The sequence below is a fragment of the Pseudomonas shirazensis genome (genome assembly GCF_050496565.1).
Lineage (GTDB): Bacteria > Pseudomonadota > Gammaproteobacteria > Pseudomonadales > Pseudomonadaceae > Aquipseudomonas > Aquipseudomonas shirazensis_A.
In genome coordinates this window covers 57,672-98,187 of sequence record NZ_JBNWAE010000019.1, presented here as the reverse complement: position 1 = coordinate 98,187, position 40,516 = coordinate 57,672, and the positions used below count along the sequence as shown (strand labels likewise).

Annotated in this window: 38 protein-coding genes, 2 pseudogenes and 1 riboswitch (1 of these 41 running past the window's edge); of the genes and pseudogenes, 26 read left to right on the top strand and 14 right to left on the bottom strand. The window is 62.5% G+C overall.

Annotation, left to right across the window (positions count from 1 at the left end; all coding sequences use genetic code 11):
* Positions 1–586: 586 nt before the first annotated feature.
* Both ACQZ2L_RS22260 and upp read right to left on the bottom strand, forming a co-directional pair.
* The gene (locus tag ACQZ2L_RS22260; protein ID WP_103436044.1) at positions 587–1,861 is read right to left on the bottom strand and encodes a uracil-xanthine permease family protein; all 1,275 of its coding nucleotides are present in this window, start codon (positions 1,859–1,861) and stop codon (positions 587–589) included.
* A 2-nt stretch (positions 1,862–1,863) separates the two neighbouring features.
* Positions 1,864–2,502, bottom strand: coding sequence for a uracil phosphoribosyltransferase (gene upp / locus ACQZ2L_RS22255; RefSeq protein ID WP_101316519.1), 639 nt, complete (start codon positions 2,500–2,502; stop codon positions 1,864–1,866).
* Between the two features lie 163 nt (positions 2,503–2,665).
* Between upp and ACQZ2L_RS22250 the strand changes: the two genes are divergently transcribed.
* From ACQZ2L_RS22250 to ACQZ2L_RS22240, 3 genes are all read left to right on the top strand, one after another.
* On the top strand, positions 2,666–3,223 hold the full coding sequence (locus tag ACQZ2L_RS22250) for a hypoxanthine-guanine phosphoribosyltransferase (protein ID WP_430327881.1): 558 nt from the start codon (positions 2,666–2,668) through the stop codon (positions 3,221–3,223).
* A gap of 177 nt (positions 3,224–3,400) precedes the next feature.
* Positions 3,401–3,871: a hypothetical protein gene (locus ACQZ2L_RS22245; protein WP_430327880.1), complete on the top strand. Its 471-nt coding sequence runs from the start codon at positions 3,401–3,403 to the stop codon at positions 3,869–3,871.
* A gap of 68 nt (positions 3,872–3,939) precedes the next feature.
* A complete protein-coding gene (locus ACQZ2L_RS22240; RefSeq protein ID WP_101316527.1) occupies positions 3,940–4,230 on the top strand; it encodes a PA4642 family protein in 291 nt (96 codons plus the stop codon).
* Positions 4,231–4,278: 48 nt separating this feature from the next.
* On the opposite strand, the gene mqo is transcribed toward ACQZ2L_RS22240, so the two are convergent.
* Together mqo and ACQZ2L_RS22230 are read right to left on the bottom strand one after the other, a co-directional pair.
* Complete coding sequence (gene mqo, locus ACQZ2L_RS22235) at positions 4,279–5,784, bottom strand: malate dehydrogenase (quinone) (protein ID WP_430327879.1); 1,506 nt, start codon at positions 5,782–5,784, stop codon at positions 4,279–4,281.
* A gap of 606 nt (positions 5,785–6,390) precedes the next feature.
* Positions 6,391–6,624 (bottom strand): hypothetical protein, encoded by a 234-nt coding sequence (locus tag ACQZ2L_RS22230; RefSeq protein ID WP_430327878.1) that lies wholly within the window; start codon positions 6,622–6,624, stop codon positions 6,391–6,393.
* 145 nt (positions 6,625–6,769) lie between these two features.
* On the opposite strand from ACQZ2L_RS22230, the gene ACQZ2L_RS22225 reads away from it, so the two are divergent.
* Both ACQZ2L_RS22225 and ACQZ2L_RS22220 read left to right on the top strand, forming a co-directional pair.
* Positions 6,770–7,354, top strand: a complete 585-nt coding sequence (locus tag ACQZ2L_RS22225; RefSeq protein ID WP_101316532.1) for a YajG family lipoprotein — start codon at positions 6,770–6,772, stop codon at positions 7,352–7,354.
* A 202-nt stretch (positions 7,355–7,556) separates the two neighbouring features.
* Positions 7,557–7,817 carry a hypothetical protein gene (locus ACQZ2L_RS22220; RefSeq protein WP_430327877.1) on the top strand — a complete coding sequence of 87 codons (261 nt, stop codon included), beginning with the start codon at positions 7,557–7,559 and terminating at the stop codon, positions 7,815–7,817.
* A gap of 30 nt (positions 7,818–7,847) precedes the next feature.
* Here ACQZ2L_RS22220 and ACQZ2L_RS22215 read toward each other — a convergent pair whose 3' ends face one another.
* On the bottom strand, positions 7,848–9,017 hold the full coding sequence (locus ACQZ2L_RS22215; RefSeq protein ID WP_430327876.1) for a 1-acyl-sn-glycerol-3-phosphate acyltransferase: 1,170 nt from the start codon (positions 9,015–9,017) through the stop codon (positions 7,848–7,850).
* 121 nt (positions 9,018–9,138) lie between these two features.
* Here ACQZ2L_RS22215 and ACQZ2L_RS22210 point away from each other — a divergent pair, with 121 nt between their 5' ends.
* From ACQZ2L_RS22210 to ACQZ2L_RS22195, 4 genes are all read left to right on the top strand, one after another.
* Positions 9,139–9,324, top strand: a complete 186-nt coding sequence (locus ACQZ2L_RS22210) for a CPXCG motif-containing cysteine-rich protein (RefSeq protein WP_430327875.1) — start codon at positions 9,139–9,141, stop codon at positions 9,322–9,324.
* Positions 9,324–9,584, top strand: a complete 261-nt coding sequence (locus ACQZ2L_RS22205; RefSeq protein ID WP_314877830.1) for a putative signal transducing protein — start codon at positions 9,324–9,326, stop codon at positions 9,582–9,584. The genes ACQZ2L_RS22210 and ACQZ2L_RS22205 overlap by 1 nt, the downstream gene beginning before the upstream one ends.
* Positions 9,585–9,596: 12 nt before the next feature.
* Complete coding sequence (locus ACQZ2L_RS22200; RefSeq protein WP_430327874.1) at positions 9,597–10,217, top strand: SOS response-associated peptidase; 621 nt, start codon at positions 9,597–9,599, stop codon at positions 10,215–10,217.
* 98 nt (positions 10,218–10,315) lie between these two features.
* Complete coding sequence (locus ACQZ2L_RS22195; RefSeq protein ID WP_430327873.1) at positions 10,316–11,131, top strand: M48 family metallopeptidase; 816 nt, start codon at positions 10,316–10,318, stop codon at positions 11,129–11,131.
* 236 nt (positions 11,132–11,367) lie between these two features.
* Here ACQZ2L_RS22195 and ACQZ2L_RS22190 read toward each other — a convergent pair whose 3' ends face one another.
* From ACQZ2L_RS22190 to ACQZ2L_RS22180, 3 genes are all read right to left on the bottom strand, one after another.
* Positions 11,368–11,952 (bottom strand): TMEM165/GDT1 family protein, encoded by a 585-nt coding sequence (locus ACQZ2L_RS22190; protein WP_178080814.1) that lies wholly within the window; start codon positions 11,950–11,952, stop codon positions 11,368–11,370.
* Positions 11,953–12,042: 90 nt separating this feature from the next.
* A riboswitch (yybP-ykoY riboswitch) is annotated at positions 12,043–12,164 on the bottom strand.
* Positions 12,165–12,203: 39 nt separating this feature from the next.
* Positions 12,204–13,202 carry a methyltransferase gene (locus ACQZ2L_RS22185; RefSeq protein WP_430327872.1) on the bottom strand — a complete coding sequence of 333 codons (999 nt, stop codon included), beginning with the start codon at positions 13,200–13,202 and terminating at the stop codon, positions 12,204–12,206.
* 51 nt (positions 13,203–13,253) lie between these two features.
* A complete protein-coding gene (locus tag ACQZ2L_RS22180) occupies positions 13,254–14,219 on the bottom strand; it encodes a 2-hydroxyacid dehydrogenase (protein WP_430327871.1) in 966 nt (321 codons plus the stop codon).
* A 216-nt stretch (positions 14,220–14,435) separates the two neighbouring features.
* Here ACQZ2L_RS22180 and ACQZ2L_RS22175 point away from each other — a divergent pair, with 216 nt between their 5' ends.
* From ACQZ2L_RS22175 to ACQZ2L_RS22140, 8 genes are all read left to right on the top strand, one after another.
* Positions 14,436–16,118, top strand: coding sequence for a fatty acid--CoA ligase (locus ACQZ2L_RS22175; RefSeq protein WP_430327870.1), 1,683 nt, complete (start codon positions 14,436–14,438; stop codon positions 16,116–16,118).
* A 331-nt stretch (positions 16,119–16,449) separates the two neighbouring features.
* Entirely contained in the window at positions 16,450–18,345 is a 1,896-nt protein-coding gene (locus tag ACQZ2L_RS22170) for a DUF1302 domain-containing protein (protein WP_430327869.1), read from the top strand.
* A 25-nt stretch (positions 18,346–18,370) separates the two neighbouring features.
* The gene (locus ACQZ2L_RS22165; RefSeq protein WP_430327868.1) at positions 18,371–19,735 is read left to right on the top strand and encodes a DUF1329 domain-containing protein; all 1,365 of its coding nucleotides are present in this window, start codon (positions 18,371–18,373) and stop codon (positions 19,733–19,735) included.
* Positions 19,736–19,955: 220 nt separating this feature from the next.
* On the top strand, positions 19,956–22,673 hold the full coding sequence (locus ACQZ2L_RS22160) for a LuxR C-terminal-related transcriptional regulator (protein WP_430327867.1): 2,718 nt from the start codon (positions 19,956–19,958) through the stop codon (positions 22,671–22,673).
* A gap of 119 nt (positions 22,674–22,792) precedes the next feature.
* Positions 22,793–24,400, top strand: coding sequence for a tetratricopeptide repeat protein (locus ACQZ2L_RS22155; RefSeq protein ID WP_430327887.1), 1,608 nt, complete (start codon positions 22,793–22,795; stop codon positions 24,398–24,400).
* Positions 24,397–25,089 (top strand): sensor histidine kinase, encoded by a 693-nt coding sequence (locus tag ACQZ2L_RS22150; RefSeq protein ID WP_150573622.1) that lies wholly within the window; start codon positions 24,397–24,399, stop codon positions 25,087–25,089. Before ACQZ2L_RS22155 ends, ACQZ2L_RS22150 begins: the two co-directional genes overlap by 4 nt.
* Positions 25,090–25,133: 44 nt before the next feature.
* Entirely contained in the window at positions 25,134–25,778 is a 645-nt protein-coding gene (locus ACQZ2L_RS22145) for an MBL fold metallo-hydrolase (RefSeq protein WP_430327886.1), read from the top strand.
* Positions 25,779–25,871: 93 nt separating this feature from the next.
* Entirely contained in the window at positions 25,872–26,555 is a 684-nt protein-coding gene (locus ACQZ2L_RS22140) for an OmpA family protein (RefSeq protein WP_178080745.1), read from the top strand.
* Between the two features lie 151 nt (positions 26,556–26,706).
* Here the strand turns inward: ACQZ2L_RS22140 and pta are convergent, their stop codons facing one another.
* Both pta and ACQZ2L_RS22130 read right to left on the bottom strand, forming a co-directional pair.
* Positions 26,707–28,794, bottom strand: coding sequence for a phosphate acetyltransferase (pta, locus tag ACQZ2L_RS22135; protein WP_207072754.1), 2,088 nt, complete (start codon positions 28,792–28,794; stop codon positions 26,707–26,709).
* Positions 28,795–28,844: 50 nt separating this feature from the next.
* Positions 28,845–29,160, bottom strand: a pseudogene (locus tag ACQZ2L_RS22130) (DUF3565 domain-containing protein).
* Here ACQZ2L_RS22130 and ACQZ2L_RS22125 point away from each other — a divergent pair.
* Both ACQZ2L_RS22125 and ACQZ2L_RS22120 read left to right on the top strand, forming a co-directional pair.
* Positions 29,129–29,614, top strand: a complete 486-nt coding sequence (locus ACQZ2L_RS22125) for an FKBP-type peptidyl-prolyl cis-trans isomerase (protein ID WP_101316570.1) — start codon at positions 29,129–29,131, stop codon at positions 29,612–29,614. The pseudogene ACQZ2L_RS22130 and the gene ACQZ2L_RS22125 sit on opposite strands and share 32 nt — an antisense overlap.
* Before the next feature lie 145 nt (positions 29,615–29,759).
* Positions 29,760–30,242: a glutathione peroxidase gene (locus tag ACQZ2L_RS22120; protein WP_430327866.1), complete on the top strand. Its 483-nt coding sequence runs from the start codon at positions 29,760–29,762 to the stop codon at positions 30,240–30,242.
* Here ACQZ2L_RS22120 and ACQZ2L_RS22115 read toward each other — a convergent pair.
* The gene (locus ACQZ2L_RS22115; RefSeq protein ID WP_430327865.1) at positions 30,239–31,477 is read right to left on the bottom strand and encodes a glycosyltransferase family 4 protein; all 1,239 of its coding nucleotides are present in this window, start codon (positions 31,475–31,477) and stop codon (positions 30,239–30,241) included. The genes ACQZ2L_RS22120 and ACQZ2L_RS22115 overlap by 4 nt on opposite strands.
* A gap of 176 nt (positions 31,478–31,653) precedes the next feature.
* Here ACQZ2L_RS22115 and ACQZ2L_RS22110 point away from each other — a divergent pair, with 176 nt between their 5' ends.
* The 3 genes and pseudogenes from ACQZ2L_RS22110 (at position 31,654) to ACQZ2L_RS22100 (ending at position 32,969) form a co-directional block, all read left to right on the top strand.
* Entirely contained in the window at positions 31,654–31,899 is a 246-nt protein-coding gene (locus ACQZ2L_RS22110) for a hypothetical protein (RefSeq protein ID WP_430327864.1), read from the top strand.
* Positions 31,896–32,381, top strand: a pseudogene (locus ACQZ2L_RS22105) (PAS domain-containing protein); the annotation flags it as partial. The gene ACQZ2L_RS22110 and the pseudogene ACQZ2L_RS22105, both read left to right, overlap by 4 nt.
* A 156-nt stretch (positions 32,382–32,537) precedes the next feature.
* A complete protein-coding gene (locus tag ACQZ2L_RS22100) occupies positions 32,538–32,969 on the top strand; it encodes a methyl-accepting chemotaxis protein (RefSeq protein ID WP_430327885.1) in 432 nt (143 codons plus the stop codon).
* A 282-nt stretch (positions 32,970–33,251) separates the two neighbouring features.
* Here ACQZ2L_RS22100 and cysZ read toward each other — a convergent pair whose 3' ends face one another.
* Positions 33,252–34,004 carry a sulfate transporter CysZ gene (gene cysZ / locus ACQZ2L_RS22095; RefSeq protein WP_430327863.1) on the bottom strand — a complete coding sequence of 251 codons (753 nt, stop codon included), beginning with the start codon at positions 34,002–34,004 and terminating at the stop codon, positions 33,252–33,254.
* Positions 34,005–34,333: 329 nt separating this feature from the next.
* Between cysZ and trxB the strand changes: the two genes are divergently transcribed.
* The gene (trxB, locus tag ACQZ2L_RS22090; RefSeq protein ID WP_101316581.1) at positions 34,334–35,296 is read left to right on the top strand and encodes a thioredoxin-disulfide reductase; all 963 of its coding nucleotides are present in this window, start codon (positions 34,334–34,336) and stop codon (positions 35,294–35,296) included.
* Between the two features lie 68 nt (positions 35,297–35,364).
* On the opposite strand, the gene nadC is transcribed toward trxB, so the two are convergent.
* Positions 35,365–36,213 carry a carboxylating nicotinate-nucleotide diphosphorylase gene (gene nadC, locus ACQZ2L_RS22085; RefSeq protein ID WP_430327862.1) on the bottom strand — a complete coding sequence of 283 codons (849 nt, stop codon included), beginning with the start codon at positions 36,211–36,213 and terminating at the stop codon, positions 35,365–35,367.
* A 223-nt stretch (positions 36,214–36,436) separates the two neighbouring features.
* On the opposite strand from nadC, the gene ACQZ2L_RS22080 reads away from it, so the two are divergent.
* From ACQZ2L_RS22080 to ampE, 3 genes are all read left to right on the top strand, one after another.
* A complete protein-coding gene (locus ACQZ2L_RS22080; RefSeq protein WP_430327861.1) occupies positions 36,437–38,605 on the top strand; it encodes a DUF1631 domain-containing protein in 2,169 nt (722 codons plus the stop codon).
* Between the two features lie 176 nt (positions 38,606–38,781).
* The gene (gene ampD / locus ACQZ2L_RS22075; protein WP_430327860.1) at positions 38,782–39,348 is read left to right on the top strand and encodes a 1,6-anhydro-N-acetylmuramyl-L-alanine amidase AmpD; all 567 of its coding nucleotides are present in this window, start codon (positions 38,782–38,784) and stop codon (positions 39,346–39,348) included.
* Positions 39,345–40,175, top strand: a complete 831-nt coding sequence (ampE, locus tag ACQZ2L_RS22070; protein WP_430327859.1) for a regulatory signaling modulator protein AmpE — start codon at positions 39,345–39,347, stop codon at positions 40,173–40,175. The genes ampD and ampE overlap by 4 nt, the downstream gene beginning before the upstream one ends.
* An 8-nt stretch (positions 40,176–40,183) precedes the next feature.
* Here the strand turns inward: ampE and ACQZ2L_RS22065 are convergent, their stop codons facing one another.
* On the bottom strand, positions 40,184–40,516 hold the final stretch of the coding sequence (locus ACQZ2L_RS22065) for a TatD family hydrolase (protein WP_430327858.1). It continues 444 nt past the right edge of the window; the window shows 333 of its 777 coding nt (coding positions 445–777); the start codon falls outside the window, past its right edge; it ends in the stop codon at positions 40,184–40,186.

Below are 40,516 nucleotides of genomic sequence, written 5' to 3'. Positions count from 1 at the left end.
AGAGTCGCCGGTAGATCAAGAGCACGCCTCGCTGCGCTGGCGCAGGGCGGGTCAGTGTGGATTTGAGAATGGTGTGTGGCCGTTGGATTGCTGGGGCCGCTGCGCGACCCTTTCGCGACACAAGGCCGCTCCTACCCCGACCGCGTACCAGCGACTTACGCGGTCCCCTGTAGGAGCGGCCTTGTGTCGCGAAAGGGCTGCAAAGCAGCCCCAGCAATCTCAAACCAAGTAAAAATCAGCCAGCCACACCAATCCCGCCCTGCGCCAGCGCAGCGAGGCGTGCTCTTGATCTTGATCTGTCAGCGACCTCAGGAGGCCGAACGCAGGCATTGCGAAGGGAGGTGCCGGCCATGGATGGCCGGCAAGCGCTGCGGGCCAGGAGGGCCCGTTCAGCGCGGTCCTCCCGGGAGCAATGCCGGAGTGAGGGAACCCCGGAGCGCAGCGTAGGGGCCGTATGTGGGAGCGAGCGGCTTTTGGTTACTTTTGGCCAAGACCAAAAGTGACTCGCCGTAAGGGCGAAAGGGGCCCTAACTACCCACGCAAATGCCGGATAAGCCCCAACAAAGCAGGCTCACCCAGCAAAAGCTCAGGGCAACTGATCATCCAGCTTGTTGTTCTTCCACCCATCATTCCCAGGCAACAACAGGTTCAACACAATAGCCACAATGGCACACAGCGCAATTCCCTTCAGACCCCAGTCATCCGGCCCATCACCGCTGCCAATCAGCACCCCACCAATCCCGAACACCAACGTCACCGAAACGATCACCAGGTTACGCGCCTCGCTCAGGTCGATCTTGTGGCGGATCATGGTATTCATCCCCACCGCCGCAATCGAGCCAAACAGCAGACACAGAATCCCACCCATCACCGGCACCGGAATGCTCTGTAGCAGCGCACCAAACTTGCCGACAAACGCCAGGGTGATGGCAAACACCGCTGCCCAGGTCATGATCTTCGGGTTGTAGTTCTTGGTCAGCATCACCGCACCGGTCACTTCCGCGTAGGTCGTGTTGGGCGGCCCGCCGAACAGGCCGGCAGCGGTAGTGGCCAGGCCATCGCCCAGCAGCGTGCGGTGCAGGCCGGGCTTTTTCAGGTAGTCGCGACCCGTCACGCTACCCACCGCAATCACCCCACCGATATGCTCGATCGCCGGCGCCAGGGCCACCGGAACGATGAACAGAATCGCCTGCCAGTTGAACGCTGGCGCGGTGAAATGTGGGATCGCCAGCCAAGGCGCCGCAGCGATCTTGGCAGTGTCGACCACGCCAAAGGCAAAGGCCATGGCAAAACCGACCAGAACCCCGGCAATGATCGGCACCAGGCGGAAGATGCCCTTGCCGAACACGGCCACGATCAAGGTGGTGAGCAGGGCCGGCATGGAAATCAGCATGGCGGTCTGATAGGGAATCAGCACGGCGCCATCGCCGCCCTTGCCCATGGCCATGTTGGCGGCAATCGGCGCCATCGCCAGGCCGATCGAAATGATCACCGGGCCGATCACTACCGGCGGCAGCATGCGGTCGATGAAACCGGTGCCTTTGATCTTCACCATCATGCCCATGAAGGTGTAGACGAAGCCTGCCGCCATCACCCCGCCCATGGTCTCGGCCAGGCCGAACTGACCCTTGGCGAGGATGATCGGGGTGATGAAGGCAAAGCTCGAGGCGAGAAACACCGGTACCTGACGGCCCGTCACCAGTTGGAACAGCAAGGTGCCGATGCCGGCGGTGAACAGCGCCACATTAGGGTCGAGGCCGGTGATCAGCGGCATCAGCACCAGCGCACCAAATGCCACGAAGAGCATCTGCGCGCCCGAGACGACCTGGCGCCAGAGCGGGTCGTTGAAGCCGTCCTGCATGATCAGGCGTCCTTCTGCTTGGTGCCGAAGATCTTGTCACCGGCATCGCCCAGGCCTGGGATGATGTAGCCGTGCTGGTTGAGGCGCTCGTCGATCGAGGCGGTGTAGATGCTCACATCCGGGTGTGCCTTCTCGACCGTGGCGATGCCTTCGGGTGCTGCGACCAGAACCATGGCGCGGATCTCTTTGCAGCCTGCTTTTTTCAACAGGTCGATGGTAGCGACCATCGATGCACCGGTGGCCAGCATCGGGTCGATGATCAGTGCCAGGCGCTGGTTGATGTCCGGCGCCAGCTTCTCGAGGTAGGTGTGCGCTTCGAGGGTTTCTTCGTTGCGGGCGACGCCCACGGCGCTGACCTTGGCGCCCGGGATCAGGCTGAGCACGCCGTCGAGCATGCCGATGCCGGCACGCAGGATCGGCACGACAGTGATCTTCTTGCCGGCAATTTTCTCGACCTGGACTTTACCGCTCCAGCCGTCGATTTCGTAGGATTCGAGGGGCAGATCCTGGGTGGCCTCATAAGTCAGCAGGGCGCCGACTTCCTGGGCGAGTTCGCGAAAGTTCTTGGTGCTGATATCGGCACGGCGCATAAGGCCGAGCTTGTGGCGGATCAGCGGATGGCGGATCTCACGAGTAGGCATGGGGGAGGGCTCCGGAAGGCGGGCAAAAAAACCGCGCTAGATTAATCTATTCAGCCTGAGCTGTCGCTTTGTCATTGTGCACGTTAGTCCATAAACGCTTGATCTGAGGCCAGCGGATGCGTACCTTTGCCCGCTTTTCCGATTCCGACCCCTGGGGAGCGCCATGTCCGCCGATCTCGAGCACATCCGCCTAGTCATGCGCGAAGCTGACTGCTTGTACAACGAAGCCGAGGTCGAAGCGGCCATCGCCAAGGTAGGCGAGCACATCAGCCGCGAGCTGCATGACAAGAACCCGGTCGTGTTCTGCGTCATGAACGGCGGCCTGATCTTCGCCGGCAAGCTGCTCACCCATCTGCAGTTCCCGCTGGAAGCGTCCTACCTGCACGCCACCCGCTACCGCAACCAGACCAGCGGCGGTGAGCTGTTCTGGAAGGCCAAGCCGGAAGTGTCGTTCATTGACCGCGATGTGCTGATCGTCGATGACATTCTCGACGAGGGCCACACCCTCAGCGCGATCATCGAGTTCTGCAAGCACGCCGGCGCCCGTGAGGTGTATACCGCCGTGCTGATCGACAAGGAGCATGACCGCAAGGCCAGCCCGGACCTGAAGGCCAACTTCGTCGGCTTGCCGTGCATCGACCGCTACATCTTCGGCTACGGCATGGACTACAAAGGCTACTGGCGCAACGCCAACGGCATCTTCGCCGTCAAGGGCCTGTAAGACGCACGTGAGCCGGCGCTCGTGGAGCAAATCTTGTTATGCCGACAGGGTCGAGCCGTCGGCGGCCAGCCCGCCAGGCGAGCGGAAGCCTGAGGTTGCCGCGCAACAGGCCTGGAAGCGCGCGCAGTTCGCCTGAGCGGGCATGCTAGAGTGCGGCTCCATGCCAAGGAGCCTCACATGCGTGCGTTCATCCCCCTGTTGTTGGCGCTGAGCCTGCCGCTGTCTGCGGCGCCTCTGCACAGCCAGTTTCTGCCACCTGATGACCAGTCGCTGCGCCAAGAGGCGCCGACCAGTCAGCAGTTGCTGCAAGTCACCGACTACTCGGTAGTGGTTGGCACCCAGCGTCAGTCTGACCAGCAACCGATTCCGATCACCGCCTCGCTGCAGATGCGCCTCAAGGGCAAGCCGCTGAGCAAGGGCGCGACGATTACCCAGGTGTTGCTCAGCTTCGACGGTGAAGGTGGCAAGAGCCTGAAGAAGCCAGTCTACGACGGCAAGACCCGCACCCTGAGCCTGAACTACCCGATGGCCGACTACCGGGTGATCATCGACCTGCTACGCAACGAGACTCTCTACGTGCAGTTTCTGACCTACGCCAACGGCCATGTCTGGGCTGATCTGCATACCGGCACCGTACGTACGCGTTGAGGCCTGCGCATTGGCGGGGGTACACTGCCGCCCTGCGAAATTTGGTGATGGCTTAGGTGGAGTCGGCAATGCGTAAAGACAAGAAGCAAGTGATTGGTGACGAAATCAGCGACGACTACATCAAGTCGTTTCTGCAGTACGACCCGGCCGATGGCGTGACGTCGCCGTCCGCGCACAAGCTGGTCAAGGCCTATCGTGGCCTGCGCATCGATGATTTCGAGAGGTTTGTCGGGTTCTTTGTCGAGGCTGGTTATGAGCTGGACGGCAAGGATGAGCACGGCCAGACCTTTGTCGAGCAGATCGCTGATCAGCGTAATGCGGCGGAATACATCGAGATCATCAACAACGCCCGTGGTTGAGTGATCTGAGTCTGGTGTGATTGGGGCCGCGTTGCGGCCCCCGACCGGTCAGGCGTAATGCTGAGCCGGGCTGCTCTCGACCATCTGCAGCACCTGATCGTTATGCTCGCTGACCTTGCGGTACAGCGCTGCATCGCTGGCCAGAACGCTCTCGCGAGCAGGGAAGATCTCGTGCAGCTTGCTCGCCCAGGCCCCTTTAGCTTGCTCAGGGAAGCAGCGCTCGATCAGATCAAGCATGATCGACACCGTCACCGAAGCACCAGGGGATGCGCCCAGCAGGGCCGCCAGGCTGCCGTCGGCCGCTGCAACCAGCTCGGTGCCAAATTGCAGCACGCCGCCTTTTTTCGGGTCTTTCTTGATGATCTGCACACGCTGACCGGCCACTTCCAGGCGCCAGTCTTCGGCTTTGGCTTCTGGGTAGAAGCGGCGCAGCGAGTCCAGGCGTTGCTCCATCGACTGCATCACTTCACTGACCAGGTACTTGGTCAGGTCCATGTTGTCGCGCGCCACTGCCAGCATCGGGCCGAGGTTGCCCAGGCGTACCGACAGCGGCAGGTCGAGCAGCGAACCATGCTTGAGGAACTTGGTGGTGAAGCCGGCGTATGGCCCGAACAGCAGCGAGGTCTTGCCGTCGACGACCCGGGTATCCAAGTGCGGCACCGACATCGGCGGAGCGCCCACGGCAGCCTGGCTGTAGACCTTGGCCTGGTGCTGCTTGACGATTTCCGGGTTGTCGCAACGCAGCCATTGGCCGCTCACCGGGAAGCCGCCGAAGCCTTTGCTCTCGGGGATGCCCGAAGCCTGCAGCAATGGCAATGCCGCGCCACCGGCGCCGAGGAAGACGAAGCGCGCATCGACTTCACGGCTACCGCCGCTGTTGACGTCTTTGATGCTGACGGTCCAGCCGGCGCCGTTACGGCGCAGGCCGAAGACCTTCTTGCTGTACTTGACCTGGCTGTCCGCGGTGTTACCGAGCATTTTCAGCAGCTTGTTGGTCAGGGCGCCGAAGTTGACGTCGGTGCCTTTCATCACGCGGGTTGCGGCAATGTGCTGGTCGGCCGGGCGGCCGGGCATCATCAACGGCATCCAGTCGCGCATCACCGCCTTGTCTTCGGTGTACTCCATCTCGCTGAAAGCGTGGTGCTGCTTGAGCAGCTCGAAACGCTTCTTGAGGAACGACACGCCCTTGTCACCTTCGACGTAGCTCAGGTGTGGTACAGGGTTGATGAAGTCACGCGGCGCGCCGAGGCCGCCTTTGTTGATCAGGTAAGCCCAGAACTGCCGCGACACCTCGAACTGGGTGTTGATGTGCACGGCCTTCTTGATGTCGATGCTGCCATCGGCGGCCTGCGGCGTGTAGTTCAGCTCGCACAGGCCGGCATGGCCGGTCCCGGCGTTGTTCCAGGGGTTCGAGCTTTCTGCAGCCCCGGAGTCCATCGCCTCGACGACCTCCAGTTTGAGGGCCGGGTCGAGCTCCTTGAGCAGTACGGCCAGGGTGGCACTCATGATGCCCGCGCCTACCAGTACTACATCAACCGATTCGTTCTGCGCCATTAACGCGTCTCCACAATCTACAGCACCTAATTGACAGCATAGGATCCCTGGGGTTGCCAGGCTCGCCATGTCCGACTCTTCGCAGTTCTTGCAACTTCGCGAACACCGCCAATCAGTCTCAGGGTTCAGCTATTGAACGCTGATTGCCACGGCTGCGGCAATTCGACTTATGGTCAAGGTGTCCGACGTGCGTTATGGATCGGCCTCAGTGACTCATCATGAATGAGCGCCAATACCGGCCATCAGGGGCTGTTGGGGACACATCTGCTGCTGTTGCACATGCCAGACTGTTCATTTGCTCGCCACACTCTTGTGAAGTTGTGAAAACCTGGTTTTTTCCACGCTCTTTTGGAGACGTGAACCTCAAAAAGGGACTGCGCGATGGCAACCCACAGGTTCATGCAGTGCAGAAGGCCAGAAAAAGCAGGCGCAACAGCCGGATGCAAGACCTGAAGTGGAAGGCTCTCTGTGGGCGAGGCGGTGAAGGTGCCGGGGTCAATCGGCAGGTGCGGGGCCCGATCAGGAGACGTCCTTATAATCGGGGGGAGATTATAGCGATGTCGCGGGCAGAAAGGTCGTTAATCGCGGTTTTTATTGCAGCATTTGTCAGGCTGGCAGGCTGCGCTGCTGCCAATGGTGGCTTGCACGGGCGCAAACCCGGACGCTGGCAGGCAGTGGTCGGCCCAGCCAGGCTAGCTGCGCTTCATTGACCTGAACCCAGCCGCTACCGCTGGGTGGCTGGCTGCAGTGCTTGAAGCCCAGGCAGCAACCGGCGCTGTCGAGGCGAGCATAGACAAGCTGGGGCGAGCGCTTGAACAGCAGGTTCCAGAGCGGGGCCATGGCGGCGAATCCTGTATGGAGTGGGCTGGGCCAAGGATAACGGCGCGGCCATGAAAGCATTATGACAAGCGGATATAGCCGATAGCTGGCGTTCAAGCGGCTGGGTATACTGTGGGCCTTTGCCGCATTTTCTGGAGAAACGCGCATGTTGCAACGTCTGCTGTTCGGTTTGCTCGCGGTGGCCAGCCTGAGCCTGGTCGGTTGTGCCCACAGCCCGCAACAACTCAGCCCGCAACCCAAGCTGACCACTCAGCTCAATCCGGTCGGTCGCGGCCAGCCAGTCGTGGTGCGGGTGGTCGATGGTCGTCCTTCGCAGTCGCTCGGCACCCGTGGCGGCATGTACCCGGAAACCAGCACCATCAGCGTCAACGGCAACGATGTCGTGCCCAAGCTGCAGGCTCAGGCCGAAGCTGCGGTGCGTCTGCTCGGTTTCACCCCAACCCAGGGCGGCTCCAATGCGCCGCAGTTGACCGTGACACTGGCCGAACTGAAGTACCAGTCGCCCAAGGACAAGATGTACGTGACCGAGGCCACCATCGGCGCGACCTTCCGTGCTGACGTTGCCAATGCCAACCGCCGTTACAGCGGCCGTTACGGCGCTTCGCTGGATCAGCGCTTCGGCATGGCACCGAACCAGGAAACCAACACCAAGCTGGTCAGCGATGTGCTCAGCGATGCCTTGACCCGCCTGTTCAAGGACCCGACCATCGGTCAGGTGCTCGGCGAGTAAGCTCGTTACAGCCAGGTCTTGAAAAACCGCTGACTGAATCTCAGGCAGCGGTTTTTTTTGCTTCAGGGCCAGGCGATAGCGCAGCACAGACAACAAAGGGTGTGGCAGATGAAATCCGTCAGCAGTTGGTCGTAAAGCCGCAGCCAATGCGCCCGGCTTGGGTAGAATGCTCGGCTTTGCTGTCGCGACTGCGAGGTCTGTAATGTCTGTGCAAGTGCTCTGGGGGCTGCTGGCGGCCCATCCGGCCAAGCTGATCAACCTGCTGGCCCTGCTGATTACCTGCCCTGGCGGCCTGCTGCTGCAAAGCGCCCGGCGCCGGGCGGCGCTGACGCGGCGCAGCCTGGCGGTCGATGAAGGCCCGGTCGACGCCTTTGATCGGCGCGTGCCGCGTTACTACTACACCCTAGGTTCTGCGTGCCTGGCACTGGCGCTGCTGTTGTCCTGGTTGAGTACCTGGGTTTGACGGTGGGGCTGCTGCCAGCCCCGCCGCAGTTCAGGCAACCTGGCTCTGGACCTTGACCTGATACTGATTGCGTACCGGCGTTGCGTACTGCAGCACCAGGTACGGCTGCTGTTCGACCGGGCAGGCGTCGAGGCGGCGTTGCCATTCCTGCCTGGCTTTGGCCAGCTCGTCGGCCTGGAACAGCTTCTCGGCAGGCGGCACGGCCAGTGCTGGGTCGGCGTCCTGCCACATCGCGTAGGCCAGGTAGTGCACCGGAAACAACCGATAGCCGCCCAGAATCTGCCGGTCAACTTCCTGAGCCAACTGCTTGGTATCGGCAAAGAACTCCCTGACCGGTGCAGCGAAGTGGATATGCACGCGGCCCTTATAGCCGGTGATGCCTGTAGCGATGCTCTTGTCGTCTTCACCGGGCGCCTTGCTATAGCTGCCGGTGGTGGCGCGGATGTACAGCTCGCGCGCCTTGGCCTGATCGCATGGGTCGTACTCGTAGCTGATCGACACTGGCGTCAGGTTCAGGCCCTGAATCACCGCGCCAAATGGCTCGTCCTTGCGGCTCATGTGGAACATCTTGAGGATCGCCGAATCGGTACGGTCATCGCCGTCCTTGGCCCGGCCTTCAGCCTGGGCGATCCAGATCGACGCGCCATCGGTGCGGATCGAATGATTGATGTAGGCCGAGAGCAATTGATAAGCCGCCAGCTTCTCGCGCCGGCCGGTCAATGAACGGTGCACGATGAAGCTCTTGTTCAAGCGCATCATGTCGCTGACAAAAGGCTTTTGCAGAAGATTGTCGCCAATGGCGATGCGCGGCGTTGGCAGGCCGGCATGGTACACCGCATAGTTGACGAAGGCCGGATCCATGACGATGTCACGGTGGTTGGCCAAGAACAGGTAAGGCGTACCAGCCTTGAGCTGTTCGACACCTGAATAGGTGACGCCGTCGGTGGCGCGATCGATGGTCTGGTCGACGTAGTACTCGACTTTGTCCTGCAGGGTCGCGACGCAACTGACGCCGGCGAACTCTTTGCGCAGGCGGCGCGCGATCAGCGGCTTGAGCAGCCAGCCGAAGGCGCCGGCCGCCCGCGGGAAGCGGAAGTGGGTGAGGATATCGAGGAATGCCGGGTCGCTGAACAGGCGCGCCAGCACCGCCGGCACCTCAGCATCGTCATACGGTCGGATGGCATCGAATTCGCCCATCATGCTCTCTTGTTGGAAACGGCTAGGGTAATAGATAGGGGGCGGCTCCGAAAAACGGCTCGGACGCGCGCAGGTCCCGTAAATAGACCGACAATTATACGCATAAGTCACCCTGGAGGCCGCGATGCTGGAAACTGCATTCTACGATTGCCCTTATTGTGGAGAAGGGGTGGAGACCACGGTTGATCTGTCCGGCGGTGATCAGCGCTACATCGAAGACTGTCAGGTCTGCTGCCGGCCGATCGTATTCATCCTGCAGGTGCATGGCGACGAATGGATGCTCGATGTGAAAAGCGAGGATGACGCCTGATGCGACGAATCTACGAGCCAGAGAACCTGCTGGAGGCGGAGCTGCTGGTGGCGGTACTGGCCAGCGAGGGCATTGAGGTGCACCTGGTCGGCCGCGACCTGATCGGTGCCGCCGGTGAGCTGCCCTTGCACGGTTTGCTCGGCCTGGCGGTGGCCGATGAGCAGGCCGGCTACGCACGCGAGCTGATCGATGCGTACAATGTTGCCCAGCCAGTTGCTGGCGACGAACCGGAGAGTTATCCCGGGACACTGATTTGCTAGGTTGTATATCGCATGTGTGGACGCTACGCCCTGTTTCGCTGGACCCCGGCCTTTGCCGCACTGCCGGGTTACCCCGCCGACCAACAGGCGCAATGGAACATCGCGCCCGGCGCCTCGGTGCTGATCCAGCGTCAGCTTGACGGCCAGCTACAGGTGGCCAGAGCGCGCTGGGGGCTGACCCCGCCGTGGCTGACCGACTTGTCCAGGACGCCGGCACAAGCGCGCGCCGAGACCCTCGCCGAGCAACCGATGTTTCGCCAGGCGTTTACCCAGCGCCGGTGCCTGATGCCGGCCAACGGTTTTTACGAATGGCGCGGCAGTGTGCGCAAGCGGCCCTACTGGCTGACGCCGGGCGAGGGCGCGGCGCTGTTCTTTGCTGCGATATGGGAGGCATACCCGGTGCAGGAGCAGGTCTGGCTGAGCTGCGCAGTGGTCACCCAGGCGGTGGTCAATCAGCGCCGGCCGCTGATCCTCGACGAGGCCGGGCAGGCTGCCTGGCTTGATCCGCAGACGCCGCTGGCGCGTTTGCATGAGTTGCTTGCTGGCCCACCGGCTGCGCTCCGCGAGCGGGCGCTGGCCAATTTCGTCAATGATCCCAAGCTAGATGCGCCTGAGTGCCTGACCCCGGCTTGACGTGGTGCAGAACAAGCCCGGGTTAAATCTTCCCTATGGCTCTGGCGGCGCCGGGCGTCTGCGCCTAGGATACGCGGCACGTACCCAGGGAGTGTTTTATGCGTAAGTCATTTGTTCTCAGCCTGCTCGCTGCCGGCGTCCTGCTGAGCGGCTGCCAGGCGGTGAATACCACCAGTGGCGGCGCCGTCGGCGTTGAGCGCAAGCAGTACATGTTCAGCATGCTGTCGACCGACGAGGTCAACAACATGTATGCCCAGTCCTATCAGCAGACCTTGAGCGAAGCCTCGAGCAAGGGCGTGCTGGACAAAAGCAGCGCCGAAGCCAAGCGCGTGCAGGCCATCGCCGATCGCCTGATCGCCCAGGCGCCGCAGTTCCGCCCGGATTCTGCGCAGTGGAAGTGGGAAGTCAACGTCATCAAGAGTGACGAGCTCAACGCCAACTGCGGCCCTGGCGGCAAGATCATCGTCTACACCGGCCTGATCGATCAGCTCAAACTGACCGACGCTGAAATCGCCGCCGTGATGGGCCATGAGATCGCCCACGCTCTGCGTGAGCATGGCCGTGAAGCGATGTCCAAGGCCTATGGGATCGAGATGGCCCGCTCTGGTGCTGGCGCTTTGCTGGGCCTGGGCCAGGACAGCATGGCCCTCGCCGACACCGTGGTGAACTACGCGATGACCCTGCCCAACAGCCGCGCCAACGAGAACGAGGCTGATCTGATCGGTCTTGAGTTGTCGGCACGTGCCGGCTATGACCCGAACGCCGCGATCACCTTGTGGAACAAGATGAGCAAGGCATCGGAAGGTGCCCCGCCTGAGTTCATGAGCACTCACCCGGCTTCGGCCAGCCGAATTGCCTCGTTGCAGGCGGCCATTCCCAAGGTGATGCCGCTGTATCAGGCTGCCAAGAAGTAAGTGGCATAGGGGCTGCTCTGCAGCCCTACCTGCCTAAGCAGTCCCTGTAGGAGCGGCCTTGTGTCGCGAAAGGGTCGCGAAGCGGCCCCAGATCTCAGCTTCGCAGCCGAAGTCGCCGGGCCCGCTTTGCGGGCCTTTCGCGACACAATGCCGCTCCTACACAAAGCAGACCGCGCACGGCTTTAAAGGAGCCTTGTGTCGCGATTGGGCTGCACGCGGCCCAGCATCCCAACGGATCACCCAATCCAGCCACTGCTCTTCATCGCCGAATACACCGCGACAATCGCCAGCACCACGAACGCCGTGGCAGCCAGGCGCCGAATCAGTGTCAGTGGCAGCTTCTCTGCCGCAAAATTACCCGCCAATACCACCGGTACGTTGGCAATCAACATGCCTAGGGTGGTACCGATAATTACCATGATCAGGTGCGGATACTGCGCCGCCAGCATCACGGTGGCGACCTGAGTCTTGTCGCCGATCTCGGCCAGGAAGAACGCAATCAAGGTCGTCACGAACGGCCCAAAGCGCCGCGCTGCGCTGCTTTCGTCGTCGTCCATCTTGTCCGGCACCAGGGTCCACAACGCGGTTGCGACAAAGCTTGCGGCCAGTACCCAGTGCAACACCGACTCGGTGAAGAACCCACTGACCCACGCCCCAACTGCACCTGCCGCAGCATGGTTGGCCAGGGTGGCGACAACGATACCGGCGATGATCGGCCAGGGTTTGCGAAAGCGGGCAGCAAGGATGAGCGCGAGCAGTTGCGTCTTGTCGCCGATTTCGGCGAGCGCAACGATTGCGGTTGGTACGAGAAGGGATTCCAGCATCAGGGTTCCTACGGGGGCGGGTCGACACGGCTATGACACGTACAGCCTTCCCGCCCCGGGTAAGGTGTGCGTGTCATAGGTCTTGTCAAACCCTGGGTCCGTCTGTGCGGACCGTGGGTCGTACGCGCCATGGTCTGAGGACCAAGTATGTTGACGCGTACCGGGCAAGCTTAGTGCTTGCGGGAGACTACTCCCCTAGGACGGAGCGGATTCTGCCTAGGCAAATCCGTTTGGGCAAGCGCTATTTTTTATGCGCGTTTTGCCTGGTAAATCCTGAAACCCTGCTCCTCGATCAGCGTCTTGCAGTTGCCCAGGGCCTGCTGGATGTACGGTTGATAGCGCAGAAAGGTATTTGCAACAAGGCGAAGTTCGCCACCTGATCGCAGATGTTCAGCTGATTTTTTCAGCAGTGTTTCCGATGCGTTGTAGTCGGTGTGGACGCCTGTATGGAACGGCGGATTGCTCAGGATTACCTGCAGATCACGTGGTGCAGCATCGATCCCGTCGCCACTGATGACTTCAGCGTGCAGCCCGTTGGCGGCAAGGGTGAGGCGGCTGCTGGCCACCGCGAAGGCATCGACGTCGAGCATGGTCACCTGGCTGTCCGGGTAGCGGCGCTTGACGATCGAGCCGATTACGCCTGCGCCGCAGCCGAAGTCGAGCACCGGGCCAACCGCCAGGCCGTCCAGATGCTCGAGCAGCAGGGCAGTGCCGCGGTCCAGCCGGCCATGGCTGAACACCCCGGGCAGGCTGACAATCTGCAGCGGACCATCGGCCAGAGGCAGTTCGAAGCGTTCAGCCAGGCTTTCCAGCGGGGTGGCGGCCGGGGCGTTGTCGACGGTTACCTGCCACAGCTGGCAGTGACGGGCACTGTCGAGCTTGCGCGGCTTGCCGAAGGCTTGCAGCAGCTTGGCGCCACCTTCGATCCCGCCGCGCTTTTCACCGACCAGATACAGCTCACGGCCAGCCAGGCGCGAAGCCAGGGCGTTGAGCAGGTAGGCGGCCAGTTCGCGCGATTTGGGCATGAACACTACCGCAGCATCGAACGGCACCTGCGGCGGCTCGACGCCATGCTGATTGCGCCCGGCAAAGCGCGCTTCGAACAGGGCCTGGTCGCCGGCGTGCCAGGTCCAGCCGTGGGCCTGCGGCAGTTGGCCGAGCAGATCGTCGGCGGGCAGGCCGGCAAGCAGCACCGAGCCCTGGAACAACTCCGCCTGACGGAGCAATACTTCACTGCGCGGGTCCATGGACGACGCCTCCTGAAAAAAGTCGCGCAGTGTAGCAGAGGCGGGCTTGGCTCAGCTGACCACGCGGCGCGGCGTGCCGGCAAAGAACGCCTGGGCGTTCTCACTGAGCTGGCCAACGATGCGCTGCCGTGCCTCGACTGCGCCCCAGGCACTGTGCGGGGTAACGATCAGGCGTGGCACGTCCGCCTGCAGCAGCGGGTTGCCGTTGACCGGCGGCTCGACGCTGAGCACGTCGGTGGCGGCGCCGCCCAGATGGCCACTGCGCAGGGCATCGGCCAAGGCCTGCTCATCGATCAGGCCGCCGCGGGCGGTGTTGACCACCAGTGCGCCGGGCTTGAGCAGGGCCAGTTCGCGGTGGCTGATCATGTGCCGGGTGTGTTCATTGAGCGGGCAATGCAGGGTCAACGCATCGACCTGGGGCAACAGTTCGTCCAGCGGCAGGCGCTCGGCACGTGCAGGGCGGCCGGGGATCTGCCCGCTCAGAACGCGCATGCCAAAGGCCTCTGCCAGGCGTGCCACCGCGCCGCCTAGTTCACCGTGGCCAAGCAGGCCGAGGGTCTTGCCTTCAAGTTCGACGATAGGGAAGTCGAGCAGGCAGAACTGGCTGGCCTTGGCCCATTGCCCGTCGGCGACCGCACGCTGGTAATCGCAAAGGCGGGTCGCCAGTGCCAGCAGCAAGGCCAGGGTGTGCTGCGCCACTGAGGGAGTGCCGTAGCCCTGGCAGTTGCACACGGTAATCCCTTGGGCGTACGCGGCGGCCAGGTCGACGTTGTTGGTGCCGGTTGCAGCGACCAGAATCAGTTTCAGTTGCGGATTGGCCGCCAGTACGTCTGCATCCAGCAGCACCTTGTTGCTGATTGCCACAGTGGCGCCCTGCAGGCGTTCGGCAACCTGTTCCGGCGCGGTCGCGCCGTGCAGCGTGAGGGCACTGAAACAGGCCTTGAGCGCGCTGAGATCGAGGTCGCCGAGGTCCAGTGAGTCGTGGTCGAGAAATACAGCGGTGTGGCTGGCGGTCATGGTCAGTCCTGTGCTGGGCGGTAAGCGAGTGATGGGCTGATCCAGAACCCTACACAAACCGCCGGTAAAACGCATTGCCGGCGTGCGCGAGAGCGGACAACGGCGCGGCGGCACTCATACCCGCGCCGCGCAAATCATTCCTTCGGCTGATTTGGCTGTCACATCTGCGCTCTAGAGTAACTGCCTGACCTCGCCCGACTCGAAAAAGGGATAACCATGCTGCAGACGCGCATCATCCAACCTGCTGAAGGTGCTTACCAATTCCCGCTGCTGATCAAGCGCCTGCTCTTGTCTGGCAGCCGCTACGAGCGCACCCGCGAGATCGTCTACCGCGACCAGTTGCGCCTGACTTATCCACAACTGGTCGAGCGCATCGCGCGGCTTGCCAATGTGCTCAGCGAGGCCGGGGTCAAGCCGGGCGACACCGTTGCCGTGATGGACTGGGACAGCCATCGTTACCTGGAATGCATGTTCGCCATCCCGATGATCGGCGCGGTGGTGCACACCATCAACGTGCGCCTGTCACCCGAGCAGATCCTCTACACCATGAACCACGCCGAAGATCGGCTGGTATTGGTCAACAGCGATTTCATCGGCCTGTACCAAGGCATCGCCGGGCAGCTGACCACGGTCGAAAAGACCCTGTTGCTGACCGACGGCCCGGACAAGAGCGCCGAGCTGCCGAACCTGATCGGCGAGTACGAACAACTGCTGGCCGCCGCCAGCCCGCAGTACGCCTTCCCTGATTTCGACGAGAACTCGGTGGCGACCATGTTTTACACCACCGGCACTACTGGCAACCCCAAGGGCGTGTACTTCACCCATCGGCAACTGGTGCTGCATACCCTGGCGGAAACTTCGGTACTGGGCAGCATCGACAGCGTGCGCCTGCTTGGCAGCGATGACGTGTACATGCCGATCACGCCGATGTTCCACGTTCATGCCTGGGGCATCCCCTATGCCGCCACGCTGATGGGCATGAAGCAGGTCTACCCTGGCCGTTACGAGCCGGACATGCTGGTCAAGCTGTGGCGTGAAGAGAAGGTCACCTTCTCCCACTGCGTCCCGACCATCCTGCAGATGCTGCTCAATTGCCCATCGTCCCAGGGCCAGGACTTTGGCGGCTGGAAGATCATCATCGGCGGCAGCGCGCTCAACCGTGCGCTGTATCAGGCCGCGCTGGCTCGCGGCATTCAGCTCACAGCAGCTTATGGTATGTCCGAAACCTGCCCGCTGATCTCCGCGGCGCACATCAACGAAGAGCTGCAGGCCGGTGGCGATGACGAGCGAGTCAGCTACCGGATCAAGGCCGGGGTGCCGGTGCCGCTGGTGGAAACGGCGATTGTCGACGGCGATGGCAATTTCCTCCCGGCCGATGGTGAGACCCAGGGCGAGCTGGTGCTGCGGGCGCCGTGGTTGTCGATGGGCTATTTCAAGGAGCCGGAAAAAAGCACCGAGCTGTGGGCTGGTGGCTGGCTGCATACCGGTGACGTCGCCACCCTCGACGGCATGGGCTATATCGACATCCGCGACCGCATCAAGGATGTGATCAAGACCGGCGGCGAGTGGATCTCCTCGCTCGACCTCGAAGACCTGATCAGCCGCCATCCGGCCGTGCGAGAAGTGGCAGTGGTCGGTGTCGCCGATCCGCAGTGGGGAGAGCGTCCGTTTGCCCTGCTGGTAGTGCGCGACGGGCAGAGCCTTGACGCACGTGTACTCAAAGAACATCTCAAACCGTTCGTCGAGCAGGGTCATATCAACAAGTGGGCGATTCCCAGCCAGATTGCCGTTGTTACGGAAATTCCCAAGACCAGCGTCGGCAAGCTGGACAAGAAGCGCATCCGCCTCGACATCGTCGAATGGCAGGCCAGCAACAGCGCGTTCCTGTCGACCCTGTAAAGCGCCGCGGGTCATCGACGAATTAGGCGTGACCCGCATTGCAGAGAGGATGGCGCCTTGTCAAATGGGAAAATTGCGCCATGCTAGAGCACTGTCAGCTCGCACACCCGGCCTGATCGGGGCGAGCGACGGGCACGGAACGCAAATCACACTTTAGAGGGATCTAGCGTCCGAGCCTGCTGGCTATAGTCGGGGCCAGGGGTTTTCAGAAACGGAGGGGGAGCGCTGCGTGCAACTCGCAGCGTCGCAGGTGCAAGCCTGCCTACCGGTCAGCCGGACCGTTTCTGCAAGGACTCACTGCCATAACAAAAAAGAACATGGAGTAGCGTCGATGAAATCTGCACACCCGTTCTGGCGTCGGGCAAGACTGCCCTTTGCCGTCAGCCTCGCTTCTACGCTCGCAAGCCCTGCATTCGCTGTCAGTTTCAACATCGGTGAAATCGAAGGCCAGTTCGATTCGTCGCTGTCGGTCGGTGCCAGTTGGTCGACAGCCAGCCCGAACAAGAACCTGATCGGCGTCAACAACGGCGGCAAAGGGCTTTCGCAGACCTCCGACGATGGTCACCTGAACTTCAAACGCGGTGAGACCTTCTCGAAAATCTTCAAGGGCATCCACGACCTTGAACTGAAGTATGGCGACACCGGCATCTTCGTCCGGGGCAAGTACTGGTATGACTTCGAGCTCAAGGATGAACATCGCGAGTTCAAGGACATCAGCGACTCCAACCGCAAGGAAGGCGCCAAGTCTTCCGGGGCCGAGCTGCTCGATGCATTCGTCTATCACAACTACTCGATTGCCGATCAACCCGGTTCGGTGCGTTTCGGCAAGCAAGTGGTCAGCTGGGGTGAAAGCACCTTCATTGGCGGTGGCATCAACTCGATCAACCCGATCGACGTGGCTGCGTTCCGTCGCCCTGGCGCCGAGATCAAGGAAGGCCTGATCCCGGTCAACATGTTCTATATCTCGCAGAGCCTGACCGACAACCTCTCGGCCGAGGCCTTCTACCAGCTGGAATGGGACCAGACGGTTGTCGATAACTGCGGCACGTTCTTCTCTCAGCCGGACATCATTGCCGATGGCTGCACCGACAACCTGCGGGTGCTCAACAGCGGCCGTACCATTGGTGCCTTGCCACCGGCAGCGCAGGGTCTGCTCGCCACGCGCGGTGTAGACTTCAATGACGAGGGCGTGCTGGTGCGCCGCAGTGCCGACCGTGACGCCCGTGACAGCGGCCAGTTCGGCGTAGCCTTGCGGTACATGTTCGAGCCGTTGGACACCGAGTTCGGCGCCTATTTCATGAACTACCACAGCCGTGCGCCCATCTTCAGTGCCACCGGCGCAGACCCTTCGGTGTTCCGCGGCGTCGCGACCTTGCCACCTGCTCTTCGCGCATTGGCGCCGCTGATCGTTGCGGGCAACTCGAAGTACTTTGTCGAATACCCGGAAGACATCCGCCTCTACGGCTTGAGCTTCTCTACCACGCTGCCAACCGGTACCGCCTGGAGCGGTGAAGTCAGCTACCGGCCAAATGCGCCGGTACAGCTCAACACCACCGACATTCTGTTCTCCGGCGTGCGTCCGCTCGGCGGTGCCTTGACCAATGCATCACTGCTCAACGGCACACCTGGGCAGGACCTGCACGGCTACCGCCGCAAGGAAATCACTCAGTTCCAGACCACCCTGACGCACTTCTTCGATCAGGTGATGGGCGCCAGCCGCATGACCGTTGTCGGCGAAGTCGGGGTAACGCACGTTGGCGGCCTGGAGAATGCCCGGGAAACTCGTTACGGCCGCGATCCGGTCTATGGCCCAGGGCCGCTGCCGGCTACCGGTGGGGCGGATACCTGCCTGGCGCTCAATACCAGCACCATTGGTGGTGCCGGTGCCGGTGCGTCCACCGCCAACCTCAGCCGCAAGTGCGAAAACGATGGCTACACCACCAGTACTTCGTGGGGCTACCGTGGCCGTGTGATCTGGGACTACAACGACGTCTTCGCCGGGGTCAACCTCAAGCCAAGCGTGGCCTGGTCGCACGACGTGTCCGGCTATTCGCCTGGTCCTGGCGCCAACTTCGAAGAAGGGCGCAAGGCCGTCAGCCTCGGCCTCGATGCTGAATACCAGAACACCTACACCGCGAGCCTGTCGTACACCAACTTCTTTGACGGCAAGTACACCACCGTGGATGACCGCGACTTCGTTGCGCTCAGCTTCGGCGTGAACTTCTAAGCCCATTGATCCAGGACGACCAACAATGAACAAGACCAGAAGTCTGCTGAAGGCCGGTGTACTGGGCATGTCCCTGCTGGCAACCGGCGTCATGGCTGCGGTTTCCGCTGACGAGGCGGCCAAGCTCGGCAGCACCCTAACGCCGATGGGCGCGGAAAAAGCCGGTAACGCCGACGGCTCTATCACGGCCTGGCAACCGCTGTCGAAAACCGCTGGTAGCGTCGATGCCAAAGGGTTCCTGTCTGACCCGTATGGCAGCGAGAAGCCCAAGTTCACCATCACCGCGCAGAACGTCGAGCAATACAAGGACAAGCTTTCGCCTGGCCAGTACGCGATGTTCAAACGCTACCCGGAGACCTACAAGATTCCGGTGTACCCGACCCATCGCGGTTCGACCGTGCCGGATGATGTGTTTGCTGCGATCAAGCGCAACGCCACCAAGACCAATCTGGTGGCGGGCGGCAACGGCCTGGAGAACTTCGAGACGGCTATCCCGTTCCCGATTCCCAAGAGCGGCGTCGAGGTCATCTGGAACCACATCACCCGCTATCGCGGTGGCAGCGTGACGCGCCTGGTTACCCAGGTGACGCCGCAACCCAACGGCTCCTACAGCCCGGTATCGTTCTCGGACCAGTTTGTGTTCCGCGACAAGCTGAAAGATTACGACCCAGCCAACCCGGGCAACGTGCTGTTCTACTTCAAACAGAAGGTCACCGCGCCTTCGCGGCTGGCGGGCACCGTGCTGCTGGTGCACGAGACCCTTGACCAGGTCAAGGAGCCGCGCAAGGCCTGGGTCTACAACGCCGGCCAACGGCGCGTGCGCCAGGCACCGCAGGTGTCCTACGATGGCCCGGGTACTGCGGCGGACGGGCTGCGTACATCCGATAACCTCGACATGTTCAACGGCGCACCAGACCGCTATGACTGGAAGCTCGAAGGCAAAAAGGAGATGTACATCGCCTCCAACACCTACAAGCTCGATTCGCCAAGCCTGAAATACGCCGACATCGTCAAGCCCGGCCACATCAACCAGGACCTGAGCCGCTATGAGCTGCGCCGGGTCTGGCATGTGGTCGCGACCTTGAAGCCGGGCCAGCGGCATATCTATGCCAAGCGCGACTTCTATATCGATGAGGATACCTGGCAAGCTTCGGTGATCGACCAGTACGACGGTCGCAACCAGTTGTGGCGCGTGTCCGAAGCGCATGCGCAGGACTACTACAACAACCAGGTGCCGTGGTACACACTCGAGACGATCTATGACCTGCAGTCGGGTCGTTACCTGGCCCTGGGTCTGAAAAACGAAGAAAAACGTGCCTATGACTTTGGCTTCACCGCCAGCAAGGCCGACTTCCAGCCAGCAGCGTTGCGCCAGGACGGTATTCGTTAATCAACGCAGCTAAAAACTCCGCGTGACTCCCAGAACGCCCCGGCCCGCCGGGGCGTTTTGATTTCCGGTGCGCACTGATGGGTTGCCGTAAATCAGCTCTGTCGCTTTTTGTCGTAGTCTTTTACCGGATAAACACACCCATCATCTTCAAATAGGCTTCGATACCCGCTAGTCTCGCAACAATCTGCTGTGCTGATGTCACCCTCATAATGAGCCGGCCATGACTGATCTGTCCCGTACGCATGGATACACCAGCCAGGCCCTGGGCCTGCTGGACGGGCGTTTTTTCCGGCCACCGTTGCCCGATGGCCACGTGCCCCGTGGGCGCTTGTGCCAGCGTCTGCATGCGGGGCTGTCCGGCAGGCTGTTGCTGATCAACGCGCCAGCCGGCTTTGGCAAAAGCTCACTGGCGATCGAGTTCTGCGAGTCCCTGCCTGATCACTGGCGCAGCCTGTGGCTGGGGTTGAGCCAAAGGGATGCCGACCCTGGGCGCTTCCTCGAGCGCCTGCTTGAGGGTTTGCAGCAGTACTGCCCGGCCTTGGGCGGGCAGGCCATGGGCCTGTTGAAGATGCGCCAGCGTCATCAACCGTTCGCCTTCGAAGAATGGCTCGACGGCCTGCTCGACGAGCTGGGCCTGTACCTGCAAAGCGACAGCCCGATCCTGCTGGTGCTTGATGACTACCATCTGGCGCAGGGGCCGGTGCTCGACCGGTGTTTGCAGTTCTTCCTCAATCACCTGCCAAACGGTCTGGTGCTGATGGTTACCAGCCGCCAGCGCCCAGATTGGCACCTGGCTCGTCTGCGCCTGTCGCGCCAACTCAGCGAACTCAACGAGCAGGACCTGCGCCTTACTGCCGACGAAGCGCTGGCGGTGCTCGGCCGCCAGCCCACCGGCTTGCGCGGGCAGGCGCTGGACAACCTGATCCAGCGCAGCGATGGCTGGGTGGCTGGGCTGCGCTTCTGGCAGCTGGCAGCCAGCGAGTCGGGCGACGAACATGCCTTGCCGCAGGCCTTGCATGGCGGCGAAGGGCTGATCCGTGACTACCTGCTCGAGGAAGTGATTGATATCCTGCCGGCCGACGTGCAGGCGTTTTTGTACGAAACCGCCTGCCAGGAACGCTTCTGCGCCGAACTGTGCGACGCCCTGCGCGCACGTCAGGACAGCGCCGGCATCCTGCGCTACCTGCAAGCGCATCAGGTGTTTCTGGTGCCGCTGGATGAACACGGCCATTGGTATCGCTACCATCATCTGTTCTCTGACCTGCTGCGCAGCCGCCAGCACAGCGCGCCGCTGGCTGACCTGCACCTGCGCGCCTGCCGCTGGTTTCAGGCCCAAGGCCTGCTTGACGAAGCGGTCGAGCAAGCCCTGCGCGCCGGCCATCTGGATGTGGCGGCGGACCTGGTGCAGAGCCTGTCCGAGGAGCAACTGCTGGCCGAGCAAAACGTCGGCATGCTCCTGCGCTGGAAGATGGACCTGCCCGACAGCCTGTTGATCAGCACGCCGCGTTTGATCGTGCTGTACAGCTGGGCGTTGGGCCTGGCCTGCCAGTTGGATGCTGCAGAAGAACTGGCGGCGCACCTCAGCCGGTTTTTGCCGGCGCCCTCGGCCACCGCCCAGCGCTCGATGCTGGCGCAGTGGCTGGCGCTCAGTGGCGTGATCGCTCGCGGCCGCGGCGACCGTGAACGCACCCTTAGCTATTGCAGCGAAGCGCTGCAGAGCCTGCCATACAAACGCTACGGCCAGCGCCTGGTGTGCCTGTCGACGCTGTCAAATCTGGCCATTGCCGACGCCGACTTCTGGCGCGCGCGTGGCTGGAACCGCGAAGCGCTGGAGTTGGCCCAGCGGGTCGGCAACCCTTTGTTCGAGGCACTCGCCCATTACGATCGGGCGCGAGTGCTGCATGCCCGTGGTGAAATCCGCCGGGCGCTGGATGAGGTCCGTCAGGGCTTGTTGCGCCTGCAGGATCTGTCAGCGCAGCGGCTGTATGCGGTGCGCGCCAGGCTGACCTTGTACGAGGGCCATTTGCTCGCGGCGCACCTGCAACCGGCTCAGGGCCGCGCGCGCTTGCGGGCGGGCCTCAGTGAGGCGCGCGCCTGTCGCGATATCAGCGTGTTGATCGGGCACTGCGTGATTGCCTCGCTGGACGGCCGCGAAGGGCAGTATGCCGAAGCCTTCGCCGAACTGGCCGAAGCCGAGCGTTTGATGCATATCTGGGACGTACCGCCGATCTTCTACCTGGCGATGATCACCCTGGTGAAGTGCGAGCTGTGGCTGGCCCAGGGCCGTACCGACCTGGCCGAGTCGTGGCTGCTGCGGCTCGGTCAGACCTATGGCGGCGAGCAGCCCGCTGCTGCACCGGAGTTTCACCCGTTACTGCCATTGCACATCGAACTGCAACAGGCGCTGCTGGAGCGCGTCCAGGGCCGTTCGGCGCAGGCTGTCGAGCGCCTGCAGAAGCTGGTCGAGCGCGGCCAGGCCAGTGGCGGTCAGCTGCTGGCGGCCAGCGCCTTGTGCCAGCTGATTGGCCTGCATCTGGCCGAGGGCCGCGAGCAGTCCGCTGCCAGCTTGTTGCCGCAAACGTTACTGGCCGCCCAGGGTGGGGCCTTGCAAGCGTTTCAACGGTTGCTGGAAGAACAGCCGCTGTGGCTGCGCGAGCAGCTGTCGACGCGCCCCGCCTGCAGCGTCCAGCTCGACCTGCTGGCGCGCCTGCCGCAGCCGCAAGTGGTTGCCAGTGGCACCGGCGAAGCCTTGAGCGGGCGCGAATTGGCGGTACTTGAGTTGATCGCTCAGGGCTGCTCGAACCAGCAGATCAGTGAGCGCTTGTTCATCTCGCTGCACACCGTCAAGACCCACGCCAGCCACATCAACAGCAAGCTTGGCGTGGAGCGCCGCACCCAGGCGGTAGCCAAGGCCAAGGCGCTGGGCCTGCTGCCCTGAGCAGTGCGCCACTGCCTGCGAATTCGCCCTCAGCTTTCTCTACCTGCTGCCGATAAACAGGTCGGCGACACGCATCGCCTCGGGTCATTTTCCATCTTCTGCCATGACAGGTCGTGTTGATGCTGCAGTACGGGCAAAAAAGCTTTCTGATCGTCGATGACTTCACCGACTTTCGCACTTCGGCCCGCTCCATGCTCCGCGAGCTGGGCGCGCGCGATGTGGACACCGCCGACAGCGGCGAACAGGCGCTGCGCATGTGCGCGCAGAAACGCTACGACTTCATCCTGCAGGACTTTCACCTGGGCGATGGCAAGAAGAACGGTCAGCAGGTACTCGAGGACCTGATCCTCGACAAGTTGATCAGCCACGAGTGCGGGTTCCTCATGGTCACCGCCGAGAGCAGCCAGGCCATCGTTCTCAGCACCCTCGAGCACGAGCCGGATGCCTACCTGACCAAGCCGTTCAACCGCGTCGGTCTGGCTCAGCGCCTGGAAAAACTGCTGCAGCGCAAAACCCTGCTCAAGCCGATTCTGCAGGCACTTGATCGCGGTCGCCCGGCCGAAGTGATGGCCGCCTGTGCTGCCCTGTGCAAGCAGGACCCGCGGTTTGCCCCGCTGTGCCTACGCTACCGCGCCGATGCCCTGCGCGCTCTCGGCCGCTTCGAAGAGCTGGAGAAGTTTCTCTCGTCGATCCTCGCCAGCCGGCCGCAGCCGTGGGTCTACTCGATGCTCGGCAGCGTGTTGCACAAACGCGGCCAGAATGACCAGGCCAAGGGTGTGTACGAGCAGGCGCTGAAAGCCTTCCCGATCATGCCCGGGCTGTATGACGGCATGGCCGATGTACTGGTCGCCCAGGGCGACACCAAGCGTGCTCAGCACATGCTCGAGGAGGCCGTGCGCCTGTCGCCGCTGGCGGTACGTCGGCAGGCCGCGCTGGGCAAGCTGGCGATGGGCAACGACGATTTCGAAAGCGCCTCCAAGGCCTTCCGCCATGCTGTCAGCCAAGGTCAGAGCTCGCGCTACAAGGATGCCGAAACCAACCTCGGCCTGGCTCAGGCGCTGATGAGCAAGAACGCAGGTTTTGGCCTCGACGCACGCACCCGGGTCGAGATCAACACTGTGCTAAGCGAGGTGGCCAAGGAGAACGGCGAGGACCAGGGCCTGCAAGTGCGTGCCCGGTTGATGAAGGCGGCCAGCCTGCAACAGGCCGGCGACCCTGAAACCGCCGCCAAGTTGACCGAGCAGGCCATGCAGCGGCTGGACACCATGGACCAGTTCTTCTCGGTCGACGCCGCCCTGACCGTGGCCAAACAGCTCCAGCAACTGGGCCAGGAAGCAGCCGGCACCGGCATCCTCAAGGGCTGCGTGGAAACCTACGGCGATGACCCCAAGGTCATGCAGAGCGTGGCCAAGATGACCGACGACCCATCGGTGCTGGGCGCCGTGACTGAAGCGGTCGATCTCAACCGCCAGGGGGTGCGCTGCTATCAAGCCGGCCAGCTCGACGAGGCCTTGGGCATGTTCCGCCGAGCGCTGTCGCTGCAACCAAAAAACATCAGTATCGCCCTGAACACGGCTCAGGCCCTGTTGCGTATCGCCGGCGAGTCGCCTTCGCCCGAATACATGCTGGAGTGTCGCAGCTGCCTGCAAAGCGTGGCCGGCATCCCTGCCAGCGACAGCCGCTACGAGCGTTATCGAAAACTGCATATGCGGGTGTTTGGCGCATGAACCAGGAAAACCCGGGGCTGGATTTTTCGACAGTGATCGCCTCCACTGTCCACGACATGAAGAACTCGCTGTCAGCGTTGATCCAGGCGCATAACCAATGGCTGGCGCGGCTGCCCGAAGCGCAGCGGCAAGGCACCGAGCAGGGCGTCATCGAGCACGAGTTCGGCCACCTTAACGGCATGCTGGTGCAGATGCTCGGGCTGTACAAGCTGGGCGTCAATCAGCTGCCGATCTGCCCTGGCTACCACGAGCTGGAGGACTTCATCGAGGCCCAGCTGGCGGCGCATCAGGAGATCCTCAAGCACCGCGATATCCTCGCCACCTGGCGTATCGAAAGCGCCAGCCCGCTGGGCTTCTTCGACCGCGAGCTGGTGGCTTCGGTGATCTCCAACGTGCTCACCAACGCCATTCGCTACGCCGGCCACGCCTTGCTGATCGGCATTGAAGAAGACGGCGAGCAGCTGATCATCAGCGTCAACGACGACGGTCCGGGTTACCCCGAGCGCATGCTCGAGCGCCAGCAGGATTACATTCAGGGCCTCGACGCCAGCACCGGCAGCACCGGCCTTGGCCTGTACTTCGCGGCACGGATTGCCGCCTTGCATGAGCGCAATGGCGTTACCGGCCGCATCGAAATCAGCAATGGTGGCGCCCTCGGTGGCGGTTTGTTCAGGCTCTATCTGCCCTGAGTCGAGGTATCATGCTCAGCATTCTTCAGCTGAGCAGAACCGCCATGACCAGCGCCGCCCCAAGCCTTATCCGCGAAACCTTCCCGGTCGGGCCGTTGCAGTGCAACTGCACCCTGATCGGTGATCCGCTTAGCAAGAAAGCCATCGTCGTCGATCCAGGCGGTGACCCGGAGAAGATCGTCGCCCGCCTGCAGGCCCACGGCCTGACGCTGGTCAGCATCATTCACACCCATGCCCACCTTGATCACTTTCTCGCCTCTGGCCGGCTCAAGGAGCTAACTGGCGCGACCTTGCACCTGCACAAGGACGACCAGCCGCTGTGGGACAACCTGGAGATGCAGTGCCAGATGTTCGGCGTGCCGTACACGCCTGCACCGCCACCGGATCGCTGGCTGGCCGATGAAGAGGAGCTGGCCTGCGGCTGTGGCGTGGCCCTGCACACGCCTGGGCATAGCCCGGGCTCGATGAGCTTCTGGTTTGCCGATGCCAAGCTGCTGATTGCCGGCGACACCTTGTTCCGCCGGGGGATTGGCCGCACCGATTTGTGGGGTGGCGACCAGCGCGCTATCGTTCGTTCGATCAAGGACCGTTTGTACCGGCTGGATGAGGACGCCGTGGTGGTGGCCGGGCACGGCCCAGACACACGCCTGGGCGATGAGATGCGCGAGAACCCTTTCGTACGCGCTTGAATATTCATGGAATTATTCAGCCCGGCAATGATCCAAACCCGGCATGGGTCAACGTACGATTACTGCACACTTGAATTTCTGTAGGAGCTTTCCATGATGCGTCGCCTGATTATCGTCGCTACTGCCGCTGCCCTGATGGCTGGTTGTGCTGGCCAGAACCCTTATGACAACCAAGGCCAGGGTTCTGGCGGCATGAGCAAGACTGCCAAGTACGGCGGCCTGGGTGCTCTGGCCGGTGCTGTAGCCGGCGCTGCGATCGACCACAACAATCGCGGCAAGGGCGCGCTGATCGGCGCGGCTGCGGTGGGTGCTGCCGCTGCAGGTTATGGTTACTACGCCGACAAGCAGGAAGCTGCGCTGCGCGAAAGCATGGCCAACACCGGCGTCGAAGTGCAGCGTGAAGGTGACCAGATCAAGCTGATCATGCCTGGCAACATCACCTTTGCCACCGATTCGGCGAACATCTCGCCTAGCTTCTACACCCCGCTGAACAACCTGGCGGGCTCGTTCAAGCAGTTCAACCAGAACACCATTGAAGTGGTCGGCTTTACCGACAGCACTGGTAGCCGCCAGCACAACATGGACCTGTCGCAGCGTCGCGCGCAGGCGGTCAGCACCTACCTGACCTCGCAGGGCGTGGATGCTTCGCGGGTGTCGGTACGTGGCCTTGGCCCGGATCAGCCGATTGCCAGCAACGCCGATGCCAACGGGCGTGCGCAGAATCGCCGGGTTGAAGTCAACCTGAAGCCGATTCCTGGGCAGCAGTATCAGCAGTGATCTGCGGCGGGGTTGAGATTGCTGGGGGCCGCGTTGCGGCCCAATCGCGACACAAGGCCGCTCCTACACCGACCGCGTATTGCCTGCTTGCGCGGTCCCTTGTAGGAGCGGCCTTGTGTCGCGATTGGGCTGCAAAGCAGCCCCAGCAATCTCAAATATTCCTGCTGGCCTGAATCGCCGTCAGCGCAATGGTATGCACAATGTCATCCACCTGCGCCCCGCGCGGCAGGTCGTTCACCGGTTTACGCAAACCCTGCAGCATCGGCCCCAGGCTGACCCCGTCAGTGCTGCGCTGCACCGCTTTGTGGGTGGTGTTGCCGGTATTCAGGTCGGGGAACACGAACACCGTCGCGCGCCCAGCCACCGGGCTTTGCGGCGCTAGTTGGCGGGCGATCTCCGGGTTGGCCGCAGCGTCATACTGCAACGGCCCATCGATCACCAGACGCTGTTCTGCCTGCTGCGCCAGACGCGTTGCCTCACGCACCTTGTCGACTTCCTCATCACTGGCCGAATCACTCGAATAGCTGATCATCGCAACCCGCGGCGCAATGCCGAAGGCCTCGGCTGACTGTGCGCTCTGCTGGGCGATCTCGGCCAGTTCGGCGGCGCTCGGGTGCGGGTTCATCACGCAGTCGCCATACACCAGCACCTGCTCCGGAAACAGCATGAAGAACACCGACGACACCAGGCTGCTGCCGGGTGCGGTCTTGATCAGCTGCAGGGCAGGGCGAATGGTGTTGGCGGTCGAATGCACCAGGCCTGAAACCAGGCCGTCGACTTCATCCAGCGCCAGCATCATGGTGCCGATCACCACCGGGTCTTCCAGCTGCTGTTCGGCCATCGGCGCATTGAGGTTCTTGCTCTTGCGCAGGTCGACCATCGGCTCGACGTAACGCCCGCGGATCAAATCAGGGTCGAGAATTTCTAGATCGGGCGGCAGGGTAATGCCCTGGGCGCGCGCGACTGCCTGTACTTCTTCGGGCTTGGCCAGCAGCACGCAGCGGGCAATCCCGCGCGCTTGGCAAATAGCGGCGGCCTGCACCAGCAGCGGCTCAGCGCCTTCTGGCAGGACGATGCGCTTGTTGGCCTGCTGGGCGCGCTGGATCAGCTGATAACGGAACACCGCCGGCGACAGGCGCAACTCACGCGGCGTGCCGCAGCGCTGGTGCAGCCAGGCCGCATCGAGCTGGCCAGCGACAAAGTCGGTGATGAATTCAGCGCGCTCACGGTCGTCGACCGGGATCTCGCGGTTGAGCGAGTTGAGCCGGTTGGCGGTGTCGTAGGAGCCGGTGCTCACCGACAGGATCGGCAGGCCGGCTTGCAGTGCACCACGGCACAGTTCGAGAATGCGCGGGTCAGGCTTGCTGTCACTGGTCAGCAGCAGGCCTGCCAGCGGTACGCCATTGATCGCCGCCAGACTCACCGCGAGGATGATGTCGTCGCGATCGCCCGGGGTCACCACCAGGGTGCCGGGCTTGAGCAGCGGCACTGTGTTGGCCACAGTGCGGGCGCAGATGATGATGGTGTTCATCCGCCGTTGCTCATAGTCACCGGCGTTCACTACCTGAGCGCCGAGCAGATCGGCCACATCGCGGGTGCGTGGTGCGTTCAGCTCGGGTTGGTAGGGGATGCAGCCGAGCAGGCGGAAGTCATTGCCGCGCAGCAGCGGCGAATGCTCACGCAGGCGGCTGGCAAACTCGCTCATGCTCTCTTCGGTGCGGACCTTGTTGAGGATCACCCCGAGTACCTTCGGATCACGCGGGCCACCAAACAACTGCGCCTGCAGCTCGACGCGGCCGGACAGCTCGCTGAGTACTTCGTTTTCCGGCGCCGACACCAGAATCACCTCAGCATCCAGGCTTTTCGCTAGGTGCAGGTTGACCCGCGCGGCGTAGCTGGCATGCCGGGTCGGCACCATGCCCTCGACCACCACCACGTCCTTGCCGACGCAGGCCTGTTGGTAAAGGCGAATGATTTCTTCGAGCAGTTCGTCGAGCTGACCGTCGCCGAGCATCCGCTCGACCTGGCCCAGGCTCAGCGGCGTCGGCGGCTTCAGGCCGTGGGTGCGCGCCATCAGCTCGGTCGAGCGCTCCGGGCCGGTGTCACCCGGATGGGGCTGGGCGATGGGCTTGAAGAAGCCAACCTTGAGGCCGCCGCGCTCGAGCGCGCGGACCAGGCCGAGGCTGATGGAGGTCAGGCCGACACCAAAGTCAGTCGGTGCGATGAAAAATGTCTGCATGCGTGCTTCTCGAAATAAGCGGTGCAAAGAACCAATCGCCAAGGGTATCGCTAATCGGCGACTTGTGCGCACCATCCACACGCGAATGTCTGGCCGATGCGCTGTTCGCGCTCGGCGGCGTCGAGCACCCAGGGCCGCGCTTGCCAGGGCGGTTGATGGCGCAGGTGCTGGGTATGCCCGCACGTCAGCTCGACCACCCAATGGCCTTGTTCATCCTGATGAAAACCGCTGACCCGACTGACGGGGCGAGCATCGCCTGCAGCGCGTTCGCAATCGGGCGATGCGTTGGTTACACTTGTCCGCTCTACATTCTTTTGCAAAAGGTCTCGCCCCCATGCCGATCGCCGCCAACAAGGCCGTCTCCATCGACTATACCCTGACCAACGACGCCGGGGAGGTGATTGACAGCTCCTCTGGCGGCGCGCCGCTGGTTTACCTGCACGGTTCCGGCAACATCATCCCAGGCCTGGAAAAAGCCCTGGAAGGTAAAGATGTCGGCGAAGAACTGAACGTCACCATCGAGCCGGAAGACGCCTACGGCGAATACCTGGCCGAGCTGGTCAGCACCCTCAACCGCAGCATGTTCGAAGGTGTCGATGTGCTCGAAGTGGGCATGCAGTTCCACGCTTCGGCGCCGGATGGCCAGATGCAGATCGTTACCATCCGTGATCTGGACGGCGACGACGTGACTGTCGACGGCAACCACCCACTGGCCGGTCAGCGCCTGACCTTCCAGGTCAAGGTCGTTGCGGTTCGTGATGCCAGCGAAGAAGAAGTTGCCCATGGCCACGTCCATGGCGAAGGCGGCCATCAGCACTGATATCTGCGCTAAGCTCAGACAGTCGCCAGGCGCTCGGGCAAGCCGTACTTGCCCTCCATGGGAGGGTTGACGGTTGGCCCGCGCGCCTTTTTAGTGGGCGCCGTTTGCCCCAGCGACAATCAGAACGCAGGAAGGGGGAGTGATCATGAGTGCATTTCACGAGCTGACGTTGCATGCGTTGGACGGCGAGGACCTACCCCTTGCGCCGTTCAAGGGCCAGGTGGTGCTGGTGGTCAATGTGGCCTCCAAGTGTGGCCTCACCCCGCAGTACGCCTCGCTTGAAAAGCTGCACCAGCAGTACAAGGCCGAGGGGTTCAGCGTGCTCGGGTTGCCATGCAACCAGTTCGCCGCGCAGGAGCCGGGCAGCGAGCGTGAAATTCAGGAATTCTGCAGCCTCAATTACGGGGTGAGTTTTCCACTGAGTAGCAAGCTTGAAGTCAATGGTCCTCAGCGCCACTCGCTGTATCGGCTGCTGGCGGGCGAGGGTGCCGAGTATCCGGGCGATATCAGCTGGAATTTCGAAAAGTTCCTGGTGGGCAAGGACGGCCGCGTGCTGGCTCGCTTCGCCCCGCGCACTGCACCGGATGATCCTGCACTGGTGCAGGCAATCGAAAAAGCCTTGGCTTAACGGCGCTGTTGCGAGCGGCCGGGGCTGGCTAACCGGCCCAGCGCTGGCAACGGCAACGGCAGCGGCGGCCTGGCGCTGGTTGCGTCGCAGGCCTGCTGCCAGGCATCGCCTAAATACCCTTCGAACTGCTCGACGATAGCTGGCCAACCTTGTCGGCTGGCGTGCTGTCGTGCATTCAGGCGAACCCGGCGCAGGGTCTCGCTTTCCTCCAGTAACCAGCACGCTGCATCGATGAACCCGATCTGATCCCCGGGCATCGCCACGGCTCCGCTGTGCCCATGACGCACGTGCTGAGCCGCTGCGGCTTGGTCATAGGCAACCACAGCCAGGCCTGAGGCCATGGCCTCGAGGACGACGTTGCCAAACGTCTCGGTCAAGCTTGGGAACAGGAACACATCGCCGCTGGCGTAGTGCTCGGCGAGGTCTTGGCCACGCTGCGCGCCGCAGAACAGCGCGTCTGGCAGCTGCTGCTCAAGGCTGACCCGCTGTGGGCCGTCGCCGACCATGATCAGGCGCAGGCGCCGTTGTGGATAACGCTGCTGGAGGGCGAGCAGGCACGGCTTGAGCAGGTTCAGGTTTTTTTCCGCAGCCAGCCGGCCGACATACATTATCGCCAGGTCTTGCTCGGCCAAGCCCCATGCTTCACGCAGCATCTGGCTGCGGCGGGCGGGATTGAACAGGCAGGCATCGACTCCGCGTGCGAGCAAGGCCAGTTGGGTAAAACCGCGTCGTTCGAGATCCACCCGTTGGCTGATGCTTGGTACCAACGTTACCGCGCTGCGCCGGTGGAACCAGCGCAGGTAGTGAGTGAGCAGCCGGGCCAGCAGGCCAAGCCCGTACTGACTTGCATACTGCGGGAAATTGGTGTGAAAGCCGCTGACCACGGCAATCTTCAAACGGCGTGCGGCGCGCAGCGCACTCAGCCCCAACGGGCCCTCGGTGGCAAGATAGATTACATCCGGCCGCTGCCTGCGCCAGCGCCGCAGCAACTTGTGCAGGGAAATGCCGCCCCATTGCAGGCCGGGGTAACCCGGTAGCGGCCAGCCTTTGCACAGCAGCAGGTCCGCATCGTCCAGGCGCAGGGGATCGTGGGCCTGGCGCGGGCGCACCAGCTCAACGCTGTGGCCGCGCTCGCGCAGACCGTCACTCAACCGGCCGAGGGTATTGGCCACGCCATTGACTTCAGGGGCAAATGTCTCGCTGACGAGGGTGATGCGCAGGCTTGGCGTGTTCATGACAGAAGTCTCCGCCTGCCCGATTGCGTTCCCATGACCACTTTATGACCGGCAAGTGACGGCTGGTTTCGCAATGCTTAGTGCGCTGAATATTTCCGCGCAGGCCGCTCAAGAACGTTCATATATCAGCCGATGCAGATGCATTCGGATGGCCGGTGCGCTCCAGGAGTGCGGTAATGTTCAACAGCAAGCTCAAGAAAGAAAACCAGCAACTGCGCGAGGACTTGATGTCCATGGAGCAGGTCAAGGACAGCCTCGACAGCGAAATGCTGGTGCTGCAGCTCGACCCCCAGGGGCGCATCGAATCGGTCAACGCCAACTTCGAACGTGAAATGGTCTATCGAGCCGATCAGTTGCTCGGCCGCAGCCTGAAGAGATTGTCCCGGCGCACGTCAAGAAACTCGATTTCTATGAGCGCATGAAAGCCGCCATCAGCACCGGCGCCCACCTCAATGGTGCTTTCCGCCTGCTCCGTGGCAATGGCGAAGAGGCGTGGTTGCGCTCGATCCTGCAGCCAGTGCGCGATGTCGAGGGCCGCATCAAGTACTTTACCCTGCACTCCAGCGACCTGACCCGGACCATCGCCAGTTCGCGTGAGCATGAGAGCCTGATCAATGCACTGATGCGCTCCACGGCTGTCATCGAATTCAGCCTCGATGGCCAGGTGCTGACCGCCAATGAGCGCTTCCTGCAGACCATGGGCTACCGCCTGGAACAGATCAAAGGCAAGCATCACCGCCAGTTCTGCGAACCAGAAGAAGCCAACTCCGCCGCTTATCAAGTGTTCTGGGACAAACTGCGCCGTGGCGAATTTGTCGCTGACCGCTTCAAGCGGGTAGATGCCAATGGCCGCGTGGTGTGGCTGGAAGCGTCCTACAACCCGATCATCGACGCCCACGATGTGCTCTACAAAGTGGTCAAGTTTGCCACGGTGATCACCGACCAGGTCAACCAGGAGCAGGCAGTCGCCCAGGCTGCCGACATCGCCTACAGCACCTCGCTAGGCACCGATGCCAGCGCCTGCAAGGCCAATGAAGTGGTGACTCAGACCGTCAGCGTGATGCGCGGCCTGGAAGCCTCGATGCAGCAGGCTGCCGAAGGTATCCAGGCGCTGGATACCCAGTCGCGGGTGATTGGCTCGATCATCAAGACCATCAGTGACATTGCCGGGCAGACCAACCTGCTGGCGCTCAACGCCGCCATCGAAGCGGCCCGCGCCGGTGAGCAGGGCAGAGGCTTTGCGGTGGTCGCCGATGAAGTACGCCAGCTTGCCTCGCGTACCAGCACCGCCACCGAAGAGATTGCTCGGGTCGTGCAGCAGAACGAGCAGTTGGCGCTGGCTGCTGTGGCGATCATCGACACAAGCAAGCGCCAGGCCGAGCAGGGCCTGAGCCTGGCCGGCGAGACTGGCGCGGTGATCACCGAGATTCAGGATGGCGCCAAGCGCGTGGTGGAAGTGGTGGGGCAGTTCTCCAGCCAGTTGAGCGTTTGATTCGTTGGGTGCAATGTCTGCCTTCCGGCTTCTGGCGTAGAGCGAGATTGAGGTGGCCGGCTTGATATGGGGTCGGATTGAGATTGCTGGGGCCGCTACGCGACCCTTTTCGCGACACAAGGCCGCTCCTACAATAGTGCGCGCATGCCGCTGTTGCGCGGTCCATGTAGGAGCGGCCTTGCCGGGGCGCCGGACCGGTCGGAAAGGGTCGCGTAGCGGCCCCGGCTATCCGGAGCTTGCCAGTGTCCCGGGCTACTCGCGCCGGGCCCTTGATGCTGAGGGTTAGCCCTTCACCACCAACGCCTCCGCTCCGCGCTCGCGCACCCAGAACAACGTCGCCCCGGCCACCGCTGCCGGCATCATCACGATGTTGACGAACGGGATCATCAGCGCCAGGTAGGTGATGCCGCCAAAGCCCATGCTCTGCCAGCGCTTCTGGCGCAGCCAGGCGAGCATGTCCTGCCAGCTCATCTTGTTGTTGTCGGCCGGGTAGTCGATGTACTGGATGGCCATCATCCACACGCCGAAGATCAGCCACAGTGGCGCGGCGATGACGTTCACCACCGGGATGAACGAGAGAATGAACAGTGCCAGTGCGCGTGGCAAAAAGTAGCCCAGCTTGCGCATTTCGCGGCCAAAGGTACGTGGCACCATGGCGATAAGCTCGCCCCAGCTGAACGGCGGGAAGGTGTCCTGGCCGCGTACCACCACTTCGACCTTTTCTGCCAGAAAGCCGTTGAACGGCGCCGCGACGATATTGGCCACCAGGGTGAAGGTGAAGAACACCATCAGCACCACCAGCGCCACGAACAGCGGCCAGATGATGTAGGTGAGAAAGCTCAGCCACTCCGGCAGGGTTGGCATCAGCGTGTCGACCCACAGGCTGAACTGATGCGCGGCCAGGTACACCAGGCCACCGAACAGCAGCAGGTTGATCGCCAGCGGCAGCAGAACGAACAGGCGCAGGCCGGGGGTCATGATCAGCTTGAGGCCTTCACGCAGATATTGCGGGCCGGATAGAACAGGGGCTTGCATGGAGACGCTCCGCAGAAGGTAAACAAACGCGCTGACCTTACCGAGTTTGCTGGCGTGACGAAAGCCGGCCGAGCAGCGCGCAACCGGCTGTAACAAAAGCTTGCGGGGCTTCTCTATCGATTTTGCTGGTGGATAGAGCGTGTCTATAAGGTGGATTGTCTGAGGATATTTCCTTAATCTCTGCGACCTCGCTACAGTGCGCTCAACGTTAAAGGTTTCGGATTTGCGCGTTTTAGCCTTCCCCAAGTGCTGCGTGGGTCCATTTTATTTCCAGCCGCCGCCGGCGCTTTGCAGCCGACCCCGTGCGGCCCGCTCGACAGGAGTTCGACATGTCTGAAGTACGTCATTCGCGGGTGATCATTCTCGGTTCCGGCCCTGCCGGCTACAGCGCTGCGGTCTACGCTGCGCGTGCCAACCTCAAGCCGCTGCTGATCACCGGCATGCAGGCCGGCGGCCAGCTGACCACCACCACCGAAGTCGACAACTGGCCGGGCGACCCCCATGGCCTGACCGGGCCGGCCCTGATGCAGCGTATGCAAGAGCACGCCGAGCGCTTCGAAACCGAAATCGTCTTCGACCATATCAATGCAGTTGATCTGGCCAACAAGCCGTTCACCCTGCAAGGCGACAGCGGCACCTACACCTGCGACGCGCTGATCGTCGCCACCGGCGCCAGTGCCCGTTACCTGGGCCTGCCGTCGGAAGAAGCGTTCATGGGCAAGGGCGTGTCTGCCTGCGCGACCTGCGACGGCTTCTTCTACCGCAACAAGCCGGTAGCGGTGGTCGGTGGTGGCAATACTGCGGTTGAAGAGGCACTGTACCTGGCCAACATCGCCAGCAAGGTGACCCTGGTGCATCGCCGCGAAACCTTCCGCGCCGAGAAGATCCTGGTCGACAAGCTCAACGCGCGGGTTGCCGAAGGCAAGATCGAGCTCAAGCTCAACGCCACCCTCGACGAAGTGCTGGGCGACAACATGGGTGTGACCGGTGCGCGCCTGAAGAACAACGACGGCAGCAGCGACGAGATCACCGTTGACGGCGTGTTCATCGCGATCGGCCACACCCCGAACACATCGCTGTTCGAAGGTCAGCTGACCTTGAAGGACGGCTACCTGGTAGTCAGCGGCAGCCGCGAAGGCAATGCCACTGCAACCAACGTGGAAGGCGTGTTCGCCGCTGGCGACGTGGCCGACCACGTCTACCGTCAGGCGATCACCTCGGCAGGTGCTGGCTGCATGGCTGCACTGGACGTCGAGCGTTACCTGGACGGCCTGGCCAACGCTTCGTTCTAAGCCGCCAGCGTCAAAACGCGGGGCAATGGGCACGGTTCGCAACCGGCGCCCATTGCCCCGTGTTGCGTTTACAGGCTCAAGCGCATCGACAAATCGACTGCTTTGACGTCCTTGGTCATTGCGCCGATCGAGATGTAGTCGACCCCGGTCTCGGCGATCACCCGCAGGGTGCTTTCGTTGACGCCGCCGCTGGCCTCGAGCTTGGTCTTGCCGGCATTGATCCGCACCGCTTCGCGCATTTCATCCAGGCTCAGCTCGTCGAGCATGACGATATCGGCCCCTGCCGCCAGCGCCTGGCGCAGTTCATCCAGACTCTCCACTTCGATCTCCACCGGCTTGCCCGGCGCGATGCGGTGCGCCGCAGCGACTGCTTCGGCCACGCCACCGCTGGCGGCGATGTGGTTTTCCTTGATCAGGAAGGCGTCATACAGGCCGATGCGGTGGTTGTGGCAACCACCGCAGGTCACTGCGTACTTCTGCGCCAGGCGCAGGCCCGGCAAAGTCTTGCGGGTATCGAGCAGGCGCACCTGGGTGCCTTCGACCAGATCTGCCAAAAAACGCGCCCGGGTGGCCACGCCTGACAGCAGCTGGAGGAAGTTCAGCGCCGAGCGTTCGCCGGTCAGCAGCGAGCGGGCTGGGCCTTCCAGATGAAACAGCGGCTGGTTGGCCTTGGCCAGGTCGCCATCGACCACTTGCCAGTGCACCGCGACCCGCGGGTCGAGCTGGCGAAACACCGCATCGACCCAGGCACTGCCGGCCACCACGCAGTCTTCGCGGGTGATGATGGTGGCCTTGGCCAGACGCTCGGCCGGGATCAGTTGTGCGGTGATATCGCCACTGCCAACGTCCTCGAGCAGCGCGCGGCGCACGTTGGCTTCGATTTCGGCAGTCAGGTCAGCGAGGCGTAGGTTCGGCATGGTCGGCTCCACAAGCTAGATGCCGGCGATTATAGGGCAGGGGGGCGGTGTGTACAGTCATGCCGCTGATGACCTTTGGTCGGGACAGGGGAGCATTTCGTCTGATTTGCAGTCTTTTTACCAGGACATGCACTACGTGCTGGCAGCTGCAATACTTTTTGTCGATAATAGCGTCCAGTATTTGGCGTCATGGCTTTGACGATTTTCCTGCAAGGAGTTAGGGATGCATACAGAAGGCAAGGTGGTGCCCTTGGTGGCGGCCGCCGACAGAGGTGCGCGCGTGCCCTCGCTGAGCCTTCCGGTGGTACTCCTGCAAGTACGCGACAAGGCCGTTTGGCAATTGCGTCAGGGCCTGCAGGCACTGTTCGACAATGCTGACGATCGGCTGTTCGAGATGGCCGATCGGGCCGGTGAGCGGGTCGACCAGAACCTCTACTTCGAAGCCATGCGCGACCTGCGCCTGAAGCGCAAGAGTATCGAGAGGGAATTCCTCGACGCGTTCTACGACGCATTCGCCCGGATCGGCCAGGCAGAGCGCGTGCCTTACCTGGCAATCACTGAATCACTGCGCGACGCTGCTCAACCGGAACGGGCGGCGGCTATCGAGAACATGCTGGCGCGGGTGTTGTCGCGTGACGGCTTTGCCCTCGATCAGGTTGGCCTGCGCTTTCAGACGCTGCTGGAAATGCCCCTTGAACTGCGCCGTAACCCCTTGGGCCCGGAGTGCTTGTGCGGGTTCTTCCTGGATGCAGGACGCAGCCTGGGGGTTGGCCCGCAGGTCAAGCTGATCCTGCTCAAACTGTTCGAGCGCTATGTGCTGCGCGACCTCGACCTGCTGTATGGCGAGGCTAACCAGCTGCTCGCGGCTGCCGGTATCCTGCCCGAATTGATGCCAGCGCCGCGGCGCCGCGCCGAAGACCGGCCGCTGACCCAACTGCACAGCGCTGATTGTCACGCTCAGGCCGATCCGGCCGATGCCGACAGTACTGCCCATGACTTCTTCGCCAGCCTGCAACCGCTGCTGGCGCCTGCCCGCGGGCGTTTTGCGCCGCGCCTGCAGAGCGTGGCAACCGCCGAGCCGATCAATACCACGGACCTGCTACGGCTGCTGTCGCACTTGCAGCACTACGTGCCCGGCGTGGCTGATGCCGACGACTTCAACCTGAGCCAGCAGTTGGAGCAGCTGTTGTTGCGGGTCGGCGTACGCAGCGGCAGCCGCCGGCGGATCGGCAGCGACGACGAAGATGTGATCAACCTGGTCGGCTTGCTGTTCGACTTTATCCAGACTGACGACAACTTGCCGAGCAACCTGCGCGAACTGCTCGCGCGTCTGCATATTCCGCTGCTGAAAGTGGCTTTGCTCGACAGGGGCCTGTTCAGCCGCGCCAACCACCCGGCGCGGCGCTTGCTCGACGAGATTGCCGCCGCGGCGTTGGGTTGGGAGGCTGACGAACAGGTGCCACGCGGCGGGCCGCAGCAGCGGGTCGAGCGTATCGTCCAGCGCTTGCTCAGCGATTACGCTGAAGACCCGCAGTTGTTCGCCGAGCTGCTCGAGGATTTTCTCGCCTTCAATCAGGATGAGCGCCGCCGCAACGAACTGCTCGAACAGCGCACCCGCGATGCCGAGGAAGGCCGGGCGCGCACCGTGCAGGCACGTCGGCGCGTGCAGCAGGAACTGAACCTGCGCTTGCATGGGCGGCTGCTGCCGCAGTCGCTGGTGCAGATGCTGGTGCAGTCCTGGAGCCAGGTGCTGTTACTGGCCTGGCTCAAGCATGGCGAAGCTTCGCCTACCTGGCGCCAGAGCCTTGCGACCATGGACAGCTTGCTCGCCAGCATCGCTGCGCATCGCAGTGCCGAGGCCTGCGCGCAGTTGCTCGAACAGGTGCCGGGGCTGCTCAAGGCGTTGCGTGATGGCTTGGCCAGTGTCGCCCAGGACTCGACCGCGGCTCGGGAGTTCTTTGCCGAACTTGAGCAACTGCACCTGCGGGCGTGCGGCGGTATGAGCCAGTTTGATCAGTGTGCGGCGATCAATGAGGTGTTGGTGGCTGATGAGATAGTGCTCGCGGTGGCTGACGAAACTGTCTGTGATGCGCCTGTTGACGACAACAGCGAATATGCTCGCCAAGTTCGCCAGTTGCGTGTTGGTAGCTGGTTGGAAGTGCTTGAAGAAGCCGGCCCGCTGCGCTGCAAGCTGGTGGTCAGGATCGATAGCTGCGATCGGTTGGTATTTACCAGTCGGACCGGGGTCAAGGTGCGCGAATGGAGTCGCGGTGGGCTGGCTTTGGCGCTGGCCAATGGGGATGTGCGGGTGCTGGACGATGGACCTCTGTTTGAACGGGCGCTTGATGCGGCGTTGCAGCAGTTACGTGGGTCGCTGACGCACAGTCATTGAGCGGGGTCGCACAGCGGCCCTGGCTATCTTGAGTACGGTTTCATAGCCGGCTAATTCATCGGATTAAAGCCCCCGGACGCGCAAGACGAAACAAATTGGCTAGATAACCGAATCACCCTGCCGGGTCACTAGGGCATACTTGAGCCCCCAGGTTGATGATATTCAGGATCTACCCGATGCAACTGGACCCCGCGACCGGCTGGTTTGCCGGCGTCACTCACTGTCCCTCGCCGAACTTCAACGAACGCCCTGCGGGCGAGGCAATCTCGTTGCTGGTGATCCACAACATCAGCCTGCCTCCGGCGTGCTTCGGCACCGGCAAGGTGCAGCAGTTCTTTCAGAATCAGCTCGATCCGGCCGAGCATCCTTATTTTCAAGATATCTGCCATCTAACCGTCTCCGCTCACCTGTTCGTCGAGCGTGACGGCGGCGTTACCCAGTTCGTCTCGTTGCTTGACCGTGCCTGGCATGCGGGCGTGTCGCGCTTCGATGGGCGGGAAGGCTGCAATGACTTTTCCATCGGCATCGAACTGGAGGGCACCGACGAATCGCCCTACAGCGATGCTCAGTACGCGACCCTGGTGCGCCTGACGCAACAGATACGTGCGGCCTGGCCGGCGATCGATGTGCAGCGCATTCGCGGGCATGACGAGATCGCGCCGGGGCGCAAGACCGACCCCGGCGCCGCCTTTGACTGGCCGCGTTATCGCGCCGACTTGCTGAACAATGAGGGACAACCATGAGTTTTCTGGTGTTGGTGCTGGTGCTGTGGGTCGAGAAGTTTTCGGCGCTGCGTCAGCGGTTGCAACGTGATGGCTTTTTTCTCGGCGAGCTGGCCCGGCTAGAGCGCCGTGGCAAACAACAGCCCTGGTGGCAACTAGCGGTTCTGGTCTTGGCGCCGGTCGCGCTGCTGGTGTTGCTGCTGCATGTGCTGGAGCCGGTGGCGTACGGCCTGCTGGCATTGCCGGTGCACTTGCTGGTGTTGATCTACAGCCTGGGCCGCGGGGATGCCAAGGCGGCGTTGGGGCCATTGCGTGATGCCTGGCACCGCGGAGATGAGCAGGCGGCGCTGCATGTCGCTGAGCGTGACTTGGGCATGCAGGCTGATGATGCGCCGAGTTTGCTGGTGAAGGTGCAGGGCTATCTGTTGTGGCACGCCTACCAGAGTTTCTTTGCGGTGATCTTCTGGTATTTCCTGCTTGGGCCGGGCGCGGCATTGGCCTATCGGCTGCTGGTGCTGTGCAGCGAGCACAGTGGCCAGCCGGCGCTTAAAGCCAGGGCCGAGCAGCTTCGGCATATCATGGACTGGCTGCCGGTGCGGGTGCTGACCCTGAGCTTTGCCCTGGTCGGCAACTTTGTCGCGGTGATGCGGGTGATGCTGCACGAGCTGCTCAACTGGCGCATCAGCGCTGCGCTGCTGGTAACCCGGGTTGGGCGTGCCGCTGACGACATCCCCGAGCAGGAAGACAGCCAGTTGGGCCTGGCCCGTCTGGATAGCTTGTGGGAGTTGCTGTTGCGCTCGGCAGTGCTGTGGTATGCCGTCTTTGCTCTGTGGACGGTGTTGCTGTAGGCGAAGCGCTACCAGCCAAACAGCTCGCAGGCTGTGCGGCTGGACGCGGCCGCCAGCTGCTCCGGCGCGACGCCCATCAACTCTGCCAGCACCTGAGCGATCTGCGGTAAGTGCTCGGGGCTGTTACGCAGGCCTGGGTACATTGCCGGCGCCATGTCCGGCGCGTCGGTCTCCAGTACCACGCTTTCCAGCGGTAAGCGAGCAATGGTCCTGCGCAGGCGTAGCGCTTGCGGCCAGGTCGCCGCGCCGCCCAAGCCCAGCTTGAAACCGAGCTTGATGTATTCGCGGGCCTCTTCGAAGCTGCCGGCAAAAGCGTGAATGATGCCAGCCCGTTGCAAGCG

Excerpts from the sequence above, each read along its gene's own strand:
- ACQZ2L_RS22225 (WP_101316532.1), top strand. The coding sequence starts at position 6,770 with ATGTTGCAACGTCTGCTGTTCGGTTTGCTCGCGGTGGCCAGCCTGAGC.
- cysZ (WP_430327863.1), bottom strand. The coding sequence starts at position 34,004 with ATGCAAGCCCCTGTTCTATCCGGCCCGCAATATCTGCGTGAAGGCCTC.
- ACQZ2L_RS22155 (WP_430327887.1), top strand. The coding sequence starts at position 22,793 with ATGCTGCAGTACGGGCAAAAAAGCTTTCTGATCGTCGATGACTTCACC.
- nadC (WP_430327862.1), bottom strand. The coding sequence starts at position 36,213 with ATGCCGAACCTACGCCTCGCTGACCTGACTGCCGAAATCGAAGCCAAC.
- ACQZ2L_RS22140 (WP_178080745.1), top strand. The coding sequence starts at position 25,872 with ATGATGCGTCGCCTGATTATCGTCGCTACTGCCGCTGCCCTGATGGCT.
- mqo (WP_430327879.1), bottom strand. The coding sequence starts at position 5,784 with ATGGCGCAGAACGAATCGGTTGATGTAGTACTGGTAGGCGCGGGCATC.
- ACQZ2L_RS22175 (WP_430327870.1), top strand. The coding sequence starts at position 14,436 with ATGCTGCAGACGCGCATCATCCAACCTGCTGAAGGTGCTTACCAATTC.
- ACQZ2L_RS22145 (WP_430327886.1), top strand. The coding sequence starts at position 25,134 with ATGACCAGCGCCGCCCCAAGCCTTATCCGCGAAACCTTCCCGGTCGGG.
- ACQZ2L_RS22115 (WP_430327865.1), bottom strand. The coding sequence starts at position 31,477 with ATGAACACGCCAAGCCTGCGCATCACCCTCGTCAGCGAGACATTTGCC.
- ACQZ2L_RS22200 (WP_430327874.1), top strand. The coding sequence starts at position 9,597 with ATGTGTGGACGCTACGCCCTGTTTCGCTGGACCCCGGCCTTTGCCGCA.
- ACQZ2L_RS22230 (WP_430327878.1), bottom strand. The coding sequence starts at position 6,624 with ATGGCCCCGCTCTGGAACCTGCTGTTCAAGCGCTCGCCCCAGCTTGTC.
- ACQZ2L_RS22120 (WP_430327866.1), top strand. The coding sequence starts at position 29,760 with ATGAGTGCATTTCACGAGCTGACGTTGCATGCGTTGGACGGCGAGGAC.
- ACQZ2L_RS22240 (WP_101316527.1), top strand. The coding sequence starts at position 3,940 with ATGCGTAAAGACAAGAAGCAAGTGATTGGTGACGAAATCAGCGACGAC.
- ACQZ2L_RS22260 (WP_103436044.1), bottom strand. The coding sequence starts at position 1,861 with ATGCAGGACGGCTTCAACGACCCGCTCTGGCGCCAGGTCGTCTCGGGC.
- ACQZ2L_RS22205 (WP_314877830.1), top strand. The coding sequence starts at position 9,324 with ATGCGACGAATCTACGAGCCAGAGAACCTGCTGGAGGCGGAGCTGCTG.
- upp (WP_101316519.1), bottom strand. The coding sequence starts at position 2,502 with ATGCCTACTCGTGAGATCCGCCATCCGCTGATCCGCCACAAGCTCGGC.
- ACQZ2L_RS22165 (WP_430327868.1), top strand. The coding sequence starts at position 18,371 with ATGAACAAGACCAGAAGTCTGCTGAAGGCCGGTGTACTGGGCATGTCC.
- trxB (WP_101316581.1), top strand. The coding sequence starts at position 34,334 with ATGTCTGAAGTACGTCATTCGCGGGTGATCATTCTCGGTTCCGGCCCT.
- ACQZ2L_RS22150 (WP_150573622.1), top strand. The coding sequence starts at position 24,397 with ATGAACCAGGAAAACCCGGGGCTGGATTTTTCGACAGTGATCGCCTCC.
- ACQZ2L_RS22245 (WP_430327880.1), top strand. The coding sequence starts at position 3,401 with ATGCGTGCGTTCATCCCCCTGTTGTTGGCGCTGAGCCTGCCGCTGTCT.
- pta (WP_207072754.1), bottom strand. The coding sequence starts at position 28,794 with ATGCAGACATTTTTCATCGCACCGACTGACTTTGGTGTCGGCCTGACC.
- ACQZ2L_RS22185 (WP_430327872.1), bottom strand. The coding sequence starts at position 13,202 with ATGGACCCGCGCAGTGAAGTATTGCTCCGTCAGGCGGAGTTGTTCCAG.
- ampE (WP_430327859.1), top strand. The coding sequence starts at position 39,345 with ATGAGTTTTCTGGTGTTGGTGCTGGTGCTGTGGGTCGAGAAGTTTTCG.
- ACQZ2L_RS22125 (WP_101316570.1), top strand. The coding sequence starts at position 29,129 with ATGCCGATCGCCGCCAACAAGGCCGTCTCCATCGACTATACCCTGACC.
- ACQZ2L_RS22220 (WP_430327877.1), top strand. The coding sequence starts at position 7,557 with ATGTCTGTGCAAGTGCTCTGGGGGCTGCTGGCGGCCCATCCGGCCAAG.
- ACQZ2L_RS22180 (WP_430327871.1), bottom strand. The coding sequence starts at position 14,219 with ATGACCGCCAGCCACACCGCTGTATTTCTCGACCACGACTCACTGGAC.
- ACQZ2L_RS22210 (WP_430327875.1), top strand. The coding sequence starts at position 9,139 with ATGCTGGAAACTGCATTCTACGATTGCCCTTATTGTGGAGAAGGGGTG.
- ACQZ2L_RS22080 (WP_430327861.1), top strand. The coding sequence starts at position 36,437 with ATGCATACAGAAGGCAAGGTGGTGCCCTTGGTGGCGGCCGCCGACAGA.
- ACQZ2L_RS22195 (WP_430327873.1), top strand. The coding sequence starts at position 10,316 with ATGCGTAAGTCATTTGTTCTCAGCCTGCTCGCTGCCGGCGTCCTGCTG.
- ACQZ2L_RS22170 (WP_430327869.1), top strand. The coding sequence starts at position 16,450 with ATGAAATCTGCACACCCGTTCTGGCGTCGGGCAAGACTGCCCTTTGCC.
- ACQZ2L_RS22215 (WP_430327876.1), bottom strand. The coding sequence starts at position 9,017 with ATGATGGGCGAATTCGATGCCATCCGACCGTATGACGATGCTGAGGTG.
- ACQZ2L_RS22160 (WP_430327867.1), top strand. The coding sequence starts at position 19,956 with ATGACTGATCTGTCCCGTACGCATGGATACACCAGCCAGGCCCTGGGC.
- ACQZ2L_RS22100 (WP_430327885.1), top strand. The coding sequence starts at position 32,538 with ATGCGCGGCCTGGAAGCCTCGATGCAGCAGGCTGCCGAAGGTATCCAG.
- ampD (WP_430327860.1), top strand. The coding sequence starts at position 38,782 with ATGCAACTGGACCCCGCGACCGGCTGGTTTGCCGGCGTCACTCACTGT.
- ACQZ2L_RS22250 (WP_430327881.1), top strand. The coding sequence starts at position 2,666 with ATGTCCGCCGATCTCGAGCACATCCGCCTAGTCATGCGCGAAGCTGAC.
- ACQZ2L_RS22110 (WP_430327864.1), top strand. The coding sequence starts at position 31,654 with ATGTTCAACAGCAAGCTCAAGAAAGAAAACCAGCAACTGCGCGAGGAC.